Annotated in this window: 50 protein-coding genes (2 of these 50 running past the window's edge); 20 read left to right on the forward strand and 30 right to left on the reverse strand. The window is 73.6% G+C overall.

Annotated features, from left to right (window positions below; translation table 11 throughout):
• A protein-coding gene (locus BIV23_RS36670) for a phosphocholine-specific phospholipase C (protein ID WP_071385290.1) crosses the window boundary here: on the reverse strand, positions 1–1,468 show its 5' portion. The gene continues 566 nt to the left of window position 1, outside the view; only the first 1,468 of its 2,034 coding nucleotides appear in the window; the start codon lies at positions 1,466–1,468; its stop codon lies beyond the left edge, outside the window.
• 128 nt (positions 1,469–1,596) lie between these two features.
• A complete protein-coding gene (locus BIV23_RS36675) occupies positions 1,597–2,010 on the reverse strand; it encodes an SsgA family sporulation/cell division regulator (RefSeq protein WP_071385291.1) in 414 nt (137 codons plus the stop codon).
• A gap of 348 nt (positions 2,011–2,358) precedes the next feature.
• Here BIV23_RS36675 and BIV23_RS36680 point away from each other — a divergent pair, with 348 nt between their 5' ends.
• On the forward strand, positions 2,359–3,813 hold the full coding sequence (locus BIV23_RS36680; protein WP_071385292.1) for a PP2C family protein-serine/threonine phosphatase: 1,455 nt from the start codon (positions 2,359–2,361) through the stop codon (positions 3,811–3,813).
• A gap of 70 nt (positions 3,814–3,883) precedes the next feature.
• On the opposite strand, the gene BIV23_RS36685 is transcribed toward BIV23_RS36680, so the two are convergent.
• On the reverse strand, positions 3,884–5,374 hold the full coding sequence (locus BIV23_RS36685) for a DNA-binding protein NsdB (protein ID WP_071385293.1): 1,491 nt from the start codon (positions 5,372–5,374) through the stop codon (positions 3,884–3,886).
• A 282-nt stretch (positions 5,375–5,656) separates the two neighbouring features.
• On the opposite strand from BIV23_RS36685, the gene BIV23_RS36690 reads away from it, so the two are divergent.
• Both BIV23_RS36690 and BIV23_RS36695 read left to right on the forward strand, forming a co-directional pair.
• The gene (locus BIV23_RS36690; protein WP_071385294.1) at positions 5,657–6,796 is read left to right on the forward strand and encodes an aminoglycoside phosphotransferase family protein; all 1,140 of its coding nucleotides are present in this window, start codon (positions 5,657–5,659) and stop codon (positions 6,794–6,796) included.
• 269 nt (positions 6,797–7,065) lie between these two features.
• Positions 7,066–9,039, forward strand: a complete 1,974-nt coding sequence (locus BIV23_RS36695) for an N-acetylmuramoyl-L-alanine amidase (protein WP_071385295.1) — start codon at positions 7,066–7,068, stop codon at positions 9,037–9,039.
• Between the two features lie 10 nt (positions 9,040–9,049).
• Here the strand turns inward: BIV23_RS36695 and BIV23_RS36700 are convergent, their stop codons facing one another.
• From BIV23_RS36700 to BIV23_RS36730, 7 genes are all read right to left on the reverse strand, one after another.
• The gene (locus BIV23_RS36700; protein ID WP_071376215.1) at positions 9,050–9,547 is read right to left on the reverse strand and encodes a hypothetical protein; all 498 of its coding nucleotides are present in this window, start codon (positions 9,545–9,547) and stop codon (positions 9,050–9,052) included.
• A gap of 94 nt (positions 9,548–9,641) precedes the next feature.
• Positions 9,642–10,544: a universal stress protein gene (locus BIV23_RS36705; RefSeq protein WP_071385296.1), complete on the reverse strand. Its 903-nt coding sequence runs from the start codon at positions 10,542–10,544 to the stop codon at positions 9,642–9,644.
• A 122-nt stretch (positions 10,545–10,666) separates the two neighbouring features.
• Positions 10,667–10,909, reverse strand: a complete 243-nt coding sequence (locus tag BIV23_RS36710; protein ID WP_071385297.1) for a DUF397 domain-containing protein — start codon at positions 10,907–10,909, stop codon at positions 10,667–10,669.
• 104 nt (positions 10,910–11,013) lie between these two features.
• Positions 11,014–12,180, reverse strand: a complete 1,167-nt coding sequence (locus tag BIV23_RS36715) for a thiolase domain-containing protein (RefSeq protein WP_071385298.1) — start codon at positions 12,178–12,180, stop codon at positions 11,014–11,016.
• A complete protein-coding gene (locus tag BIV23_RS36720) occupies positions 12,177–13,247 on the reverse strand; it encodes a thiolase domain-containing protein (protein ID WP_071385299.1) in 1,071 nt (356 codons plus the stop codon). Before BIV23_RS36720 ends, BIV23_RS36715 begins: the two co-directional genes overlap by 4 nt.
• Positions 13,244–14,185 (reverse strand): Zn-ribbon domain-containing OB-fold protein, encoded by a 942-nt coding sequence (locus BIV23_RS36725; RefSeq protein WP_071385300.1) that lies wholly within the window; start codon positions 14,183–14,185, stop codon positions 13,244–13,246. The genes BIV23_RS36720 and BIV23_RS36725 overlap by 4 nt, the downstream gene beginning before the upstream one ends.
• 14 nt (positions 14,186–14,199) lie before the next feature.
• Positions 14,200–15,000 carry a crotonase/enoyl-CoA hydratase family protein gene (locus tag BIV23_RS36730; RefSeq protein WP_071385301.1) on the reverse strand — a complete coding sequence of 267 codons (801 nt, stop codon included), beginning with the start codon at positions 14,998–15,000 and terminating at the stop codon, positions 14,200–14,202.
• A 157-nt stretch (positions 15,001–15,157) separates the two neighbouring features.
• On the opposite strand from BIV23_RS36730, the gene BIV23_RS36735 reads away from it, so the two are divergent.
• On the forward strand, positions 15,158–16,774 hold the full coding sequence (locus BIV23_RS36735; protein WP_071385302.1) for an acyl-CoA synthetase: 1,617 nt from the start codon (positions 15,158–15,160) through the stop codon (positions 16,772–16,774).
• Positions 16,775–16,962: 188 nt separating this feature from the next.
• On the forward strand, positions 16,963–18,642 hold the full coding sequence (locus BIV23_RS36740) for an alkaline phosphatase family protein (RefSeq protein ID WP_071385303.1): 1,680 nt from the start codon (positions 16,963–16,965) through the stop codon (positions 18,640–18,642).
• On the opposite strand, the gene BIV23_RS36745 is transcribed toward BIV23_RS36740, so the two are convergent.
• Both BIV23_RS36745 and BIV23_RS36750 read right to left on the reverse strand, forming a co-directional pair.
• Positions 18,560–19,198 carry an alpha/beta fold hydrolase gene (locus tag BIV23_RS36745; RefSeq protein ID WP_342746402.1) on the reverse strand — a complete coding sequence of 213 codons (639 nt, stop codon included), beginning with the start codon at positions 19,196–19,198 and terminating at the stop codon, positions 18,560–18,562. The two genes, BIV23_RS36740 and BIV23_RS36745, sit on opposite strands and share 83 nt — an antisense overlap.
• 146 nt (positions 19,199–19,344) lie before the next feature.
• A complete protein-coding gene (locus BIV23_RS36750; RefSeq protein ID WP_177240162.1) occupies positions 19,345–20,211 on the reverse strand; it encodes an alpha/beta fold hydrolase in 867 nt (288 codons plus the stop codon).
• Between the two features lie 223 nt (positions 20,212–20,434).
• Between BIV23_RS36750 and paaK the strand changes: the two genes are divergently transcribed.
• On the forward strand, positions 20,435–21,739 hold the full coding sequence (paaK, locus tag BIV23_RS36755; RefSeq protein ID WP_071385305.1) for a phenylacetate--CoA ligase PaaK: 1,305 nt from the start codon (positions 20,435–20,437) through the stop codon (positions 21,737–21,739).
• 74 nt (positions 21,740–21,813) lie between these two features.
• Complete coding sequence (locus BIV23_RS36760) at positions 21,814–22,152, forward strand: ArsR/SmtB family transcription factor (protein WP_071385386.1); 339 nt, start codon at positions 21,814–21,816, stop codon at positions 22,150–22,152.
• A gap of 80 nt (positions 22,153–22,232) precedes the next feature.
• On the opposite strand, the gene BIV23_RS50805 is transcribed toward BIV23_RS36760, so the two are convergent.
• Positions 22,233–22,712, reverse strand: a complete 480-nt coding sequence (locus BIV23_RS50805; protein WP_177240163.1) for a hypothetical protein — start codon at positions 22,710–22,712, stop codon at positions 22,233–22,235.
• A gap of 148 nt (positions 22,713–22,860) precedes the next feature.
• Here BIV23_RS50805 and BIV23_RS50810 point away from each other — a divergent pair, with 148 nt between their 5' ends.
• Positions 22,861–23,082, forward strand: coding sequence for a hypothetical protein (locus BIV23_RS50810; protein ID WP_071385307.1), 222 nt, complete (start codon positions 22,861–22,863; stop codon positions 23,080–23,082).
• Here BIV23_RS50810 and BIV23_RS36775 read toward each other — a convergent pair.
• The gene (locus tag BIV23_RS36775) at positions 23,048–24,544 is read right to left on the reverse strand and encodes an acyl-CoA synthetase (RefSeq protein WP_071385308.1); all 1,497 of its coding nucleotides are present in this window, start codon (positions 24,542–24,544) and stop codon (positions 23,048–23,050) included. The genes BIV23_RS50810 and BIV23_RS36775 overlap by 35 nt on opposite strands.
• A gap of 106 nt (positions 24,545–24,650) precedes the next feature.
• Between BIV23_RS36775 and BIV23_RS36780 the strand changes: the two genes are divergently transcribed.
• Positions 24,651–27,059 (forward strand): penicillin acylase family protein, encoded by a 2,409-nt coding sequence (locus BIV23_RS36780; RefSeq protein ID WP_071385309.1) that lies wholly within the window; start codon positions 24,651–24,653, stop codon positions 27,057–27,059.
• Between the two features lie 48 nt (positions 27,060–27,107).
• On the opposite strand, the gene BIV23_RS36785 is transcribed toward BIV23_RS36780, so the two are convergent.
• From BIV23_RS36785 to BIV23_RS36810, 6 genes are all read right to left on the reverse strand, one after another.
• Positions 27,108–28,682, reverse strand: a complete 1,575-nt coding sequence (locus tag BIV23_RS36785) for an acyl-CoA synthetase (RefSeq protein ID WP_071385310.1) — start codon at positions 28,680–28,682, stop codon at positions 27,108–27,110.
• Positions 28,679–29,788, reverse strand: coding sequence for an NAD(P)H-dependent flavin oxidoreductase (locus BIV23_RS36790; protein ID WP_071385311.1), 1,110 nt, complete (start codon positions 29,786–29,788; stop codon positions 28,679–28,681). The genes BIV23_RS36785 and BIV23_RS36790 overlap by 4 nt, the downstream gene beginning before the upstream one ends.
• Before the next feature lie 79 nt (positions 29,789–29,867).
• Positions 29,868–31,436: a phytoene desaturase family protein gene (locus BIV23_RS36795; RefSeq protein WP_071385312.1), complete on the reverse strand. Its 1,569-nt coding sequence runs from the start codon at positions 31,434–31,436 to the stop codon at positions 29,868–29,870.
• Between the two features lie 492 nt (positions 31,437–31,928).
• Positions 31,929–33,911 carry a serine/threonine-protein kinase gene (locus BIV23_RS36800; RefSeq protein WP_071385313.1) on the reverse strand — a complete coding sequence of 661 codons (1,983 nt, stop codon included), beginning with the start codon at positions 33,909–33,911 and terminating at the stop codon, positions 31,929–31,931.
• A gap of 119 nt (positions 33,912–34,030) precedes the next feature.
• Positions 34,031–34,504 (reverse strand): oxygenase MpaB family protein, encoded by a 474-nt coding sequence (locus tag BIV23_RS36805; protein WP_342746401.1) that lies wholly within the window; start codon positions 34,502–34,504, stop codon positions 34,031–34,033.
• A gap of 43 nt (positions 34,505–34,547) precedes the next feature.
• Positions 34,548–35,762 (reverse strand): acyl-CoA dehydrogenase family protein, encoded by a 1,215-nt coding sequence (locus tag BIV23_RS36810; RefSeq protein ID WP_071385315.1) that lies wholly within the window; start codon positions 35,760–35,762, stop codon positions 34,548–34,550.
• A gap of 186 nt (positions 35,763–35,948) precedes the next feature.
• On the opposite strand from BIV23_RS36810, the gene BIV23_RS36815 reads away from it, so the two are divergent.
• On the forward strand, positions 35,949–36,314 hold the full coding sequence (locus BIV23_RS36815) for a DUF6479 family protein (protein WP_071385316.1): 366 nt from the start codon (positions 35,949–35,951) through the stop codon (positions 36,312–36,314).
• Positions 36,315–36,399: 85 nt separating this feature from the next.
• On the opposite strand, the gene BIV23_RS36820 is transcribed toward BIV23_RS36815, so the two are convergent.
• From BIV23_RS36820 to BIV23_RS50815, 3 genes are all read right to left on the reverse strand, one after another.
• Positions 36,400–36,855 carry an RpiB/LacA/LacB family sugar-phosphate isomerase gene (locus BIV23_RS36820; RefSeq protein WP_071385317.1) on the reverse strand — a complete coding sequence of 152 codons (456 nt, stop codon included), beginning with the start codon at positions 36,853–36,855 and terminating at the stop codon, positions 36,400–36,402.
• A gap of 65 nt (positions 36,856–36,920) precedes the next feature.
• Positions 36,921–38,225 carry an ANTAR domain-containing protein gene (locus tag BIV23_RS36825; RefSeq protein WP_245790826.1) on the reverse strand — a complete coding sequence of 435 codons (1,305 nt, stop codon included), beginning with the start codon at positions 38,223–38,225 and terminating at the stop codon, positions 36,921–36,923.
• Positions 38,226–38,356: 131 nt separating this feature from the next.
• Positions 38,357–38,902, reverse strand: a complete 546-nt coding sequence (locus BIV23_RS50815; RefSeq protein ID WP_071385318.1) for an STAS domain-containing protein — start codon at positions 38,900–38,902, stop codon at positions 38,357–38,359.
• Between the two features lie 355 nt (positions 38,903–39,257).
• On the opposite strand from BIV23_RS50815, the gene dhaK reads away from it, so the two are divergent.
• The 3 genes from dhaK to BIV23_RS36845 all read left to right on the forward strand — a co-directional run bounded on the left by dhaK (position 39,258) and on the right by BIV23_RS36845 (position 41,336).
• A complete protein-coding gene (gene dhaK / locus BIV23_RS36835) occupies positions 39,258–40,250 on the forward strand; it encodes a dihydroxyacetone kinase subunit DhaK (RefSeq protein ID WP_071385319.1) in 993 nt (330 codons plus the stop codon).
• Positions 40,251–40,314: 64 nt separating this feature from the next.
• Positions 40,315–40,929 (forward strand): dihydroxyacetone kinase subunit DhaL, encoded by a 615-nt coding sequence (gene dhaL, locus BIV23_RS36840; RefSeq protein ID WP_071385320.1) that lies wholly within the window; start codon positions 40,315–40,317, stop codon positions 40,927–40,929.
• Positions 40,926–41,336: a PTS-dependent dihydroxyacetone kinase phosphotransferase subunit DhaM gene (locus tag BIV23_RS36845; RefSeq protein WP_071385321.1), complete on the forward strand. Its 411-nt coding sequence runs from the start codon at positions 40,926–40,928 to the stop codon at positions 41,334–41,336. The genes dhaL and BIV23_RS36845 overlap by 4 nt, the downstream gene beginning before the upstream one ends.
• Before the next feature lie 123 nt (positions 41,337–41,459).
• On the opposite strand, the gene BIV23_RS36850 is transcribed toward BIV23_RS36845, so the two are convergent.
• Positions 41,460–42,161: a glycoside hydrolase family 75 protein gene (locus BIV23_RS36850; RefSeq protein WP_071385322.1), complete on the reverse strand. Its 702-nt coding sequence runs from the start codon at positions 42,159–42,161 to the stop codon at positions 41,460–41,462.
• A 437-nt stretch (positions 42,162–42,598) separates the two neighbouring features.
• Between BIV23_RS36850 and BIV23_RS36855 the strand changes: the two genes are divergently transcribed.
• Positions 42,599–43,573 (forward strand): fibronectin type III domain-containing protein, encoded by a 975-nt coding sequence (locus BIV23_RS36855; RefSeq protein WP_071385323.1) that lies wholly within the window; start codon positions 42,599–42,601, stop codon positions 43,571–43,573.
• 180 nt (positions 43,574–43,753) lie between these two features.
• Positions 43,754–44,251 carry a hypothetical protein gene (locus BIV23_RS36860; RefSeq protein WP_071385324.1) on the forward strand — a complete coding sequence of 166 codons (498 nt, stop codon included), beginning with the start codon at positions 43,754–43,756 and terminating at the stop codon, positions 44,249–44,251.
• 51 nt (positions 44,252–44,302) lie between these two features.
• Here the strand turns inward: BIV23_RS36860 and BIV23_RS36865 are convergent, their stop codons facing one another.
• Both BIV23_RS36865 and BIV23_RS36870 read right to left on the reverse strand, forming a co-directional pair.
• Entirely contained in the window at positions 44,303–44,848 is a 546-nt protein-coding gene (locus BIV23_RS36865) for a PadR family transcriptional regulator (RefSeq protein WP_071385325.1), read from the reverse strand.
• Positions 44,849–44,887: 39 nt separating this feature from the next.
• A complete protein-coding gene (locus BIV23_RS36870) occupies positions 44,888–46,903 on the reverse strand; it encodes an NADPH-dependent 2,4-dienoyl-CoA reductase (RefSeq protein WP_071385326.1) in 2,016 nt (671 codons plus the stop codon).
• Between the two features lie 173 nt (positions 46,904–47,076).
• Between BIV23_RS36870 and BIV23_RS36875 the strand changes: the two genes are divergently transcribed.
• The gene (locus BIV23_RS36875) at positions 47,077–47,490 is read left to right on the forward strand and encodes a tautomerase family protein (RefSeq protein WP_071385327.1); all 414 of its coding nucleotides are present in this window, start codon (positions 47,077–47,079) and stop codon (positions 47,488–47,490) included.
• A 16-nt stretch (positions 47,491–47,506) separates the two neighbouring features.
• Here the strand turns inward: BIV23_RS36875 and BIV23_RS36880 are convergent, their stop codons facing one another.
• Both BIV23_RS36880 and BIV23_RS36885 read right to left on the reverse strand, forming a co-directional pair.
• Positions 47,507–47,878: a hypothetical protein gene (locus BIV23_RS36880; protein WP_071385328.1), complete on the reverse strand. Its 372-nt coding sequence runs from the start codon at positions 47,876–47,878 to the stop codon at positions 47,507–47,509.
• Positions 47,879–47,985: 107 nt separating this feature from the next.
• Complete coding sequence (locus tag BIV23_RS36885; protein ID WP_071385329.1) at positions 47,986–48,864, reverse strand: hypothetical protein; 879 nt, start codon at positions 48,862–48,864, stop codon at positions 47,986–47,988.
• Positions 48,865–49,195: 331 nt separating this feature from the next.
• Here BIV23_RS36885 and BIV23_RS36890 point away from each other — a divergent pair, with 331 nt between their 5' ends.
• On the forward strand, positions 49,196–51,274 hold the full coding sequence (locus BIV23_RS36890; protein ID WP_071385330.1) for a SpoIIE family protein phosphatase: 2,079 nt from the start codon (positions 49,196–49,198) through the stop codon (positions 51,272–51,274).
• A 12-nt stretch (positions 51,275–51,286) separates the two neighbouring features.
• Here BIV23_RS36890 and BIV23_RS36895 read toward each other — a convergent pair whose 3' ends face one another.
• The gene (locus BIV23_RS36895) at positions 51,287–52,078 is read right to left on the reverse strand and encodes a putative protein N(5)-glutamine methyltransferase (protein WP_071385331.1); all 792 of its coding nucleotides are present in this window, start codon (positions 52,076–52,078) and stop codon (positions 51,287–51,289) included.
• 313 nt (positions 52,079–52,391) lie between these two features.
• Here BIV23_RS36895 and BIV23_RS36900 point away from each other — a divergent pair, with 313 nt between their 5' ends.
• Genes BIV23_RS36900 through BIV23_RS36910 form a run of 3 tightly spaced genes read left to right on the forward strand, consistent with a single transcriptional unit; the run spans position 52,392 to position 56,384 of the window.
• A complete protein-coding gene (locus tag BIV23_RS36900; RefSeq protein ID WP_071385332.1) occupies positions 52,392–53,870 on the forward strand; it encodes a hypothetical protein in 1,479 nt (492 codons plus the stop codon).
• A 46-nt stretch (positions 53,871–53,916) separates the two neighbouring features.
• A complete protein-coding gene (locus tag BIV23_RS36905; RefSeq protein WP_071385333.1) occupies positions 53,917–55,146 on the forward strand; it encodes an AAA family ATPase in 1,230 nt (409 codons plus the stop codon).
• Positions 55,143–56,384 (forward strand): vWA domain-containing protein, encoded by a 1,242-nt coding sequence (locus tag BIV23_RS36910; protein ID WP_071385334.1) that lies wholly within the window; start codon positions 55,143–55,145, stop codon positions 56,382–56,384. The genes BIV23_RS36905 and BIV23_RS36910 overlap by 4 nt, the downstream gene beginning before the upstream one ends.
• 66 nt (positions 56,385–56,450) lie before the next feature.
• Here BIV23_RS36910 and BIV23_RS36915 read toward each other — a convergent pair whose 3' ends face one another.
• Positions 56,451–56,784: the final stretch of a hypothetical protein gene (locus BIV23_RS36915; protein WP_071385335.1), read on the reverse strand. 800 nt of this gene lie beyond the right edge of the window; the window shows 334 of its 1,134 coding nt (coding positions 801–1,134); the start codon falls outside the window, past its right edge — the gene reads right to left on this strand; it ends in the stop codon at positions 56,451–56,453.

Consider the following 56,784-nt stretch of genomic DNA (forward strand, 5'->3'; position numbering starts at 1 on the left):
GGTGGTCCAGGTAGCCGTTCGGCTGGTACGGCAGCGCGCGGGCGGGCCGGGTGCCGGGCTCCTGGGCGGGCAGGGCGTTGTCCGTGGGCACCGGATTGGGCAGCGGGCCGCAGGTGTTGATGCCGATGACGCTGGTCGCGGGCAGCGTGACCGCTCCGTGGACCGGGTTGGCGAAGTCGAAGACACCGGTGAGGTCGCCGCTGACCGCGCGCCGCCAGTCGCTGATGTTGGCGCACCGCACGGGCGTGCCGAGCGCGGTCGTCCAGGTCTCCAGGAAGCGCAGCACCGAGGTGTGCTCGAAGACCTCCGAGGAGACCCAGCCGCCGCGCGTCCAGGGCGAGATGACGATCATCGGGACGCGGAACCCGAAGCCGTAGGGCACGCCGTTCAGGAACTCCCCGGCCGTGCCGGCGGGCGGCACCGGCGGGGGCACGTGGTCGAAGTAGCCGTCGTTCTCGTCGTAGTTGAGGAACAGGACGGTCGAGTCGAACACGTCCGGGTCGGCGGCGAGGGCCTGGTAGACCATGCTCACGAAGTGGGCGCCGTCGCCGGGCGGGGCGTAGGGGTGCTCGGAGAAGGCCTGGTTGGCGACCACCCAGGACACCTGGGGGAGGGTGCCCGCGACGACGTCGGCCTTGATCGCGGCGGCGATGTCGTCCGGGGTCGAGCCCGTCACGCTCGGCACCGAGGACATGCCCCGGTCGTACAGCGGGTCGCCGGCCTTGGCGTCCGCGAAGTTCTTGAAGTAGGCGCAGCCGTTGTCCCCATAGTTGTCGGCCGCGTTCTGGTAGACCTTCCAGGACACCCCGGCGGCCTGGAGCGCCTCGGCGTAGGTCTGCCAGGTCAGGCCGGACTCGTCGCCGCCGTCGTAGGAGGAGGAGTCCACCTTGCCGCTCCACAGGAAGGTGCGGTTGGGGCCGGTGGCGCTGAGGGTGGAGCAGAAGTAGGCGTCGCAGACGGTGTAGTTGTCCGCGAGCGCGTAGTGGAACGGGATGTCGGAGCGGTCCAGGTAGCCGAGCGAGCGGACGTTGCCGACGCCCGCGACCCAGTTGTCCATCCGGCCCTTGTTCCAGGCGGAGTGCTGCGAGGACCACGAGTGCGGCAGGTCGCCGTTGCACTGCGCCAGGGTCTCGCCGTCCTTGCCGCCGGCCGACGGGGTCGCGCTCAGCTTCCACGGGTATTGCCGGCCCAGTCCGTTCGGCTGGTTGAAGACCGGGTATCCACCGCCGAGGATGATGCCGCTGCGGTCGTCGAACCCGCGCACGCCCTTCAGACGGCCGAAGTAGTGGTCGAAGCTGCGGTTCTCCTGCATGAGGATCACCACGTGCTGTACGTCCTTGATCGTGCCCGTCGCCGTGGCCGCTGCGGCCGACGCCGACGCCGTACGGGTGGTGCCGGCGCCCAGCGCCACACCCGCCGCGACGGACGCGCCCAGTCCCACGAAGCCTCTGCGGCTGATCGGTGTCATTCGCCCCGTCCTCGTCACCGGTGCGCCCGTGCGGCACACCGCGCGACAGGGTGCACGGGGTGATCGTCAGGGTCCATACCCGTGCGGTGAGGCGGAGGTGAACAAAAGTCAAAGGACGCCGACGCCGCTCAGACCCCGCCGAACAGAGCGCTCAGCCCCCGTTCCACCACCCGCGCGACGTCCTCCTGTCCGGGCGCCACCGCCTGGTAGGTCCGCAGCAGGAAACGACGCAGGGCCAGGGCCTGGAACTGGAGCAGGGCCATCCCGTGGGGCGAGTGGAACTCCAGCACCGTCCGGGTGCGGCCGTACGGCCAGATCTGCACGTCCCCGTGACCGGCCGGGGCGCGCAGCCCGTCGTCGAGCAGGGAGCGCGCGAAGGTCCAGGTGACGTCCTCGCCCTCCAGGGACGCCTCGGCGGGGAAGTCGACGAAGACGGCCAGCGGGTCGTCGGCGGTGTACCGCAGGGTGGCCGACACCGGGATCTCCTGGTCCTCGGCCGTGATGAGCCGGGCGAGCACGGGCTGTTCGACAGTGGTCTCCATGTTTATATGGAGTGCGCGGAGGCCCTTCGCATGCCGCCAAATCCGGTCAGAGTTCGATGAGTACAGGCCGGTCGGCACATGGACGAACAGAGGCGCGTCGAACACCCGCGCGGGCGCGACGCGAAGGCCGCTTGCACGGGCCAACTCTCGTAGCTTTTCTACGACTTGCCCTACCCGGCGCGTACGTCATTCATACCCGCGGATCACTCAGGGAAGACTCTGGCATATGCCGGAAGCACCACCGTATCGTGTGTTGCCAAATCCCTTACAGGGCGTCGCGGGCTGTGCCACAGTCGTAACCGGTCCCCCGTCCTGCCCAGGCCGTATCGTCCCCCTTCGGAGTGCGTCATGCCGTCCCCAGTCTCCGCGGGCCGCCCAGCCGCCCAGCCACCCGGGCGCGGCTCGGTCGAGGCACTGATCACACAGACGCGGCGGCTCAAGGGCGACGTGGACGCCGTGCGGCGGGACACCCGGATCGACGGTGCGGACCCCGAGGAACGCTGGCAGCGCGCCCTGTACGACCTCGCCCTGCACCAACTGGACGACCTGGACAACCACTTGGCCCAGCTCCGGGACGGCCCCGACCCCGCGCCGGCCGCCTCCCCCGAGCCCGCCCCGGCCCGGACCGGCACGGCGCCCGCGCCGCCCCGAGCGCCGTCCGCTGCCCCGCCCGGCTCGCTGCTCAGCAGGGTCGGCAGCGCGGAGTGGAACCTGCTGACCGACGAGGCCACCTGGTCCGGCGAGCTGTACCAGATCCTCGGCCGCGACCCGGCCGACCCCGCCCTCACCCTGGACGAACTGCCCTCGCTGGTCCTGGAGGAGGACCGGCCGAAGCTGACCGCGATGGTGACGGGCTGTCTGGTCGACGGCAGGCCGATCGACGGCGAGTTCCGCGTCGCACGGCCCGACGGCTCCGAACGCACGGTGCACATGATGGGCGAGCCCGTACTCGGCGCCGACGGCGGCACCGCGTCGATGTGGGCCGTACTGCGCGACGTCAGCGAACTGCGCCGCACCCAGCGCACGGTGCGCGAGACCCGTGACTCCCTGCACCGCCGGCGCACGGAGGAACAGACCGAGCACCGGATCGCGGCCGAGGTGCAGGAGGCCGTACTGCCGCCCTGGCTCGGATCCTTGCGGCTCCCGCCGCCGGGACCGAGCCCCCTCGACCTCGCCGCCCAGCGCCTCCCCGCGGCGGCGAGCACTCTCATCGGCGCCGACTGGTACGACGCGCTGGACCTGCCCGGCGGCGAGACCCTGCTCAGCGTCGGCGACCTCACCGGACACGGGGTCGCCGTCGCCTCGGGCATGGCGATGCTGCTCGGTGCCGTGCGCGGCATGGCGCTGGCCGGCACCGGTCCGGGTGAACTCCTCGGCATGCTGAACCAGTTACTGGACGTCACCGTGCAGCCCGCCCTGGGCAGCGCCGTCTGCTGCCGCTACCGACCCGATTCCCGCACCCTGGTCTGGGCGCAGGCAGGACACCCCGCCCCGCTGCTGTACCGCGACGGGACGGGGCGGATGCTGACCGCGCCGGACGGCGTGCTGCTCGGCGCGACCTCGGGCGCCGTCTACGGGCAGGCCGAGGAGACTCTCCGGCCGGGCGACGTCCTGCTTCTGCACACCGACGGGCTGGTGCCGGGGCAGACGCCGACGGCGGCCGTGGACCGGCTACTCGGCCTCGGCCCACGGTTCGGCGCGGCGTGCACCGCGCAGGACTGTGTGCGGACGGTGGTCGAGGAGTTCGGCGGAGCAGGACGCGAGGACGACGCGTGCGTACTCGTCGCCAGGATCACGGTCTGAGCCCCGGAACACGAATCAACCGGTACGACCGGTAAGGGAACTGAGCGCGCGGGCCCCTGTGCCCGTGCGCTCACGCCTGAGCGCTGCCGCCCTTGGCCCTCGGCGTGGGCAGGGCACTCCTGATCTCCTCCCGCAGTTGGTGGATCTTCGGGTACTCGGCGTACTGGGCGGTGAGCTGGTACATCTGGCGCAGCCGGTCCCAGGTGCGACGCGAGGAGTTCGAACCCATCGACATCAGCGCCAGCCGGGCGAAGCGGTCGGCCTGTTCCGGGTCGTCGGCGATGAAGCAGGCCGACGCCATGGACAGATGGTCGAAGATCTTCGACCGCTCCCGCCCGTCGACGCGCAGGGCGAGCGCCTTCTCCGCGTAGTACTGGGCGTGCGCGGCCGCACTCGGGTCGAAGTCCGCCAGCGTGCGGTAGGCGAGGGCCTGCATGCCGTACAGGTCCTCGTCCTTGAAGGTCTGCATCCAGTCCGGCGCTTCCGCGTCCTGCCGGTCGGAGACGAAGAGGTCCTCCGCCTGGCCGAGCGTGCGGCGCATCGCCTGGCCCTTGCCCATCGAGGCCTGCGCCCAGGCCTCGATGGTGTGGAACATCGCCTTCGTACGCGGCTGGAGGCGCTCGCCGGAGCCGGTCTGGGCGAGCTTCATCAGGTCCAGGGCGTCGTCGGGCCGGCCCAGGTGCACCATCTGCCGGGCCGCGCGGGACAGTGCCTCCCCCGCGCGGGGGCGGTCGCCGCCCTCGCGGGCGGCATGGGCGGCGATGACGAAGTACTTCTGCGCCGTGGGCTCCAGGCCGACGTCGTGCGACATCCAGCCCGCGAGGACGGCGAGGTTGGCCGCGACGCCCCACAGGCGGCGCTGGAGATGAGGTGGATGGTGGTAGGCGAGCATGCCGCCCACCTCGTTGAGCTGGCCCACTACCGCCTTGCGCTGGAGCCCGCCGCCGCGGGCCGCGTCCCAGGCACGGAACACCTCGACCGAGCGCTCCAGCTCCTCCACCTCCTGCGATCCGATGGGGGCGGCCTCGTAGCGGTCGAACCCGGCGGGGTCGGCGTGCAGGGGGTCGTCGAGGACGGGGGCGTCGGCCTTCAGAGCCGGGTCGGTGTGCAGCCAGTCGTGCATGGCGCTGCTGAGTGTGGATCCCGCGGCGAGCGCGGCACCCGCGCCCACCAAGCCGCGTCGGTTGAGCATGAGGTCCATTCCCGTGAATTCGGTGAGGACCGCAGCCGTGCGCTCGGGCGCCCACGGCACGCCGTCGGGATGTTCCTCGATCCCGCCGTCCTGCCGTTTCCCGTTACGCCCGTGCCGCACCAGACCGAGGTCCTCGATGGTCACGACACGGCCGAGACGCTCGGTGAACAGGGCCGCCAGCACCCGCGGCACCGGATCGCGCGGGATCTCTCCCGTGTCGATCCAACGCCGCACCCGGGAGGTGTCGGTCGACAACTGGGGGTGGCCCATGGCCGCCGCCTGCTTGTTGACCAGCCTCGCGAGTTCGCCCTTGGACCAGCCGGCCAGGCCGAACAGGTCCGAAAGGCGGGTGTTGGGTTGTCCGCTCACGTCAAGCCCCCAGGTTCTCGGCTGACTTGACAGTAGCCCCGTGGAGGTTGCCGAGCGACTATTCGCCAGGGTTCGCCAGGGTGCGCCAGATGGTGTGCCACTGCCCATCGGGTGTCAGGTAGGAACGCGCCACCCCGACCCGGTCACCCCAAGTCGGCGAGAGCCGACGGGCGTCGATATGACAGGGGCATTCCCCAGGGTGTCCCGGGCGACCGGGCCGGGTTGCGCGCAAGGACTTGCACAGGCAGGCACCGCAGGCACACGAAGGGATCTGTTTCTCCCATGTACGCAGCATCGTCCTCCGTGTCCGCCCCGCCCCGGCCGCTGCGCTCCCGCCCGGCGGGCGGCGGGCCGTACCTCGACCCGGTGGCGCGTCCGGGCGGACCCGTACCGGTCGCGGGCCGGCTCCGGCGCGTGCCGGGCCAGCCCGGTACGCCGCCGCTCAGCGGAAGACTCGACCTGTCCGGCCCCCAGGGGGCCCAGCTGCGCGCCGCGATCGCCTCGGTGCACCGGATCTGCCCGGAGTTCGCTCCGGTGCAGGTGCTGCGGCGCAGCGGGCGGTCCGTCCTGATCGTGGGGACGACCGGGCGCAGTACGGCCGTGGCCAAGTGTCTGCTGGACCGATCGCCCGCCTGGGCCGAGCGGATCCGCCATGAAATAGCCGCATACCGCTCGTTCGTCCGGCACCGACCCCCGGTCCGTGTGCCCCGGCTGATCGCGGCGGATCCGGACAACTGCACCCTGGTGATCGAGCGGATGCCGGGCCGGGTGGCGGCGCTCCAGCGGCATCCGGCGGAGGCACCGCCCCGCCCGGACATCCGGGCCGCGCTGGGCGCGGTCTGCCGGGTGAACGCCTGGCGGCCTCCCGCGGGTACGTTCGACAAGCCGCTGGAGTACGGCGCCCGGATCGCCCGGTTCCACGAGCTGGGCCTGCTCACCGACCGGGACCTCGGCGACCTCCAGAAGCTGCTGCACGGCATCGCCCACGAGGTCGGCCGGCACGGCATGCTCCAGTTCAACCACGGCGACGCCCTGCTCTCGAACATCCTGCTGTCCCCGGCCGGTCCAGTGCTGGTGGACTGGGAGCACGCGGGCTGGTATCTGCCGGGGTACGACCTGGCGACGCTGTGGCTGGTCCTCGGGGACGCGCCGGTGGCCCGGCGGCAGATCAGCCAGATCGCCCAGTCGGCGGGCCCGGCCTCCCGGGACGCCTTCCTGGTGAACCTGATGCTGCTGCTCACCCGGGAGATCCGGACGTACGAGACCGCGGTGCAGCGCTCGATGCAGGACACGGCTCCGGCGGCCCCGGTCCAGCCGGGTGCCGCGCCGTCCGGCGAGGAACAGCGGCTGCTGCTCCGGCGGCTGCACGACGACTGTCAGCTGGCCCGCAAGGCCGTGCGAGCGGCGGTCGGTACCCGCTGACGGGCACGAGGGTCCGCGGTGCGCCAGAGCGGCGGCGCACCGCGGACCCTCGTGCGTCCGGGCGCACCACCCGCCACGGGCACCACTGGTGTATGCCACTGACGCCCCGCAGGCCCGTGCCCCGCCGAGGCGAAACTCGCCGGAACCCCGTTGTGACATGGGAAATCCACGGCCCGAATGCATCATTGACGGATCGTCGGCAAGCCGGTACCACTGACGCAGCTCGGCGCCGTACGACCCTGCACGCCCGCCTGTCTCAGGAGGCCGCATTGCGAGGTTCCGCCACCGATTCCCTGTCCACTCCCGGCCACAGACATCTACGGCGGGCTGCCGTTCCGCTCGCCTCGGCGGCCCTGCTGCTGCCGCTGCTCGGCGCGGCCCCCGCGCAGAGCACCACCGCCGGCTCGTCCGCGCACCGGCTCCAGCAGGCCTTCGCCGGCGCCGCGGCCGAGTACCACGTGCCGCAGAGCGTTCTGCTGGCCGTCTCCTACCTCCAGTCCCGCTGGGACTGGCACGGCGGCGCGCCGAGCGTGACCGGCGGCTACGGCCCCATGCACCTGACCGACGCCCGGACCGCGATCGCCGCCACGGAGCACCTCGCCGAGGGCAGGGAGGACGCCCGCGGCGACGGATCCCGCCCGGCCGTCCGTCCCACGATCAAGGTGCCGGCCGAGTCGCGGCTCCCGGCCCGGCTCACGACGCTGCCGAAGGCGGCGCAGCTGACGGGCCGGCCGGCCGCGGAGCTGCGTACCGACCCGGCGGCGAACGTGGCCGGCGGGGCCGCGCTGCTCGCCGCCGCGCAGAAGCAGCTGGGCGAACCGCTCAGCACCGACCCGGCCGACTGGTACGCCGCGGTGGCCCGCTTCTCCGGCGCGGACGACACGGCGACCGCGGCGGCGTACGCCAACGACGTGTACGACGTGCTGCGTTCGGGCGAGGAGCGCACCACGGACGACGGTCAGCAGGTCATGCTGGCGGCCGAGCCGCAGCTGTCCGCCGACACCGCCCAGCTGAGGCGGGCGGGCCTGCGCACGCTGCCCACGGACGGCATCGAGTGCCCCAAGTCGGTGTCCTGCGAGGCGGTCTGGGCGCCGTACGCCCAGTTCGGCAACAACAACTACGGCAACCACGACCTCGGCGACCGGCCGGCGTCGCAGCGCATCCGGTACATCGTCATCCATGACACGGAGGGCACCTGGGACGGGGTGCTGAACCTGATCCAGGACCCGACCTATGTGTCGTGGAACTACACGGTCCGCTCAACCGATGGTCTGATCGCCCAGCATGTGAAGGCGAAGGACGTGGCCTGGCACGCGGGCAACTGGTACGTCAACGCCGCCTCGATCGGCATCGAGCACGAGGGTTTCCTCGCCGACCCGGACGCCTGGTACACGGAGGCGATGTACCGCTCCTCGGCGCGGCTGGTGAAGTACCTGGCCCGCACGTACGACATCCCGCTGGACCGCGAGCACATCCTGGGCCATGAGAACGTGCCCGGCCCGACCACGTCCGCCATCCCCGGCATGCACACGGACCCGGGTCCGTACTGGGACTGGCGGCACTACTTCGAGCTGCTGGGCCACCCCTTCAAGCGCACCGCGGGCAAGAGGTCGGACGTGGTGACCATCCTGCCGGAGTACGCCGTGAACCAGCCGGAGTACACGGGCTGCACGACCTCGGGCGAGCCCTGTGCCGCGCACGGCTCCAGTGAGGTGCGGCTGTACGCGGACCACGACACGGGCGCCCCGCTGATCAAGGACATCGGCCTGGGCAAGGACCCGACCATCGATGTCAACGACATCTCCTCGCGGGTCTCCACCGGCCAGCAGTACGCGGTCGCGGGCCGCTGGGGCGACTGGACGGCGATCTGGTACCTCGGCCAGAAGGCCTGGTTCCGCGACCCGCCGGAGGAACCCACGGCGGTCCCGGCGAGGGGTCTGCTGGTGACGCCGCGGAAGGGGCTCACGAGTGTCCCGGTGTACGGCCGCGCCTACCCGGAGAAGGAGGCCTATCCGGCGGGCGTCCCGGTGCAGTCGGTCGTACCCCTGCCGTACACGGTTCCGGCCGGGCAGCGGTACGTGGCCGGTGACGTGGTACCGGGCGAGTACGACTACTCGGTCACCTTCACCACCGACTCGCACCGGGTCGTGGTGGGCAAGGACCTGTACTACGAGATCCAGTACGGCCACCGGGTCGGCTTCGTCCGCGCCGCGGACGTCACCCTGGTGGGCTCGGCCGACTAGGCGGTGTCCCTCAGCCCTGCTGGAAAAGCTCCGCCGGGAGCGGCTTCAGCAGGGCGTACAGGTCGTCGGTGATGGGGCGGTCCCAGGCGGCGATGGTCACGAGCACGCCGTCGCTGCGGTCGAACTGGACGCAGGAGATCCGGCCCTCGGAGAGCTTCAGCCGCCGCACGATGAGGAGGTTGTCGCCCTGGAGGACGGGGGTGTCCTCGGTGCCGACGACGGTGACGTCCTCGTCGTTGTCCAGCGCGAGCAGCAGCTGGCCCACCTCGAAGGGGATCTCGTCCTCGGCGACCTCGCGGGCCGGGGAGCCCTCGGGGAGGTTGCCGATGATCATGGCGGGGCCGCGGCCGCCGAAGAGGTCGTAGCGCAGGAAGACACCCTGGCAGGTGCCGTCGGGGGCGGGCAGCAGGCCCGCGCCGAGGTTGCCCGGCCAGTCGCCCGGGTCCATGGCCAGCACGTCGAAGTCGGGTCCGGCAGGAGTGGCGCTGCGGCGGCGGAGGAACGACATGCGGCCATGGTACGTGCCCGGGCCGCGGGGGGTGACCTGGGCACCGGGTGCCGCTCGGGAAGACCGCTGCCGGCCCCGGCGGCGCGGGGACCGCTCACTCCTGCGGCGGCCCCGGCGGTACGACCGCGATCGGGCTGGCCGCGTGGAGCAGGACGGCCTGGGTGACCGAGCCCATCATGCGCGCGGGCGCGAGCAGACGGCGGCGGTGGCGGCCGACCACCACCAGGTCGGCGTCCCTGGAGGCGGCGACGAGGTGGCCGGCCGCGTCGCCGGGCAGCGTCTCGGTGTCGACGCGGAGCTCGGGGTGCCGCCCGTGGTGCGGGGCGAGGAAGCCGTCGGCGAGCGTGCGGGTCTCGCTCTCGACGGCGTGCTGGTCGATCGCGGGCGGCACCAGCTGTCCGGGCGCGGTCCACGTCTGCACCGGCCACGGGTAGGCGGCGATCACCTGGACGCGGGCCGCGCGCAGGGCGGCCTCGGCGAAGGCGAACGCGAGGGTGCGGTCGTCGGGGCTGTCGACGTGCAGGCCCACGACCACGCGCGGCCCGGGTTCGGCCGGCCCCTCGCCGTGGACCTCCCGGCCGGGGCGGGGTACGACGACCACCGGGCACTCGGAGTCCCGCGCGGCGGCGAGGCCGTTGGAGCCGAGCAGCAGGCTGGCGAAGCCGCCGCGGCCCCGGGAGCCGAGGACCAACAGCTGGGCGTCGGTGCCGAGTTCGGGCAGTACGGCGCCCGGCACGCCTTCCAGGGCGACGTACTCCACGGTGGGTTCCCCGGCGCTGTCCGCGAGCCGGGCGCGGACCTCGTCGAGGACCGGGTCGCCCGCCGCGTCAGGCGGGCCGGCGACCAGCACGTCGGCCTGGCCCCAGGCGGCGTACTGCCGCACGTGCACCACCCGCAGCGGTGCCGCGCGGCGCCGGGCGGCGTCGACGGCCCAGTCCAGCGCGCGCAGGCTGTCGTCCGAACCGTCGACCGCGGCGATGACCGGCGCAGTGCTCATCGTTCCCACCTCCGGAACACGACCTTCCCCTTGTCGGGGCCAGCCTGACGCAGGGTCGGCCCCGGCGGGGCACTGCTGGTCGCGTGTCCGGAAATCCCGCCCGGAATGCCGCCGGGCGCGGCTCAGGTCAGGTCGAACTCCCCCTCGCGCGCGCCGGAGACGAAGGCGCCCCATTCGGCGGGCGTGAAGATCAGAGAGGGGCTCTCCGGACGACCGCTGTTGCGCATCGCGATGAAGCCCTCGACAAACGCGATCTGGACATCGCCCAGACCCCGGCTGCTGGACTGCCATTCGGCGCTGCTGAGGTCCAGGTCCGGCTTGTCCCAGCCCGCGAGCGGCTGCTGCTGGATGGTGGTCTCGGCCACGTCCGTGCTCCTCCCGGTTCGTCGTCCGCGGCTCAGCCTAGCGACCGGTCCCGACTGCCGACAGGCCACCTGGGAAGGACTTTGGCCCCTCGGCGGCCGGCCGGTCAGGCGCCGGGCGGCTCGGATCCCACGAGCCACATGGAGAAGAACTGCGAACCGCCGCCGTAGGCGTGGCCGAGGACCTTGCGGGCGCCGTCCACCTGGTGTTCCCCGGCCAGGCCGCGCACCTGGAGCGCGGCCTCGGCGAAGCGGAGCATGCCGGAGGCGCCGATGGGGTTGGTGGAGAGCACGCCGCCCGACATGTTGACGGGCAGGTCGCCGTCGAGTTCGGTCACCCCGGACTCGGTGAGCTTCCAGCCCCCGCCCTCCTCGGCGAAGCCGAGGTTCTCCAGCCACATGGGTTCGTACCAGGAGAACGGCACGTACATCTCGACGGCGTCGATGTCGCGGCGCGGGTCGGCGATGCCGGCCTGCCGGTAGACGTCGGCGGCGCAGTCCCGGCCGGCCCGTGGGGAGACGAAGTCCTTCCCGGCGAACAGGGTGGGTTCGCTGCGCATGGCGCCGCCGAGCAGCCAGGCGGGCGGGCGGGGCGCGCGGGCGGCTCCGGCGCGGTCGGTGAGGACCATGGCGCAGGCGCCGTCGGAGGAGGGGCAGGTCTCGGAGTAGCGGATGGGGTCCCACAGCATGGGGGCGCCCAGCACCTTCTCCAGCGTGATGCCGTGCTCGTGGAGGTGGGCGTAGGGGTTCTTCAGGGCGTTGCGCCGGTCCTTGTAGGCGACGAGGGCGCCGATGGTGTCCGGGGCGCCGCTGCGCCGCATGTACGCGCGCACGTGCGGGGCGAAGAAGCCGCCCGCCCCGGCGAGCAGGGGCTGCTGGAAGGGGATGGGCAGGGACAGGCCCCACATGGCGTTCGACTCGGACTGTTTTTCGAAGGCCAGGGTGAGCACGGTGCCGTGGACGCGGGCGGCGACCAGATTGGCGGCGACCAGTGCCGTCGACCCGCCGACCGAGCCGGCCGTGTGCACGCGCAGCATCGGCTTGCCCACGGCGCCCAGCGCGTCGGCGAGGTACAGCTCGGGCATCATCAGGCCCTCGAAGAAGTCGGGTGCCTTGCCGATGACGACGGCGTCGATGTCGTTCCAGGTCAACTCGGCGTCCCGCAGCGCGCGTTGTGCGGCCTCGCGGACGAGTCCCGCGATCGACACGTCGCGGCGGGCGGCGACGTGCCTGGTCTGGCCGACGCCTACGACGGCCACGGGCTCCTTGCTCATCGTGGATCCCCTTCGAGTACGGCGACCAGGTTCTGCTGGAGGCAGGGTCCGGAGGTGGCATGGGCGAGGGCGCGGTCACAGGCGCCGCGGTGGATGCGGGCTGCGGCCTCGCCGATGCGGACGAGTCCGGCGGCCATGACGGGGTTGGCGGCGAGCGCCCCGCCGGAGGGGTTGACGCACACGTCGTCGCCGAGGCGCAGCGCCCTGCGCAGGACCACTTCCTGGGCGCTGAACGGCGCGTGCAACTCCGCGGTGTCCACGGGCCGTTCGAAGGCGCCCGCCTTCTCGGCGGCGAGCCGCGTGGACGGCGAGTCGGTGAGGTCGCGCACGCCCAGCCCGTGGGCCTCGATGCGGTGGTCGATGCCCCGGATCCAGGCGGGCCGCGCGCACAGTTCGCGGGCCCGCTGCCCCGCCGCGAGGATCACGGCGGCGGCGCCGTCGCCGACGGGCGGGCAGTCGCCGGTGCGCAACGGCCGTACGACGTAGTCGCCCTGGGGTACCCGGCCGGTGAGCTGGGCGTGCGGGTTGGCGGCCGCGTCGGCCCGGCTGCGGGCGCCGACGGCCGCGAGCGCGGGCTCGTCGGTGTGGCCGGCGTCCATGAGGGCCTGCGCCTGGAGGGCGGCCAGGGCGACCGAGTCGGGCCACAGGGGGGCGACGTAGTACGGGTCCAGCTGCCGGGTCAGTACGTCGCGCACGGAGCCGGGTGAGGACTTGCCGTAGGAGTACACGAGCGCGGTGTCGGCGTCGCCGGTGAGCAGTTTGGTCCAGGCCTCGTACAGGGCCCAGGCGCCGTCCATCTCGACGTGCGACTCGGAGACGGGCGGCCAGGCGCCGACGCCGTCCAGGGCCATGGTGAAGGAGAAGGCGCGGCCGGCGAGGTAGTCGCTGGAGCCGGAGCAGGTGAAGCCGATGTCGGCGGTCCTCAGGCCGGTCTGCGCGAGCACCTCGTGCAGCACCGGCATGAGCATCTCGACCTCGGAGGACTCCTCGGTGGAGCGCCGGTGGTCGGTCTGGGCGAAGGCGACGACGGCGATGTCCCGGCCCGAGCGGGCTTCTTCGCTGGTCACAGCAGCTCCTTGTACGTCTCGTAGTCCGCGTCGGGCTCGCCGCTGGGCCGGTAGTGGTCGGGGTAGCGGGCGTCCTCGGTCCACACCGGCTCGACGCGCAGTCCCATGCGGACCTGGTCGTAGGGGATGCCGCCGATCCGGGCGTGCAGGGCGAGGTCGGCGCCGTCGAGGGCGATGTGCGCGTAGACGTAGGGGACCTCGATGTCGAGGTTCTTCGCCTTGATGTTGACGATGCAGAAGGTGGTCACGGTGCCGCGCGGCCCGACCTCGACGTGTTCGACCGTCGCCACACCGCAGGTGGGGCACGCGCCCCGGGGCGGGACGTACACCTTGCGGCAGGAGGGGCAGCGCTCGCCGACGGTCCGCCGGCCGGACAGGGCGTGGATGTAGTCGGACTGGGCGCGGCCGGGCGCGTAGGTGTAGTCGAGGCGGGCGGGAGTGACGATACCGGTGACCGGGTCGGTGAACTCGCCGCTGTGGCCCGCCGGTTGTACGGCCTCTCCGTCGTACGGCTCGAAGCAGGCGATGTCGGTGATGGCACCGGTGCGCTCTTGGGCCCAGCGGATACGCACCCGCATGCCGGTGCGCACGGCGTCGGGGCCGGGGGCGTCGAGGGCGTGCAGGAGGGCGGTGCCGGCGCCGTCGAGCCGGACGAGGACCCAGGCGAAGGGGGTGCCGAGGGGCTGGCCGCGGCGGGGTTCGTGGTTCCACGCCCAGGTGGTGACGGTTCCCGTCGGGGCTACCTCGACCAGGTCACGGATCTCCTCGGCGGTGACGGGGTCGTACTCGACGGGCGGGACGAGGACGCGTCCGTCGGCTGCCTTGACGCCGAGGACGACGCCTTCGCGCAGGCCGGTGAGGAAGGCGCTCTGCACGGGGCCGAGGGAGCGGGTGAAGGGGAACTCGACGACGAGGGGGGCTTTGAGGACTTCGGGCACGGTGACTCCTCGGGTCAGGCGCGCTTGTAGACGGGGGGCCGCTTCTCGGCGAAGGCGCGGGCGCCTTCCCTGGCGTCGGCGGTGTCGAAGACCGGCCAGCCGCGCGCGAGTTCGGCCGCGAGGCCGTCGGTCTCCGTCAGCTCGGCGGTCTCGTACACCGACGCCTTGACGGCCTCGACGGCGAGCGGGCCGCAGGCGTTGATCCGCTCGGCGGTCTCCAGTGCCGCCTCGAGGGCGGTGCCGTCGGGGACGACATGGCCGATCAGGCCGATGTCCGCGGCCTCCCGGGCGGTGTACGGCCGTCCGGTGAGCAGCATCTCCAGGGCGTGGGTGCGCGGGATCTGGCGCTGGAGCCGGACGGTGGAGCCGCCGATCGGGAACAGTCCGCGCCGGACCTCGAAGAGGCCGAAGGTCGCGGACGCGCCCGCGACCCGGATGTCGGTGCCCTGGAGGATCTCGGTGCCGCCCGCCACGCAGTACCCCTCGACGGCGGCGATCACCGGTTTGCGCGGGCGGTGATGGCGCAGCATCGCCTTCCAGTGCAGGTCGGGGTCGGCCTTGAGCCGGTCGCGGTAGTGCTCGCCCTGCATGCCGTTCCCGGCGAGGGCCTTCAGGTCCATGCCGGCGCAGAAGGAGCCGCCGGACCCGGTGAGCACGATCGAGCGTATGCCGTCGTCCGCGTCGGCCTCGATCCAGCCGTCGTACAGGCCGACGAGCATCGGAAGCGAGAGCGCGTTCCGGGCGTCGGGCCGGTTGAGTGTGAGCACCAGCGTGGCGCCCTCGCGCCGCACGGTGAGGTGTTCCGTCCCGCCCATGGGCCTTCTCCCCTCGGTGAGAACGAGAACAGGTTGCAGTAGCCGGGGAGGCACTTCAAGGGTTTTCTGACAGACAGTCAGATTTCTTGGCGCGGAGCCTTCACAGTTGCGCCGCCCTTTGCTCTGATGACCGGCGAAGCGACGGTCAGGAGGAGCGGTGGAGTACAACCTTGCTGATCTGTTCGAGTCGGTCGTCGACGTGGCCGGGGACCGCGAGGCGCTCGTGTACGTGGATCACCCCGGCACCGGCGCGGAGCGCCGGCTGACCTACGCGGAGCTGGACGCGGCCGCCAACCGCATCGCCCATCACCTGATCGACAGCGGGATCCGTCCCGGGGAGCATCTGGGCCTGCACCTCTACAACGGCGTCGAGTACCTGCAGACGGTGCTGGCCTGCCTGAAGGCACGCGTCGTCCCGGTCAACGTCAACTACCGCTATGTCGAAGACGAGTTGGTGTACCTCTACCGGGACGCCGACCTCGTCGCACTGGTCTTCGACGCGGAGTTCGCGGACCGGGTGGCGGGGGCGCTGCCACGGGCGCCGGGGCTGCGGCATCTGCTGTGCGTGGGGGCGGAGGCGGCCGGGGTGCCGGGCGCGGTGCCGTTCACACGGGCGGAGGCCGCAGGGTCGCCGCGACGCGGTTTTCCCGCGCGCTCCGGGGACGACCAGTTCGTCATCTACACCGGCGGCACGACCGGCATGCCCAAGGGTGTGATGTGGCGCCAGGAGGATCTGTTCTTCGCGGGGCTGGGCGGCGGGGCGCCGACCGGGGAGCCGGTGAAGTCGCCGGAGGAGCTGGCCGAGCGGGTCGCGGCCGGCGGCACCGGGATCACGTTCTTCCCCACTCCCCCGCTGATGCACGGCACCTCGACGCTGACGGCGTTCATCGGCTTCAACTTCGGCCAACGCGTCGTCCTGCACCGCAAGTTCGTGCCGGAGGAAGTGCTGCGGACGATCGAGCGGGAGAAGGTCACCAGCGTGTCGCTGGTCGGCGACGCCATGCTCCGGCCGCTGATCGACGCGCTCGGCGGCCCGTTGAAGGGCACCGACTGCTCGGCCCTGTTCAGCGTCTCCTCGTCCGGGGCGATCATGTCGGAGACGGTGCGCCGGCAGTTCCGGGAGCTGGTCCCGAACGCCATGCTGCTGAACAACTTCGGCTCCTCCGAGTCCGGCTTCAACGGCACGGCGACGGACGACTCCGGGCCCGAGCGGGGCTTCCGCATCCGGGTCAACACCCGTACCCGGGTGGTGGATCCGGCGACGCACGCGCCGGTCGCGGTGGGCGAGGTCGGCCGGGTCGCGCAGTGCGGCCATGTGCCGCTCGGCTACTACAACGACCCGCGCAAGACGGCGGAGACCTTCTTCGAGCAGGACGGACAGCGCTGGGTGCTGCTCGGCGACATGGCGACGGTGGACGCGGACGGCGTGGTGACCGTGCTCGGCCGGGGCTCGCAGTGCATCAACACCGGGGGCGAGAAGGTCTACCCCGAGGAGGTCGAGCAGGCGCTCAAGGCGCATCCGGACGTGTACGACGCGCTCGTCGCCGGGGTGCCGGACGCCACCTGGGGCAACCATGTGGCGGCCGTGGTGCAGCTGCGCGCGGGGGCGACGCTCCCCTCCCTGTCCGACATCCAGACCCACTGCCGGGCCCGGCTGGCCGGCTACAAGATCCCCCGCCAGCTGGTGATCACCGATTCCATCCGGCGCTCTCCGAGCGGCAAGGCCGACTACCGCTGGGCGCGGGAGGTGGCGGTGGCGGCGGACCGGCCCTGACCCCGGGGTGTCCCACCCCCGCCCGCGACACCGGAGGAATACCCTGTGTGCCCGATCGCCACCGTCCAGTTACTCATGGTGACAGTCGGTCGTAGGAGTTCCGCGCACGGAAGGGTCCTCAGGTGCCGCACCCCACGCCTCGTGCCGGGCTCGCGTGGTGCCGTCGGCACCCTCGGATCGGGCAGGGGGTGACCGTCGGCACGACCGGCCTCGCCGCCGTCCTGCTGCTGGTCTCGCTGCTGCTGCCGGACCGGCCCGACCTGCTCGCCCCCGCCGCGTTCCTGCGTCTTCCGGCCGAGGCCGTGCTGCTCGCCGCCCTGCTGCTCGTGCTGCCCGGCCGGGCCCGGCGGACCGGGGCGGCGGCCCTCGGTGTGCTGATCGGGCTGGTCACCGTGGTCAAGTGCCTCGACATCGGCTTCTACTCGGTGCTGTTCCGCCCCTTCGACCCGGTGCTGGACTGGGGACTGCTCGGCAACGCGGCGGACTATCTGCGCGAGACGTCCGGGCGGTCCGCCGAGCTGGCCGCGATCGCCGGTGCCGTGCTGCTCACGGTCGCGGTCCTCGTCCTGACGACGGGCGCCACGCTGCGGCTGACCACCCTGCTGGCCCGGCACCGAGCCCGGTCCGTCCGCGGCACCCTGGTGCTCGGCACCGCGTGGTTCACCTGCGTCCTGTTCGGGCTGCACAGCGCGGGCCAGCCCGTCGCCGCCACTCTGGACGCCGACATCCTCGGCGACCGCGCCCAGCAGGTCCGCGCCTCGCTCGCCGACGCCCGGCTCTTCCGCCGCCAGGCCGCCGTCGACGCCTTCGCCCACACCCCGCCGGACCGGCTGCTCACGGGCCTGCGCGGCAAGGACGTGCTGTTCACCTTCGTCGAGAGCTACGGCCGTTCGGCGATCGAGGACCCCGCGATGGCGCCGCAGATCGACGCGGTCCTCAAGGAGAGCTCGGCAGGCCTCGCGGCGGCCGGCTTCGGTGCGCGCAGCGGCTGGCTGCGCTCACCGGTGACCGGCGGCGGCAGCTGGCTCGCCCACGCGACCTTCCTGTCCGGCCTGTGGATCAGCAACCAGCAGCGCTTCCGCAGCCTCACCTCCAGCGACCGCACCACCCTCACCGGCGCCTTCCGCAAGACCGGCGCCTGGCGCACGGTCGGCATCGTGCCGGGTGTGCTGACGGCCTGGCCCGAGGGCCGGTTCTTCGGCCTGGACCACGTCCACGACGGCCGCCATCTCGCCTACCGCGGCCCGGACTTCGGCTGGTCGCAGGTGCCGGACCAGTTCGCCCTGGAGACCTTCCGGCGCACCGAGCTCGCCCGGCGCGGCCGCGGCCCGCTGATGGCGGAGATCGTCCTCACCTCCAGCCACTACCCCTGGGCGCCCCTCCCGCGCCTGGTCGACTGGCAGGACCTGGGCGACGGCTCGGTCTTCCGGCCGGTCAGGCGCGCGGGCCGGTCCCAGGAGGAGGTCTGGCGGACCCCGGAGAACGTGCGCACCGCGTACCGCACCTCGATCGCGTACGCGCTGCGCTGTCTCGTCCAGTTCCTCCGGCGCTACGGCGACGCGAACACCGTCCTGGTCTTCCTCGGCGACCACCAGCCCGTGCCGACGGTCACCGGGAACAGCCCCCGCAAGGACGTGCCGGTCACGATCGTCGCCCGCGATCCCAGGGTGCTGGACCGGATCTCCGGCTGGGGCTGGACGGAGGGGCTGAAGCCCGCCGCGAACGCCCCCGTCTGGCCGATGGACGGCTTCCGCGACCGCTTCCTGACCGCGTACGGGCCCCGGCTCAGCGGTCGAGGAATGCCTCCAGCACGGTCAGGAACTCCTCCGGGCGGGTCTCATGGACCAGATGCCCCGCGTCGAGGGTGACGAGCCGGGCATCCGGGATCAGGTCGGCGAGCTGTGCGACCTGCGCCTGCGGGACGAGGCTGGTGGGGCCGCCCCCGATGACCAGCGTGGGCATGGTGATCCGGGCCATGTGGTCCCGCCATACGGGATCGGGGGCGTTGCGCTGCTCGTCGGCGGCCCGCACCATCGCCCAGTCGAACGGCAGCTCCCCCTCGGGCCGCGGGGTGGGCGGCCGGGGCGGGTCGAGCGGCACCGGTGCGCAGACGTCCTCCAGCACCAGGCGTCGTACGACTCCGGGGTGGCGCTGTGCCAGCAGACACGCGACGTGACCGCCCAGCGAGTGGCCCACCACGTCCGCGTGCTCGACTCCGAGGGCCGCCAGCAGGGCCCGCACGTCGTCGGACATGGCCTCCCAGGTGTACTGCCCCGGCCAGTCGCTGCGTCCGTGGCCGCGCAGGTCCGGGGCGTACACGCGGCGCGGAGCCGGCGGGGCCGCGAGGCGTTGGGCGACGCGCGTCCAGTCGGCGCCGTCCGCGCCCCGACAGTGCAGCAGCAGGACGGGCGGCGCATCGGGCAGGGCGTCGGGTGGGCCCTAGGCCCGGCAGGCCAGGGTGATGCCGTTCGCCTCGACGGTGAGCAACTCGGCGGGCTGCGGCGCGGCGGGGAACGGCTCGGCGGTTTCCATACCCGGCACGCTAGCCGGGCGGGCAGGGCCCGGGCCGCCTACTCTGCCGAGGGCAGAGCGGAGCCCCCGGACCCGTCGAGGAAGGCGAGCAGCCGGCCGGTGAACCACTCCGGATCGTCCAGCCAGGGGTAGTGACCGGCGCCGGGCTGGACGCTGAACTCGGCCTTCGGGAAGGCCCCGGCGGCTCGGCGGGCGAGGTCGGGACGGGGGCCGCCGTCGAGTTCTCCGGCGAGCACGAGGACCGGTGCGGTCAGGTGGGCGAGGGCGGCCCGGGTCACGTCGGGGGTGAAGGCGCCGTCACCGGAGTACCGCTCGCACGCGTCGTCGTTGGTCTGCTCCGGCTCGGCGTCCGCGTGCGCCCGGGCGGCGTCGTCCCAGCGGCCGTAGAAGAACGGCAGGAACACGTCGTCGAAGTCCGCCTCGCCCGCCAGCCAGGCCCGGAACGCGGGGAAGGCCTGCGCGAACCACGGCTCGGCCGCGCGCAGTCCGGCCACGGCCAGCCGGTCCTCGGGCGTCGTCCGCAGGCCGAGCGCGGACGGGTTGGGGGTGATCAGCAGCAGCCGTCCGACCCGGTGCGGGTGGCGGGCCGCGTAGAGCATGGCCAGGGCGGCGCCCGCCGAGTGGGCGAGCAGATCCATGCGCTCCAGCCCCAGGTCGGCGCGCCACGCCTCCACGTCCTCGACCATGCGGTCGCAGCGGTACGTCGCCGGGTCCGCCGGGGCGGCCGAGTCCCCGGTGCCGCGCAGGTCGAGCAGGGCGAGCCGGCGGTGTGCGGTCAGCCCGCCGAGGTCACCGAGGTAGGCGGAGGCGCGCATGGGGCCGCCGGGCAGCACGACGAGGGGCTCGCCCGCGCCCCGCAGGTGATAGGAGAGCCGGGTGCCATCGGTCGCGGTGAAGGTCGGCATGGGTGTGATCATCCAGGTCCGCTGCGGCGGGGCGCAACGTCTTTGCGCGGGGGACGCCGCCACCGGGCGGCGAGGCCGCGGAGCGGACCGGACGCGCTCCGGTGGCCCCGGAAAGTCCGCGCCCCCTCTTGCCTCACGCCGCATGACCTGAATTACTGGCCCCGAACAGGTCGACCGAACGATCGGTCGCCCGGAATGTACGGTCGGCAAGGGAGACGTCCCGATGACGGACACGACGGATCTGCTCGACGCGGGCGAACGGCTCGGGCTCGACGAGCTGCGGGCCCTGCAGCTGGAGCGGCTGCGCTCCACCCTGCGGCACGCCTACGACCACGTGCCGTTCTACCGGGACTCCTTCGACAAGGCCGGCGTCCACCCCGAGGACTGCCGTTCGCTCACGGACCTCGCCCGCTTCCCGTTCACGGCCAAGGCGGACCTCAGGGAGCACTACCCGTACGGCATGTTCGCCGTGCCCCGGGAGCGGATCCGCCGGCTGCACGCCTCCAGCGGCACCACGGGCCTGCCCACGGTGGTCGGCTACACGGACAACGACCTCTCCATGTGGGCCGACATGGTGGCGCGTTCGCTCCGCGCCGCCGGCGCGCGGCCCGGCGACGTCGTGCACGTGGCGTACGGCTACGGGCTCTTCACGGGCGGCCTGGGCGCGCACTACGGCGCGGAGCGCCTCGGCTGTACGGTCGTGCCGGCCTCCGGCGGGATGACGGCCCGGCAGGTGCAGCTCATCCGGGACCTGGAACCGGCCGTGATCATGGTGACCCCCTCCTACATGCTGACGCTGCTGGACGAGTTCGAGCGGCAGGGCGTGGACCCGCGCACCACCTCGCTGCGGGTCGGCGTCTTCGGGGCCGAGCCCTGGACCGAGCAGATGCGGCGCGAGATCGAGGAACGCTTCGCGATCGACGCCGTCGACATCTACGGTCTGTCGGAGGTGATCGGCCCCGGTGTGGCGCAGGAGTGCGTGGCGACCAAGGACGGGCTGACCGTGTGGGAGGACCACTTCTATCCGGAGGTGGTCGACCCGGTCACGGGCGAGGTGCTGCCGGACGGGGAGCGCGGCGAGTTGGTGTTCACCTCGCTGACGAAGGAGGCCATGCCGATCGTCCGGTACCGGACCCGGGACCTGACCCGGCTGCTGCCCGGCACGGCGCGGGTGTTCCGCCGGATGGAGAAGGTCACCGGGCGCAGCGACGACATGGTGATCCTGCGCGGGGTGAACCTGTTCCCGACCCAGATCGAGGAGATCGTGCTCCGCACGCCGGGGGTGGCGCCGCACTTCCAGCTCCGGCTGACCCGGGAGGGCCGCCTGGACCGGCTGACCGTCCGCGCCGAGGCCCGCCCGGACGCGCCGGAGCAGACCCGGGAGACGGCGGCCCGGTCGATCGTCGCGGCCGTGAAGGACGGCATCGGGGTGTCGGTCGACGTGGAGATCGTGGATCCGGAGTCGCTGGAGCGGTCGGTGGGCAAGATCCGCCGGATCGTGGACCTGCGGCCGCGGGACGCGGGGTGACCGGCTCCGGCTTCCACCGGGGCAGTCGTATCGACGCACCTCGAAACGTCGGCATCGCTCTGCACTCCGGAGCCATGACCGACACGGACAGCGCCTCCACCCCGGACGCGGACCTGGTCAACGCGCTGCGGGCGCTGTCCAACCCGATGCGGCTGCAGATGCTGCGCTGGCTGCGCGAGCCCGAGCGGCACTTCCCGACGGACCGGGCCATCGCCGACCCGGCCGAGGTGGGCGTGTGCGTGAGCCACATCCAGGAGAAGGCCGGGCTGGCCCAGTCGACGGTGTCGGCCTACCTGGCCGAGCTCCGGCGCGCGGGCCTGGTCCGGGCCACCCGGGTGGGCAAGTGGACCCACTACAAGCGGGACGAGCGGCGCATCGCCGACCTGGTCAGCGAGCTGGGCCACGCCCTGTAGCCACGGACGCCCGTCAGGCCTCGCGCGCACCGCCCCTTCGCGCGTTCATATCGAGAATCTGCGATATTCAGATCAGTCGATCACGCCTCATCGTGCCGGCGCTGTGGGTGCCCGAGCTGCTCGGCCGGGAGGCGCTCACGCACGCCGGTTTTCTGCCGGCATCCAGCCGTCGGCTGAGCGTGGTCAACGGCATCGCCCGGATCTGGCCCCGCCGCGCCCGCTCGACGTACGGTGCCGCGCTGCTGCTCGCCGACGCCTACCCGGGCCGGCACGTGCTCGGCCTGGGCTTCGGCGGCGAGCCCCGGCCCGGGGTGAAGCCGCTCGCGGTCATGGCCGCATACCTGGACCGGCTCGACGAGTCGGCCGCCGCGGACCCGGCCGCGCTCCCCAACCCGCGCCCCGCCGCCCCGCCGCGGCGGCTGCTGGCGGCGTACGGCCCGAAGATGCCGGAGCCGGCCCGCGACCGCGCCGACGGCGCCCAGACGTACCATGTGAACGTGGCCCACACGGCGCAGGCGCGGGAGATCCTCGGGCCGGACGCCTTCCTCGCCGTCGAGCACGCGGTCCTCCTCGAGACCGACCCGGTCCGAGCCCGCGCCGCCGCCCGCGCACATCTGCGCGGCTACCTCGAAACCCCGTACAGCATCGCCACGTTCCGCCGCCTCGACTGCACCGACGACGACCTCCCCGCCGGCGGCAGACCGCTTCGTGGACGACCTGGTGTTCTGGGGCGACCCGCACGCGATCACCCGAAAGCTCCACGGACAGGTGACGGCGGGCGCCGACCACGTCGCCGTCCAGGTGATCGGCGTCGAGCCGGGCGCGTCGGCCCTGCCCCAGTGGCGGCTGCCGGCCGAGGCGCTGCTGCCGACGCCGGCTCGGGCGCCCACCGATGTCAGCGGCCGAAGCGGTCCCGCAGTTCGCGCTTGAGGATCTTCCCGCTGGCGTTGCGGGGCAGTTCGGACACGAACACGATGCGCTTGGGGGCCTTGAAGGCGGTGAGCTTCTCCTTGACATGGGTGATGAGCTGGTCCTCCGTCACCTCGCCGCGCGGGACGACGACGGCGGTGACGGCCTCGATCCAGCGGTCGTCCGGGAGACCGATCACCGCGGTCTCGGCGACGGCCTCGTGGGTGTAGAGAGCGTCCTCGACCTGGCGTGAAGCGACCAGTACACCACCGGAGTTGATGACGTCCTTCACCCGGTCCACGATCGTGAAGTAGCCGTCGGCGTCGCGGACCGCGAGGTCGCCGGAGTGGAACCAGCCGTCGCGGAAGGCCTCGGCGGTCTCGTCGGGCTTGTCCCAGTAGCCCTCGCACAACTGCGGGGAGCGGTAGACGATCTCGCCGGGGGTGCCGTCGGGCACGTCCGCGCCCCGGTCGTCCACCACGCGCGCCTCCACGAAGAGCACGGTGCGGCCGCAGGAGTCCAGGCGGCCCTCGTGCTCGTCGGGGGCGAGCACCGTGGCCAGCGGGCCGATCTCGCTCTGCCCGAAGCAGTTGTAGAAGGCCAGCCCGGGCAGGCGTGCGCGCAGACGCTCCAGCACCGGGACGGGCATGATCGAGGCACCGTAGTAGGCCTTGCGCAGACCGTCGAGGTCGCGGGTGGCGAAGTCGGGCCGGCCCGCGAGCGCGATCCACACCGTGGGCGGCGCGAACAGGCTGTCCGCGCGGCCCGCTTCGATCAGGTCGAACAGGCGGTCCCCGGCGGGCGAGTCCAGGATGACGTTGGTCGCGCCGACCGCCAGGTACGGCAGCAGGAACACGTGCATCTGCGCCGAGTGGTAGAGGGGAAGTGCGTGCACCGGGCGGTCGCCCGCGCTCAGGTCCAGGGCGGCGATGGCACTCAAGTACTCGTGCACGAGCGCCCGGTGGGTCATCATCGCGCCCTTGGGCAGGGCCGTCGTGCCGGAGGTGTAGAGCAGCTGCACCAGGTCCTCGGTGCGGGGCCCCTGGCCGTCGTACGGCGCCGCCTGCGCCTGGCGGGCCAGGAGCGAGTCCCCGTCGTCCCGGAGCGGCAGCAGTCGTACGCCGTGCGGGAGTCGGTCCGCCAGGTCCGGGTCGGCGAGCACGAGGGCGCTGCCGGACTGGGTGAGGAGGTACGCCAGGTCGTCGCCGGTGAGGTTCTGGTTGACCGGCACATGGACCAGCCCGGCCCGGGCGCAGGCGAGGAAGGCGATCAGATAGGCGTCGGAGTTGTGGCCGTAGGCGGCGACCCGGTCGCCGGGCGCGAGTCCCTGCGCGCGCAGTACCGAGGCCGCGCGGGAGACGGCGTCGTCCAGTTCCTCGTACGTCCACCGTCGCTCGCCGTACTCCAGCGCGAGGCGCGCCGGGGTGCGCCGGGCGCTGCGCCGCAGCACCCCGTCAACCGTGCTGCCGTGTCCCTGCGTCATGACTCATGATCCTCGGTCCGTCACCGGGGCAGGTCAAGCACCGGGGAGGGTCACACCCCCCGGTGGCCTCAACAGCTCGTTCCCTCAATGATGTTGGGAGGCACCATTGCGCAGCCACCTGAGACGGCTGGCCGTCGCCGCCGTCGCCCTGTTCACCGCCTCGTCCGCACTGCCCGCCGCCGCGGCCGCGCGGCCGGGCCACCAGGAACATCCCGCGCACGGCGGACTGTCCGCCGTCATCCGCTACACCGAGTACGGCATTCCGCACATCGTCGCCGGGAACTACGCGGACCTCGGCTTCGGCACCGGCTGGGCGCAGGCCGCCGACCAGGTGTGCACACTGGCCGACGGCTTCGTGACCGTGCGCGGCGAACGCTCGCGCTTCTTCGGCCCGGCCGCGACGACCGACCAGTCGCTGTCGTCGGCCTCCAGCAACCTGTCCAGCGACCTGTACTTCCGCGGGGTGCAACAGGCCGGGACGGTACGGAAGTTGATGGCCGCACCGGCGCCGCTGGGCCCGAGCGCGGACGTGCGGGACCTGATGCGGGGCTTCGCCGCCGGTTACGACGCCTGGCTGCGGCAGAACCGGATCGACGATCCCGCGTGCCGGGGCGCCGCCTGGGTGCGGCCGGTCACGACACTGGACGTGGCCGCCCGCTTCTACGCCCTCGCCGTGCTCGGCGGCCAGGGCGGCGCCGTGGACGACATCACCGGCGCGCGGCCGCCCACCGGCGCCACCGCCCACGCACCCGGCGCCGACGCCCAGGCGCTGGTCAAGGCAGTTCGGGCCCGGACCGCCGACGCGGACATGGGCTCGAACGCGGTCGCCTTCAGCGGTGCCACGACGGCGAACGGCCGCGGCCTGCTGCTGGGCAACCCGCACTACCCGTGGCAGGGCGGACGCCGGTTCTGGCAGTCGCAGCAGACGATCCCGGGCGAGCTGAACGTCGCCGGCGGCTCACTGCTCGGCTCGCCGACCGTCTCCATCGGCTACAACGCGCACGTGGCGTGGAGCCACACCGTGGCCACGGGTGTCCCCTACAACCTGACCCGGCTGACCCTGGCCCCGTCCGACCCCACCGTCTACCTGGTGGACGGCGAACCGGAGCGGATGACCAGGCGGACCGTGACGGTGGCCGTCGAGCACGGCGCCCCGGTCACCCGGACCCAGTGGTGGACGCGCTACGGCCCGGTCGTCGCCGACAGCGGGCACGGCGGGCCGCCGCTGCCCTGGACCACCACGACGGCCTACGCGCTCAGCGACCCGAACGCCGCGAACATGCGGTTCGCGGACACCTCCCTCGGCTTCGGCAGAGCGCGCTCGACGGCGGACGTCCTCGCGTCCCTCGACCGGCACCAGGGACTGCCGTGGGTGAACACCATCGCCGCGGACTCCTCGGGCCACAGCCTCTACACCCAGTCGCAGGTGCCGCCCCGGATCACCGACGAGCTGGCGGCGCGGTGCTCGACCGACCTCGGCAGGGTCACCTACCCGCAGGCGGGTCTCGCGGTGCTCGACGGCTCCCGCGGCGACTGCGCGCCCGGCAACGACCCCGACGCCGTCCAGCCCGGCACCTTCGGGCCCGCCCGGATGCCCACGCTCAAGGACGCCCCGTACGCCGAGAACTCCAACAACAGCGCCTGGCTGGCCAACGCCGACCGGCCGCTGACCGGGTACGAGCGGATCTTCGGCGACGTCGGGACCGCGCGCTCACCGCGCACCCGCGGCGCGATCGAGCAGGTGGCGGCGCTGGCGAAGCGGGGCGGGCTGACCGTCCGGGACCTGCAGAACCAGGAGTTCACGAACCGGTCGCCCGTCGGAGACCTGGCCGCGGCCGATGCGGCCCGGGCCTGTGCCGCGCTGCCCGGCGGCACCGCGACGGCGAGCGACGGCACGAAGGCCGACGTCGGCGCGGCCTGTCCGGTGCTCGGCGCCTGGGACCGGACCATGAACACCGGCAGCCGGGGTGCCCTGCTGTTCGACCGGTTCTGGCGCAGGCTGACGGCCGCGGTGCCCGCCGACCTGCTGTGGACGGTGCCGTTCTCGGCGGCGGACCCGGTGTACACCCCGAACACCCTGAACACCGGCGCGCCCGCCTTCGCCACCGCCCTCGCGGACACGGTGCGGGAGCTGCGGACGGCGGGCATCGCCCTCGACTCCCCGCTCGGGGAGCACCAGTTCGTGGTGCGCGACGGAGCGCGCATCCCCGTCCCCGGCGGCTCGGAGCGGCTCGGCGTGTGGAACAAGGTCGAGGGGGTGTGGAACGCGGCGCGGGGCGGCTACCCGGAGGTGACGACGGGCTCCAGCCACATCCAGGCCGTCGGCTGGGACGGCAGCGGGTGCCCGGTGGCCCGTACGCTGCTGACGTACTCCCAGTCCTCGAACCCGAACTCCCCCCACTTCGGCGACCAGACCCGGCTGTTCTCCGGTGAGAAGTGGGTGACGGCCCGGTTCTGCGAGCGGGACGTCCTGTCCTCGCCCGCGCTCCGGGTGGTCCGCGTGAGCGAACACTGACCGTGCGGTCCCGCCCCGGGAACGTCTCGGGGCGGGACCGCACCGCTGTCACACCGGGCGGGTACGGCCCTCCCAGTACGGGTCCCGCAGCCGCCTCTTGTAGAGCTTGCCGTTGGGGTCGCGGGGCATCTCGGCGATGAAGTCGACGCTCTTGGGCCGCTTGTAGCCGGCGAGCCGCTCGGCGCAGTGGTCGAGAAGGGCGGCGGCGAGCGCCGGGCCGGGCTCGTGGCCCGGGGCCGGTTCGACCACGGCCTTGACCTCCTCGCCCCAGTCGTCGTGCGGGATGCCGAAGGCGGCGGCGTCGGCGACGGCCGGGTGCGCGAGGAGCGCGGACTCGATCTCGGCCGGGTAGATGTTGACCCCGCCGGAGATGATCATGTCGATCTTGCGGTCGCGGAGGAAGAGGTAGCCGTCCTCGTCGAGGACGCCCAGGTCGCCCACCGTGAAGAAGTCACCGATGCGGTTCTTGCGGGTCTTGGCCTCGTCCTTGTGGTACGCGAAGCCGCCGGTGCTCATCTTCATGTAGACGGTGCCGAGTCGGCCGGGCGGCAGCCGCTCGCCGTCGTCGTCGAAGACCGCGAGTTCGCTGATCGGCCAGGCCTTGCCGACCGTGCCGGGCTTCTTCAGCCAGTCCTCGGCGGTGGCGAAGGCACCCCCGCCCTCGCTGGCGGCGTAGTACTCCTCCACGCAGTGCCCCCACCAGTCGATCATGGCCCGCTTGACGTGGTCGGGGCAGGGGGCGGCGCCGTGGATGGCGTGCCGCATGGACGAGACGTCGTAGCGGGCCCGCACCGCGTCGGGGAGGGCCAGCAGCCGGTGGAACTGGGTCGGGACCATGTGGGTGTGCGTGCACCGGTGGGCGTCGATGACGCGGAGCATCTCCTGCGGGGTCCACTTGTCCATCAGGACCAGCCGGTGCCCGATGTGCAGCGACGCGCCCGCGAACTGGAGGACGGCCGTGTGGTACAGCGGCGAGCAGACCAGATGGACGTTGTCGTCGAACGGCCGGATGCCGAAGATGCCGAGGAATCCGCCCAGGTAGGCCTCCTCGGGCGCCTTTCCCGACAGCGGGCGGCGGATGCCGCGCGGGCGTCCCGTCGTACCGGAGGTGTAGTTCATGACCCAGCCGAGCTCACGGTCGGCGGGCGCCGACGTCGGCTGCCCGTCCAGGAGCCCGGCGTACGGCCGGAAGCCCTCGATCGCGCCGACCGCGTACCGGTGGGTCGGCGGCAGGCCCGCCTCGTCGGCCGCGGCGCGTGCCGCGTCGGCGAACCGCTCGTGGGCGACGAGCACCTTCGCCCCGGAGTCGGCGACGATCCAGGCGATCTCGGGGCCGACGAGGTGGTGGTTGACCGGGACCAGATAGAGGCCGGCCTGGGTGGCGGCCAGGTGGGCGGTGAAGAACTCGACGCCGTTGGGCAGGACGACGGCGAAGGCGTCGCCGCGCTCCAGGCCCGCCGCGCGCAGGCCGTGGACCAGCTGGTTGGCCGCGGCGTGCAGGCGTCCGGCGGTCCACTCCTCGCCGTCGGGTGCGATCAGCGCCGTGCGGTCGGGGTCGTGCGCGACCTGGGCCCAGAATCCGGCGGGGGGTGTGCCGGATCCCGCGGGGGGTGTGCTGGTCACCGGGCGCTCCTTCCGGCGATGCGGTTGATGCGGTCCACGGCCCGCTCGAAGCCGCGGGTGAGGTCGTCGAAGACGGCCTGGACGCTGCGTTCGCTGTTCATCCGGCCGACGATCTGGCCGACGGGCGTGCCCAGCAGCGGCTCGACCTCGTACTTCTGGATCCGGGAGACCGCCTCGGCCACCAGCAGCCCCTGGAGTGGCATGGGAAGGGTGCCGGGACCGGCCGGGTCGTCCCAGGCGTCGGTCCACTCGGTGCGCAGCTGGCGCGCGGGCTTGCCCGTCAGGGCGCGGGAACGGACGGTGTCCCCGGACCCGGCGGCGAGCAGTTTGCGGGTCAGCGCGGGGGCGTGCAGATCGGCTTCCGTGGTGGTCAGCCAGACGGAGCCCAGCCACACGCCCTGGGCGCCGAGCGCGAGGGCGGCCGCCACCTGCTGTCCGCTGCCGATGCCGCCGGCGGCCAGGACGGGCAGCGGGCCGACGGCTTCCACGATCTCGGGGGTGAGCACCATGGTGGCGATCTCGCCGGTGTGGCCGCCGGCCTCGTATCCCTGGGCGACGACGACGTCGATGCCCGCCTCCCGGTGTTTGCGGGCGTGCCGGGCGCTGCCGGCGAGTGCGGCGACCAGGACGTCCCGTTCGTGGGCGCGGGCGACGACGTCGGCGGGCGGGGAGCCGAGGGCGTTGGCGAGCAGTCTGATCGGATAGTCGAAGGCGACGTCGAGCTGAGTGCGGGCGACCTGCTCCATCCAGCCGGTGATGCGCCACCCGGAGGCCTCGCCCTCGGCCAGCTCCGGCACCCCGTGCCCCGCGAGGGTGTCCCGCACGAACTGCCGGTGCCCCTCGGGGATCATCGCCTCGACGTCCGCCTCGGAGACGCCCTCCACCTTCTTCGCGGGCATCACCACGTCCAGCCCGTACGGCCGGTCGCCGACGTGTGCCTCGATCCAGTCGAGGTCGCGCTTGAGGTCGTCGGGGGCGGTGTAGCGAACCGCGCCGAGCACGCCGAAGCCGCCGGCCCGGCTGATGGCCGCGGCGACGGCAGGGAACGGCGTGAAGCCGAAGACGGCGTGCTCGACTCCCAGTCTGTTGCTCAGCTCCGTCTGCATGGGCGCAGGATGCCGCAGCCGGCGTGCCGACGGAAGAGCTTTTCTGACGTTCCGTCAGATTCTTTTGACTGCCCGGCGGTTACGGGGCGGTGGCCTCCAGCACCGCCATGGCCGCGTTGTGCCCCGGCACCCCGCTCACGCCTCCCCCGCGCACCGCGCCCGCGCCGCACAGCAGGACGTTCGCGTGTCCCGTCTCCACACCCCAACGGCCCGTGCCCTCCTGGGCGTAGGGCCAGGACAGGGCGCGGTGGAAGATGTTGCCGCCAGGCAGACCGAGGTCCCGTTCCAGGTCGAGCGGGGTCTTCGCCTCGATGCAGGGACGGCCGTCGGCGTCGGTGGCCAGACAGTCGGCCAGCGGCTCGGCGAGGTGGGCGTCGAGCTGGGCGAGGGTGGACTTCAGCAGTTCCTCGCGTACGGCGTCGTTGTCCTGGTCGAAGAGCCGGGCGGGGGTGTGCAGGCCGAACAGGGTGAGCGTCTGGTAGCCGCGCTCGGCGAGTTCGGGGCCGAGGATCGAGGGGTCGGTCAGCGAGTGGCAGTAGATCTCCGAGGGCGGCGCGGCGGGGAGTTCACCGGCGGCGGCCTGGTCGTGGGCGGCGGCGAGCTGCCGGTAGCCCTCGGCGACGTGGAAGGTGCCGGCGAAGGCCTCGCGCGGGTCGGTGTCCGGGTCGCGCAGCTTCGGCAGCCGGGTGAGCAGCATGTTGACCTTGAGCTGGGCGCCCTCGGCGGGTTCGGGCGCCACGTCCCCCGTGAGCGTGGCGAGTTCCCGCGGGGAGGCGTTCACGAGGACGTGGCGGGCGGCGGCCACGCCCTCGCCGTCGGCGGTGCGGTAGGTGACCTCGGCGTGCCCGCCGTCGGTGGCGATGCGCACCGCCTCGTGCCCGGTGCGCAGTTCGGCGCCCGCCGAGCGGGCCGCGGCGGCCAGCGCGTCGGTGAGGGCGCCCATGCCGCCCACCGGCACGTCCCAGGCACCGGTGCCGCCGCCGATGACGTGGTAGAGGAAACAGCGGTTCTGCACGAGGGACGGGTCGTGGGCGTCGGCGAAGGTGCCGATCAGGGCGTCGGTGAGGACCACGCCTCGCACCAGGTCGTCGGCGAAGTCCTCCTCGACGGCGACGCCGATCGGCTCCTCGAACAGGGTGCGCCAGGCGGTCTCGTCGTCGACGCGGCGGCGCAGTTCGTCCCGGGTGGGCAGGGGCTCGGTGAGGGTCGGGAAGACGCGCTCGGCGACGCGGCCGGTCATGCCGTAGAAGCGCTGCCAGGCCGCGTACTCGCGCTCGCCGCCGGTCAGCCGGGCGAAGGCCGCCCGTGTGCGCTCCTCCCCGCCGCCGACGAGGAGTCCGGTCGGCCGTCCGTCGCGTTCGACGGGAGTGTACGAGGAGATGGTGCGGGAGCGGACGCGGAAGTCGAGGCCGAGATCGCGCACGATCTTCTGCGGCAGCAGGCTGACCAGGTAGGAGTAGCGCGACAGCCGGGCGTCGACGCCGGTGAAGGCGCGGGTGGACACGGCGGCGCCGCCGGTGTGGCCGAGCCGTTCCAGCACCAGGACGGTGCGGCCCGCCCGGGCCAGGTAGGCGGCGGCGACCAGGCCGTTGTGTCCGCCGCCCACGATGACGGCGTCGTAGGTGCGGGTTCCCTCGGTGGCAGGCATGGTCCTTCGTAACACGCACTGATCCACGACGACCAGAGGCACGCTCCGACGAGGCCCGGCACCGCCGGTGTGGCACGCAGGGGGCGGGCACCGGCGATGCGGCTGTGCCGGGCGGGGACCACGGGGGCCAGGCGCCCCGGTGGCCGAACGTCGCCTACGCCCAGGCGCCGTGGGAGGCGGGCAGGGTAGGGAGCTGGGCGCCAGGGGCGGCCGGACGCGGTAGGGCGCCGGGCACCGTGGAAGGCGGACACGGCAGGAAGAGGTCCGACCGGGTCAGGCACCGCGGGCGACCAGGCACGGTCGGGGGTGCGTACGGCCGGGCCCCGGGCGCCACCGGAGGCCGAGCGCCGTCGAAGATCAAACACCACCAGAAGCCACGCACTCCCGGAGAGACAGCCACCGCCGAATGCCAGGAGCCCCGGGGAGCGGGCGCCGCCAGGGCTCGGGCGAGCGCGGGGAGCCGGCGCGGCCGGAGGCAGCTGGCGGCGAAGGTCAAGCGCCGCCGGGCGCCGGGCGTTGGCGGACCACTGCGACCCGGCGGTACAGCTCGCCGGCCTCGGTGCCCCGGCCGAGGCGCTCCAGACAGTGGGCCTCGTCGTTGCGGCTGGCGAGGGTGTCGGGGTGGTCGGGGCCGAGGACGCGCTCGCGGGCGGCGGCGACCCGGTGGTACTCGGCGAGTGCCTCGCCCCACCGGCCCAGCCAGCCCAGGGCGACCGCGACCTCCCGGTGGCTGACGAGCGCGTCCGGGTGGGCGGGCCCGAGGGCCTGTTCGCGCACCAGGCACACGTCACGGGCCTCGGCCAGTGCCTCCTCCCAGCGGCCCAGCCGGCCGAGGTTGACCCCGAGTCCGTGCCGGGCCCGCAGGGTGTCGGGGTGGTCCGGCCCCAGGACGCGGGTGCGGTCCTCGATCAGGTCGCGGTACAGCCGCAGGGCATCCGCGCTGCGGCCCAGTCGGCCGAGGCTGAGAGCGGTCTCGTAGCGGGCGGCGAGGGTGTCGGCGTGGTCCGGACCGAGTACCCGTGCCCGTGCCGCGGCTACCTCTCGGTACAGCCCGAGAGCCTCGCCCCAGCGCCCCAACTGTCCCTGTGCGTAGGCGACTTCGCAGTGTGAGACGAGGGTGTCCGGATGGTCCGCGCCGAGCACGCGCGCCCGTGCCGCGGCCACGTCGAGGGCCGTGCGCAGCGCGTCGTCCAGGCGGCCCAGCCGGCCGAGGGTGCACGCGAGATTGTGCCCGCAGCGCAGCGTGTCCGGGTGGTCGGGGCCCATGCACCGCACCCGGGCGGCCAGCACCGCGGCGTACACCTGATGGGCCTCGAAGTGGCGGCCCAGCCGGCCGAGCACGTAGGCGGTCTCCTGGCGGGCGGCGAGCGTGTCGGGGTGGCCGGCGCCGAGGACACGCGCTCTCGCCTCGGCGATGTCCGTGTAGGCCGCCAGCGCCTCGGTGAAGCGGCCGCCGCGGACGAGGCGCTCAGCGGGGAGGGTCGTGAGGGACCGCCGGTCGACCGCGGGACCGTCGAGGGCGTCGGGGCGGCCGGGGCCGGTTGCGCCCACGTGGCGACCGTCGCCCGCCGGACACGGCCCCGCACTCCTTCGGCCGGCCTCCGGCGCGCCGCCGACCCGGACCGGGGCCCTCCCTTCCCTGATCCGGCGGACCAACTCCCCCGCGTCGTACGGCCGTTCCTCCGGCCGTTTGGCGAGCAGGTCGAGGATGATCCCCTCCAGGTGGGCGGGCAGTTCGGGGCGCAGTTCACGCAGTGGCCGCGGCGGCGTGTCACGGTGGCCGATGAGGACCGCCCAGGCGTCCGCCAGGTCGAACGGCGGCGCCCCGGTGGCGATTTCGTACAGAACGCAGCCCAGCGAGTACAGGTCGCTGCGCCGGTCCACCTCGCCGCCGCCGATCTGTTCCGGAGACATGTAGTGCGGGGTGCCCAGGGCGACGCCGGTGCCGGTCAGCCGGGCCGTGACGCCGATGTCCTGGCCGAGGCGGGCGATGCCGAAGTCACAGATCTTCACGGTGCCGTCGGCCAGCCGCACGATGTTCGCGGGCTTCAGGTCCCGGTGCACGATGCCGCGTTGATGGGTGTAGGCGAGGGCGGCGGCGATCTGGTCGGCGATGTCCGCCACGTCGTCCACGGGCAGCGGATGTCCCTTGTTCTCCTCCAGCATGCGGCTCAGGTCGCGGCCGTCCAGCAACTCCATCACCAGGTACGGCATGCCGTCGCACTCGCCGAAGTCGTGGACGACGGTCACCCCACGGTGCGTGAGCGCGGCGGCCACCCGGGCCTCGCGGCGGAACCGCTCCCGCAGCACGCCGGCGAGGGCCGGGTCGTGGTAAGGCCCCAGCGGTTTGAGGCACTTCACCGCGACCTGCCGGCCCAGGGACTCGTCCCGGGCCCGCCACACCTCACCCATCCCGCCCCGCCCGAGCAGTTCGAGCAGCCGGTACCGGCCCTGAACGAGCCTGTTCTCCCCCATAGCGATCCGCCGCCCCGTCGCCGTCCGCCCCCGCCCCCGGAGACCGGCCCGGACCGCATCCGGCCGCACCGCGCCGACCCGACCCGTGCCACACCCCCCTGCTCGTCCAGTATGACGGGCTATCGTCCACGTTTGTACGGTGCCGGACGCGCGTCCGGGCCGGGCCTCGCCATCGCGCGCAGGACGTGTTTGGGCGGCAACTGCCGGCGCGGACGTGCGGGAACGCCGCGCAACAGCCCGCCCGTGGCCCGCAGCCGACGGGTCACCACCGCAGGCGCGAGGGCCGGTCTGCCGTACAGCTCGTGGGCGCACGGAGGCAGAGCGGCGTACGCCAGGTGGGCCACGCGCCGCCACAGCACCTCGCGCGCCGGTATGAGGAGGGGATGCGTCGTCGGGCGGAGGAGGAACTCGTCCACCACGCGCGCCCCGGGTCCCGCGACCGGTTCCGCGCGGCTCCCCGGCACCGCCTCGAGGCCGAGGCCCACCAGGCGTGCGCCGAGGCGGTGTTCATCGACGCAGCGGTCGGCGTGGGCGTGGGTGAGGGGGAAGCCGGCGCCCCACATCATGGGGTCGCCGTGCATCCGCCAGGTCACGGAGTTCGGCGTGGAGAGCCCGGGATCGCCCAAGGTCCGCGGGTCAACGCCGCACCCTCGGCATCCCCAGACCGATCCAGGAGATGATCTCGCGCTGGATCTCGTTGTTGCCGCCGCCGAAGGTGAAGATGACCGCCGAGCGATAGCCGCGCTCCAGTTCGCCGTGCAGGACGGCGCCCGCCGAGCCCTCCTTGAGGGGGCCGGCCGCCGCGACGATCTCCATGAGCCAGGCGTAGGCGTCCCGGCGGGCCTCGGAGCCGTAGACCTTGACGGCGGAGGCGTCCTGCGGGGTGAGCGTGCCCTCCTGGACGGCGGTGACCATCTGCCAGTTCATGAGCTTCATCGCGTCGAGCCTGGTGTGGGTGCGGGCCAGGAGCCGGCGCACCCAGGCCAGGTCGGTGACCCGGCGGCCGTCGGCGAGTTTGGTCTCCCGCGCCCAGCGCTGGACGTCGTACAGGGCGCGGATGGCCATCGTGCCGTGGGCGGCGAGGGTGACGCGCTCGTGGTTGAGCTGGTTGGTGATCAGCCGCCAGCCCTGGTTCTCCTCGCCGACCCGGCGGGAGACCGGGACGCGGATGTTCTCGTAGTAGCTGGCGGTGGTGTCGTGCGAGGCGAGGGTGTTGATGACGGTGCAGGAGTAGCCGGGGTCGGAGGTCGGCACCAGCAGCATGGTGATGCCCTTGTGCGGCGGGGCGGCGGGGTCGGTGCGGGTGGCGAGCCACACCCAGTCCGCGGTGTCGCCGTTCGTCGTCCAGATCTTCTGCCCGTTGACGACGTACTCTCCCCCGCTCTCGGCTCCGCTCGAGCGGGAGGTGCCCCCATCGTCCCGTACGGCCCTGGTCTTCAGGGCCGCCAGGTCGGTGCCGGCGTCGGGCTCGCTGTAGCCGATCGCGAAGTCGATCTCGCCGGAGAGGATGCGCGGCAGGAAGTACGCCTTCTGCTCCTCGGTGCCGAAGCGCATCAGCGTGGGGCCGACGGTGTTCAGCGCCATGAGCGGCAGCGGTACGCCGGCCTGCGCGGCCTCGTCGAAGAAGATGAACTGCTCCATCGCCGTCATGCCGCGCCCGCCGTACTCCTTCGGCCAGCCCACGCCGAGCCAGCCGTCGGTGCCGAGCCGGCGGATGGTGTCGCGGTAGAACCGCTTCCGCGCGGCCGGGTCGGCGTACCGGGCGTAGGCGTTGTCCGGAACCAGCTGCGCGAAGTAGGCGCGCAGCTCGGTGCGCAGTCGCTGCTGCTCGGGCGTGTGGTCGAGGTGCACGGCGCCTCCAGGCTCCCCAAGGGCGGTCCTGACGGCGCACACCGTAGAACGTGTTCCAGAAATAGGGAATGACGCGCCCAGGTCGAATTCCGGCGGCCGGCCCGACGAGGCGGTGTCGCCGTGCGTCCGTCACCGGTCACGCATAGTGTCCGGTTCGCCCGGGTTTGAGTGGGGTATTCCTGTCCTATGAGTACCGCATCGACGCAGCTGGCCGCAGCGAGCGGCCTCATGAGCCTCGTCCTGTTCATCGTGGCCGTGGGTGTCCTCGCGCTGCTCGCCGGCGGATTCTGGATGAACTCCCGAGTCAAGTACCGCGAGTCCCCCCGCCCCCGCCCCGAGGAGCAGCCCACGCTGCCGCCGGAGGGGCCGGTGCGGGAAGTCCGGGAGAACAGGGAATCCCAGGAGGTTCCCGTGATCCCCAAGGGCGGTCGCCCGCTCACCCCGTACGAGCTGAGCAACCAGGACAGCAGGCCGAGCGCGTCGAAGGAACGTCCGCGCTGGAGCCGGGGGTCCAGCGGCTCGTTCGGCGGCGGCGGACTCGGCGCCCACTGACCCCGATCCGACTGACCCCGATCCGGACGACCGCATCGACCGGACCGCACACCGGCCCCGGCCCGCGCCGGGCCGCCGTACGCCCCTAGAAATCCTTCCGGGCGGCGTCCAGGCGGCCGACGCGGGCCACGTTCTGCCGGTCCTCGGCGTCCTGGCTGGGCTCGGCGGCGAACCAGGCGTCGAGGATCTCGGTCAGCACCGGTGCGGAGGTCAGACGCAGGCTGAGCGCGAGCACGTTGGCGTCGTTCCAGCGGCGGGCGCCGTCCGCCGTCACGGCGTCCGTGCACAGGGCCGCGCGGACGCCGGGCACCTTGTTGGCCGCGATCGACGCGCCCGTGCCGGTCCAGCAGCACACCACCGCCTGGTCGGCCGCGCCCTCGGCCACCTCCCGGGCGGCCGCCGCCGAGCAGACCGCCCACTGCGGGTCGGCCCCCGGGCGCAGCGCGCCGTGCGCCCGCACCTCGTGGCCGCGTCGTGCCAGCTCGGCGAGGAGGTGGCGGGCGACGGGTTCGTCCATGTCGGAGGAGACGGAGATCCGCATACCGGCGAGCGTAGCGGCTCCGCCGGGAGTGCCGTGCCGCCCGCCGGGGTCGGCGCACTGCCCGCCTAGGAACGCCGCGGTCCGCGCGCTCCCTCGGGCCCCGCCGCCAGGCCCGTCAGCTCCCGGTGCAACTCCTCCAGGGCGTCCAGGAGGACCGAACGGTGGTACCAGCTCAGCCAGGCCGCCGTGTCGGAGGCCAGCAGGGCGAGGGCCTGGCTCTGGTCGTCGGTCGGGCGGTGGCCGGCCTCGGGCCAGTGCAGGGTGATCACGCCGGTGCAGGACCCGGACCGCGACAGCACGGGGACGCTGTCGACGGCGCGGGTGCCCGTGCCCAGCAGGACCCGCCGGGACTCCTCGGACAGGAGCGTGTCGGCGGCCACGTCGGGCACGCTCACCCGGCGGCCGAGCAGTCGGGCGACCAGGTCCGGCAGCCCCTCGTCCCAGCCGCGCACCAGGTGGTCCAGAAACGTATCCGCACAGCCGTGGTCGGACTCCAGCACGAGCGCGTTCACGGCCGGGTCGACGCAGCGCACGTATCCGGCGCAGGCCCGGCCGGCGGCGAGCGCCTCGTGCAGCACGGCGTCGATCATCTGCCGTCGGTAGCGCGGGTCGCGGCCCTCCCGGGCCAGGATCCGCAGCGGCGGCACGGGCAGCGGCCGGCGGCCCGGGAACCAGGCCGCACCGTCCGGCGGCCGGGCCACGACGACCGCGGAGACGAGCACCCGCAGCGGCACGTTGAACCGCTGCGAGACCTCACGCAGCACCCGGAAGGCGACGGCCGGGTCCGGCAGGCCGTAGCGGACCATGACCACGCCCTGCGCCATGCCGATGACGGGGGCGGAGCGGACCCGGGCGCGCAGCGCGCGGACCTCCTTGCGCAGGTCCTCGTAACTGGGCCGCAGCGGGTCGGAGATCTGCGACCGCCAAGCGGGCAGGTCGGCCCCGCGGGTGGCGGCCCGGGCCAGCTCGCGCAGGGCGTCGTCGAGGGTGGCGTAGAGCCGGACGCCGTCGAGACGCGCGAGGTGCACCGCCTCGCGCAGCCCCGGCCGGGCCCGGACGATGACGAGGTCCGGGCGGCCGGAGCGGGCACGGGTCGTCTCACTGAGCGCGCGCAGTACGGCGGCGCCGCCGAGTTGCACATGGGCCATGTCGAGGACGGGCCGCAGCCCCGCGAGATCCGCCTGTTCCAGATGGCCGCGCAGCTGCGCCGACCAGGCCTGTGCGCCCTCGGTGTCCAGGCTCCCGGACATGCGCAGCAGCACCGCCCCCTCGGCAGGCAGCCCCTCGACGACGGACGACTCGATCAGGAGCGGCGCCGGTCTCCCGACGGGGACGACCGGGGCGGACGGACCGGCGGAGGCGGGAGGCACGGCAGAGTGACCGTCGGCGGCGGACGTCGCGGTGGCGGGAGGGGGGCCGGTAGCCGTGGCGGGAGAGGGGGCGGCGGAGGCGGACGGGCCGGTCGGGGCAGACGGGCCGGAGTCGGAATCGGAGGCGGGTTTCATGGCCCCGCCCGTCGGCGCGCCGCCGGGGCGTCCCGCCCGTTCCCGGCCTCCACAGGGTCGTCGCGGACCTCCACGGCGGCCCCGCGCGTCTCCGGCGCCGCCCAGGTCTCCGCCGCTTCCCATGCTTCCAGCGCCTCCAGGGTTTCCAGCGCGGACGCCATCGTGGCGTGCACCCGGATGCCCGGCAGCCCCGCGGTGCGCAGCGCGTCGAGGGCGTGCGGGCGGGGCTGTACGACGGGCAGGGTGCGGCCGGAGAAGGCGAGGGCGCCGGTGGCCCGGTCCAGGGAGCGCACGGCGGCGGGGCAGGCGAGGTACATCTCGGTCATGTCCAGCACGGGGTGTTCCGCGGCCCGGTCGGCGTGGGCGATGTGCCCGGCGAGCGCCTCCGAGAACTCCACGGCGTTGGAGGCGTCGACCGTGCCCCGGGCCCTCAGGATGCTGATCCCGCCCGCCTCGGGGCGTCGCTCGTGCACGGTCTGCACGAGCAGCGGGGCCGAGCCGCGCGGACGGGCGCGGGCACGGGACGGCCGGCCGTTTTCCATGGGATCGGGCTTCCTGGGTGGGGAAGGATCAGCCAGCCGCGTCTTGACCGGGGCTTCACTGTGCTCCGCGCGTGCCCCCGATGCAACGATTTTCCCCAGGCGTGTCGCACCCCGCGCGGCCCCGGCCGGCAGCCGTCGGGAGGAGGACCCGAAGGGCGGTGCGCACGCCCGGAGTTCCCGCGCCGACGTCCCCCGCCGCCGCAGGCTCCGCCCGCATCGCGTGACCTCCTCCGGTCCAAGGTCGATACTGCCCTTAGCTCCATCCGCATGATCCCTCCAGCACCACCAGTGAACCCGGCCCGGCGGCGGAAACCGCAGATCCCGAGCCCACCCCAAGGCGCACTAGGAGATACCGATGAGGATGCTGATCAACGTGCCGGAGACCGTCGTGGCGGACGCGCTGCGCGGGATGGCGGCGGCGTATCCCGACCTGACCGTGGACGTGGAGAACCGGGTGATCGTCCGCCGGGACGCTCCCGTGGCCGGGCAGGTGGCGCTGGTTTCGGGCGGCGGGTCGGGACACGAGCCGCTGCACGGAGGGTTCGTCGGCCACGGCATGCTGTCCGCCGCCTGTCCCGGGGAGGTGTTCACCTCGCCGGTGCCGGACCAGATGGCGCGTGCCGCGGCGGCCGTGGACAGCGGCGCCGGGGTGCTGTTCGTGGTGAAGAACTACACCGGTGACGTGCTGAACTTCGACATGGCGGCCGAACTGGCCGAGGACGAGGGCATCCAGGTCGCCAAGGTGCTCGTGAACGACGACGTGGCCGTGACCGACAGTCTCTACACCGCCGGCCGGCGCGGCACCGGCGCGACCCTGTTCGTGGAGAAGATCGCGGGCGCCGCCGCGGCCGAAGGGGAGCCGCTGGAGCGTGTGGAGGCGATCGGCCGCCGGGTGAACGAGAACTCCCGCAGCTTCGGTGTGGCCCTGAGTGCCTGCACGACCCCGGCGAAGGGCACCCCGACCTTCGATCTCCCGGACGGCGAGCTGGAGTTGGGCGTCGGCATCCACGGCGAGCCGGGCCGGGAGCGGCGGCCGATGATGACCTCCGGGGAGATCGCCGACTTCGCGGTGAACGCGATCCTGGAGGACATGCCGCCGCACAACCCGGTGCTGTTGCTGGTCAACGGCATGGGCGCCACCCCGCTGCTGGAGCTGTACGGCTTCCACGCCGAGGTGCAGCGGGTGCTCGCGGAGCGCGGGGTCGCCGTGGCCCGTACGCTCGTCGGCAACTACGTCACCTCCCTGGACATGGCGGGCGCCTCGGTGACGCTGTGTCAGATCGACGAGGAGCTGCTGCGGCTGTGGGACGCGCCGGTGCGGACCCCGGCGCTGCGCTGGGGCATGTGAGCGCCTCCCGCCCCTCCTCCTCTCCTCTTCCGCGCTCAACCCCTCTACCACGCAAGGAGATCCAGTGCTCGACGCCGACTTCTTCCGCCGCTGGATGGCGGTGACCGCCGCGTCCGTCGACCGTGAGGCGGAGCAGCTCACCGAACTCGACTCGGCCATCGGGGACGCCGACCACGGCAGCAATCTGCAACGCGGCTTCCGGGCCGTGGCGGCCGCCCTGGAGAAGGAGGAGCCCGCCACGCCGGGCGCCGTCCTGACGCTCGCCGGACGGCAGCTCATCTCGACGGTCGGCGGCGCCTCCGGGCCGCTGTACGGCACGCTGCTGCGCCGGACCGGCAAGGCACTCGGCGAGGCCGCCGAGGTCAGCGTGGCGCAGCTGGCCGCGGCGCTGGGTTCGGGCGTGGAGGGGGTGAAGCAGCTCGGCGGGGCGGTGGTCGGCGACAAGACCATGATCGACGCCCTGGAGCCGGCCGTGGCCGCGCTCGAAGGCGGCTTCGCCGCCGCACGGGCCGCCGCCGAGCAGGGCGCCGAGGCGACCACACCGCTCCAGGCCCGCAAGGGCCGGGCCAGCTACCTCGGCGAGCGCAGCATCGGCCACCAGGACCCGGGCGCGACCTCGTCGGCGCTGCTGATCGCCGCACTCGAAGCAGCCGCTTCGCCGGCGGAGGGCCGGGCGTGAGCGACGAGAAGCGGGTCGGGATCGTGCTGGTGTCGCACAGCGCGGAGGTGGCCGCGTCGGTCGCGCAGTTGGCGAAGGGGCTCGCGGGCGGGGCCCCGGAGGTGCCGGTGGCCCCGGCCGGCGGCACCGAGGACGGCGGGCTCGGCACCAGCGCCGAGCTGATCGCCGCCGCGGCGGCCTCGGTCGACCGGGGCGCGGGGGTCGCGGTGCTGAGCGACCTGGGCAGCGCGGTGCTGACCGTGAAGGCGCTGCTCGCCGAGGGCGACGAACTGCCGGACGGCGCCCGCCTGGTGGACGCGCCGTTCGTCGAGGGCGCGGTGGCCGCGGTGGTCACCGCCGCCACGGGAGCGGACCTGGACGCGGTGGAGGCCGCGGCGACGGAGGCGTACACCTACCGCAAGGCGTGAGGCCACGCGGGCGGCGGGGCGGCCCGAGGGCCGGTCGTCACATTCCCGTCGTCGCCCGAAGGGCGGCCTCGCGGCATCTGGTGCGTGCGGACGGGAAGGTGACGACAGGCCCCAGGGGGGCGGTCACTGGCCGGCCGCGAACAGGCGGGCCAGCCGCTCTCCCGTCGCCACCGCCGCCGCGTGGTCCTCGACGGGTTTCACGCGGGAGCCCTTGAACACGATGTAGGTGACGCCGGAGGGCGCGCCGCCGTGGTTCGGGTCGGTGCTGATGCCGAGGCCCCGGGCGGTGGCGTAGGAGGCCTCGCCGATGAGGTCGCGCGGGCCGACGTCGCCGACCACCGCGTACTGGACCCGGTCGCGGTAGACGACGGCGGCGACGGAGCCGCCGCGCACGCCGTCGCCGCGGTGGTCCCAGATCCGGCTCGGCGCCGGAATCACGATGTAGGGCAGTGTCTCGGCGTTCAGACCGCGGCCGTCGGACTCCGGGTAGGCGGTGGCGGCGGCGAACGCCGGGTCGGTGGCCCGGTTGCAGTGGGCCGTGCGCTGGCCGTCGCAGTCGATGTCCATGTCGGCCTTCCAGAACACGGCGTCCCGTGTCCCGCACACGGGTACCGTCGCGCGGTGACCGGCGTCGGTGCGGTACCGGCCCCGGGAGATCTGGTGGCACTCGCCCACCCGGGACAGCAGTTCGGTGGCGGCGACGGCGCCCTCGCTCCGGGCCGGGGGGCGCTCCCGCGGCGGGACGGCGAGAGCGTCTTCGGACAGCGCGGCCGGGGCGAGCAGGGCTACGCCGGCCGCGGCCAGCGTCAGCGACGGGACACGCACGATGGGGAACCCTCTCGTCGGGACGGGCGGACGCGGGCCACTGTGCTGCGAGTTCACGCCCGCGACCGTCCGGGCCGCTCCGAAGGGGCCGGATGGAGCACGCTTCTGACGCCCCGTGAGGGACAAGAGGATTATGTGCGGGCACAGGGGCCGGGGATCCGGGCACGAAACCGGCCCGGACCCCCCGGCCGCCCGCGTCGGCGCGGCTCCGGCGACGACAGCGTGTCCGCGCCGGCGGCATGAACTCCCGTGTCCTCTCGGGCAGTTCGACCGCAGGGAGGCTCAGCATACGTAACTCTCCCGGATGGTCACCAACACGGGTCCCCGCCCACCGGCCGCCCTGTACGGCCCTCTTGCCGCCGCCGCACCCGCCGGGCATATTGGTCCGGACCTTTGTGCGAGGTCGATGCCGATGCCGTCCCCGGGGAGGCAGAGTCGTGCGACGCGTACCCCTGCCGCTCGTACTGGTCTGCGGAGCCCTGCTGCTCGTCGCGTCCTGCGGCTGGAGCCGGTCCGGCGACGGCGACGACGGCCGGGCCCCCGGCGCGCCGACCGGGGTCACCGCGCAGGCGGGCAGCGCCACGAGCGTGCACGTGATGTGGAACGCGGTGACCGACAGCCCCGGCATCCGTACCTACGAGGTGTACCGCGGTACCACGAAGGCGGCCGAAGTCCCAGGCTCACAGCACATGGTGGACGTCGTCAGGCTCAGGCCGTCCACCCGGTACGCCTTCACCGTGCGAGCCCGGGACGACCAGGGCCGCCTCGGCCCGCCGAGCCGGGCGGTGCCGGCGCGGACCCCGGCCCGGGTGGCTGCGGACCGCTCGGCGCCGACCCGGCCGTCGGCGCCCGCGGGGCGGGTCGTGGGCAGTAGCGCGGTCCGGCTGTCCTGGGGCGCGTCCCGGGACGACCGGGGCGTGGTCTCGTACGACGTCTACCAGGGCGGGGCGAGGATCCACACCGTCGGCGGCGAGCGGACGGCGACCGTGGTCACCGGGCTGCGCCCGGGCACCGCCTACGTCTTCACGGTCCGGGCCCGGGACGCGGCCGACAACCTCTCCCCCGCGAGCGCCCCGGTCCGCCTCACCACCCCGGGTACCGACGACGGCCACGCCACCGCGCCCACCGGCTTCACCGCCGGGACCCACCGGTCCGGCGGGGCCTCCTCCATCGACCTGTCCTGGGACCCGCCGGCCACGGACGGAGTGATCACCGAGTACCAGGTCGAGCTGGACGGCAGGCCGGCCACCTCGCTGGTGTGGGGCGGCACGCCCCCGACCTGGCGGGCGAGTTACAGCTTCTACGGCGGCTTCGGCACCGGCCCCGGCGAGGAACACCGGGTACGGCTGCGGGCCCGGCTGCCGGACGGCACCTGGGGCGGCTGGTCACAGGAACGAACCGTGACCACCTGATCCCGGAGATCGCGGCGCGTGAACGGGCGCCGCTGCGCCGCACGGAGGAAACCGTCACCTGACCGGCCTTCTCCCGCATGCCGGCCCCCGCGGCAGCGCCTTGGCTGCTGACCAGGCGCACGGACGTACCCGACCCTCGGCGGCCCCTCGTACCGCCGACCGTGCCGCCGGAGGCCGGCCATGTCCTGCACACGACGTCTGCTCCGCTCCGGACCGGTCCTGGCGGCCGCCCTCGCGCTTCCCGTCGGGCAGGCCGTCGCGGAGTCGGGCATCTCCGTCAGCGCCGTCGGGTCCACCGTCTCGGTGGTCACGAGCGCGTGCACGCGGACCGACGGCGGCTGGGGCAGCGCCGCCCTGCTGACCGGCCGGCAGACGAACATCGCGACGGGCCGGCGCACTTCCCTCGCGGGCACGACCGCCGGCCAGTCCGCGACCTGGTCGAGCGTGCGCCCGGGGACGTACACCGTCGTCGTGGTCTGCTCCGGCGGCAGCACGGCGGGCACCCGGTCGGTGCTCGTCCCCTCGGCCCCGGGGACGTCCTCGGCCGCACCGGCCCTCGGCATCATGGGCGGCCTCGGCGACGCCGCCCGCGACTACGGCCCACTGGCACTGGGCATCGGCGCGGCCCTGGCCGGCAGCGGCGTCATCGCCACGGGCCGGTACCTGCGCCGCCGTTGACGCCGTTCCGCTTCGACGCGGCCGTACCGGCTCGCCCGCCCCGCACGGGGCTCAGTCGGTGTCCGGCAGGTCGGCGAACTCGCTGAGCGCGTGGGTGAGCCACTGGGTCCAGAAGGTCTCCAGGTCGATGCCGGCCCGCAGCACGAGGTGGCGCAGCCGGTCCTCGGGGGCGTCCCGGTCCGGCGGGAAGTCCCGCTCCTCGATCTTCCGGTACTCGGCCAACTGCCGCCGGTGCAGCTCCAGATGGCGGTGCAGGTCCGCCTCCAGGCCCGCCGTGCCGACCACCGCGGCGGCCCGCAGCCGCAGCAGGAGCACGTCCCGCTGCGGCTTGGGGTCCTGCGTGGCCGCGGTCCAGCGGGCCAGCTCGGCGCGGCCGGCGGGCAGTACCTCGTAGCTCTTCTTCTGCCCGCGGGCCGGCGCCTGTGCCGGCAGTGCGCGGATGAGTCCCTCGGCCTCCAGTTTCCCCAGCTCGCGATAGATCTGCTGGTGCGTCGCGGACCAGAAGTAGCCGATCGACTTGTCGAAACGGCGGGTCAGTTCCAGTCCCGACGACGGCCTTTCCAGCAGGGCGGTGAGGATGGCGTGCGGGAGTGACATGGCCTCATCCTATGGAGACGGGGAGGTACGGCAGGCGCCCTACAGCCCCGCCGCCAGCTCCGTGCCCTGCTTGATGGCCCGCTTGGCGTCCAGTTCGGCCGCGACGTCCGCGCCGCCGATCAGATGGACGCTGTGCCCGGCGGCGGCCAGCTCCTCGTACAGGTCGCGGCGCGGCTCCTGGCCGGTGCACAGGACGACCGTGTCGACCTCCAGGACCGTGCTCTCCTCGCCGACGGTGATGTGCAGTCCGGCGTCGTCGATACGGTCGTAGCGCACGCCCGGGACCATGGTCACGCCCCGGTGCTTCAGCTCGGCGCGGTGGATCCAGCCGGTGGTCTTGCCGAGCCCGGCGCCGACCTTGCTGGTCTTGCGCTGGAGCAGGTGGACCTGGCGGGGCGGGGCGGGCCGCTCGGGTGCGGCGAGGCCGCCCGGCGTCCGGTAGTCCATGTCGACGCCCCAGCCGCGGAAGTACGTCTCGGGGTCCTCGCTCGCCTTGTCGCCGCCGTCGGTGAGGAACTCGGCGACGTCGAAGCCGATGCCGCCGGCGCCGAGGACGGCCACCCGGTCGCCGACGGGGGCGCCGTCCCGCAGCACGTCGAGGTAGCCGAGGACGCGAGGGTGGTCGACGCCCGGGATGTCGGGGGTGCGCGGGGTGACGCCGGTGGCGACGACGACCTCGTCGTAGCCGGTGACGGTCTCGGCGGTGGCCCAGGTGTCCAGGCGTACGTCGACGCCGTGCGCGTCGAGCTGGTGGCGGAAGTAGCGCAGCGTCTCGTCGAACTCCTGCTTGCCGGGGACCTTGCGGGCGACGTTGAGCTGGCCGCCGACCTCGCTCGCGGCGTCGAAGAGCGTGACCGCGTGACCGCGTTCGGCGGCGCTCACGGCGCAGGCGAGGCCCGCCGGTCCCGCGCCGACGACGGCGACGCGCTTCTTGCGCCGGGTCGGTGCGAGGACCAGCTCGGTCTCGTGGCAGGCACGCGGGTTGACCAGGCAGGAGGTGATCTTGCCGCTGAAGGTGTGGTCGAGGCAGGCCTGGTTGCAGCCGATGCAGGTGTTGATGGCCTCGGGCGTGCCGGCGGCGGCCTTGGCGACGAAGTCGGGGTCGGCGAGCATCGGGCGGGCCATGGAGACCATGTCGGCGAAGCCGCCGGCCAGCAACTCCTCGGCGACCTCGGGGGTGTTGATGCGGTTGGTGGTCACCAGGGGGACGGACACCTCGCCCATCAGCTTCTTGGTGACCCAGGTGTAGGCACCGCGCGGCACCGAGGTGGCGATGGTGGGGATGCGGGCCTCGTGCCAGCCGATGCCGGTGTTGATGATCGTCGCCCCGGCGGCCTCGATCTCCTTGGCGAGGGTGACGACCTCCGGCAGCGAGGAGCCGCCCGGCACCAGGTCCAGCATGGACAGCCGGTAGATGACGATGAAGTCCTCGCCGACGGCCTCGCGCACCCGCTTGACGATCTCGACGGGGAAGCGCGTCCGGTTCTCGTAGGAGCCGCCCCAGCGGTCGGTGCGCCGGTTGGTCTGCAGGGCGATGAACTCGTTGATGAGGTAGCCCTCGGAGCCCATGATCTCGACGCCGTCGTAGCCGGCCTGGCGGGCGAGGCGGGCGGTGCGGGCGTAGTCGTCGATGGTCCGCTCGATGTCGGCGTCGCTCAGCTCGCGCGGCACGAAGGGGCTGATGGGCGCCTGGAGCGGGCTCGGCGCGACGAGGTCCTGGTGGTAGGCGTACCGCCCGAAGTGCAGGATCTGCAGCGCGATCCGGCCGCCCTCGCGGTGCACGGCCCCGGTGACGGCCCGGTGTTGCTCGGCCTCGGCCTCGGTGGTGAGCTTGGCGCCGCCCTCGTACGGCCGGCCCTCGTCGTTGGGCGCGATGCCGCCGGTGACGATGAGGCCGACGCCACCGCGCGCGCGGGCCGCGTAGAACGCCGCCATCCGCTCGAAGCCGTGCTCGGCCTCCTCCAGGCCGACGTGCATGGAGCCCATCAGCACGCGGTTGGGCAGGGTGGTGAAGCCCAGGTCGAGCGGGTTCATCAGATGCGGGTAACGGCTCATCGGGCCCTCCGTGCACGGGTGTCGTCACTCCTTGTTGTAGAGGACACCCAGGGCTTTGTGCAACTAGTTGCAGAAACATCGGAGGGTGACACCGACCACCTCTGTACCTACTAGTATGTACATTCAGCGCGGCAAGCACGGCCCGCCACCCGCCCGCGAAAGGATGTTCCGCCATGCCCTTCGTCCGGATCGACGCGCTCGGCACCGATCCCGCCCGGCTCGACGCACTCGGCCAGGCGGTCCACGACGCCCTCGTGGAAACCCTCGGTGTCCCGCCCGAGGACCGCTTCCAGGTGCTGACCGGCCACGACGGCGTGACCGGCACGCTCCGCCACGACGCGCACCTCGGCGTGCCCAAGGACGACTCGGTGGTCTTCGTCGCGATCACCCTGCGCGCCGGGCGCGGCCCGGACCTCAAGCGCGCGCTGTACCGGCGGATCTCCGAGCTGGTGCACGAGCGCACGGGCACGGACCCGGCGAACGTGCTCGTCACGCTCACCGAGAACACGTCCGTCGACTGGTCCTTCGGGTACGGTGTGGCGCAGTACGCCCCGGACGGCGAGGGGCCGGCCGGGGCGCTGTCGTGACGCTGCGCGATCGGTGTCAGGCGCTCTCCAGGCGCAGGTGCAGATCCCGCTCCTGGTCGCCGGAGGCCGTGCAGGTCTCCTGGACGGTGAAGATCGAGTCCAGGGTGTGCCGGAACCGGTCCACGGCCCAGTAGCCGCCCTGGACGTCCGCCTGGACGGCCGAGCCGAGGTGGACCGGCGCACAGTGCGGCACGTGCTCGTCCGCGATGTCGTAGGTGCCGAGCCACACCATCGGCCGGACCTCGTGCAACTGCTGGGGGACCTCCTCCGCGCCCCGGTCGGACGCGAAGCAGGACCTCAGGGCGTCGAAGACGATGCGGGCGTCCTCCTTGGAGCCGCTGATCTCCACCGTGACGGTTTCCGGATGCGACCGCTCCGTGTGTCCCATGGAGTGCTCCTTTCATGGCCGTGCCGCTGTCGGAACGGGGTACCCCGCCGAACCGCGTCCACCCTCAGGAAAGCACCACGGGCCCGTGAGCACACCCCCGGTCACGGTCAGCCGCGCGTGAACTTGTACGTCTTGCTGTCGGTGAGGATGCAGAAACCGGGCGACATCACGATCACGCGCAGGATGCCGGTGCGCCGGTCGTAGTCGATGCCCTCCACCTCGAAGGAGCCCGAGCAGGAGCTGCGCAGCGGCAGCTGGCGCAGGGCGGTGACGTGGCCGGTGACGTCCGAGGAGCCGGGGGTGGCCGACAGGTCGATCTGGAGCAGCGGCTTGGTCATGCCGAACAGGCTGCCGTCGGGGTCGTCCGAGGAGCACAGCAGGGTGGTGGGGCCGGAGAAGTCGCAGCCCTGGACGTCACGGACCGGGTGGTCCAGGTTGACCCGCGAGGCCAGCGGGAGGTCGGCCGAGGGCGAGGTGCTCGCGTTGACGCCGGGGGTCGGGAAGACCAGCAGTCGGTTCATCGTGCCCCACTCGCCCGAGAGCATCCACTGGCCGTCGGGCGAGATCGCGTCCCACGAGTTGTTCAGGGCCTCGCCGGAGCTGAGCGTGTGCACGTACTCCGACCAGGTGCCGTCGGGCGCCTGCACGCGGTACATCTTCGAGTTGCCGGAGTCCTGCTGGTAGGGCTCGATGTAGTAGCCGTTGTACGAGGCGTCGGGGTCGCCGACGTGGTTCCAGCCGCGCACGGAGACGCTGAGCGGGATGGTGCCGATGCCGGTGTAGCGGTTGGGGCTGTTCGCCGGGACCTCCACGGAGGCCAGACCCTGGCTCTCGGTCAGCGGGTCGGCGCGGTCGGAGCCGGTCTCGGTCCAGGTGTCGGCCGCGGAGGCGGGCGCGGGCGCGGCGAGGGACACGACGGCGGCGGTGGCCAGGGTGACGAGTCCGGCGAGGACGGTGTGACAACGTTGCCGGGCGGACGCGGGCATGGCCGGCTCCTCGGGTGGGATGGGGGCTGCGTGCGGGGGCACTCGGACGGCGGACAGTCTGGCGTGGCTTGTTAGTCATGTACAGACCAATACAGCAACATGTGCGTGAACACTCCCGGTGTGCGCACGGCGCGTGCAGGATGTCCGGGAGGCCGCGCCGACGCGGCGGAAGGGCCCGTTCACGGCGGCTTCGGCGGACGTGCACCGCCGCGGTGAGAGATGGTGGAGGTAGCCGGCGAACGCGCCGGGGAGTCGGGTGTGACGCGGTGGAGCAAGGGGAGCCGGCACGGGGGACCACGTGCCGAGCCGACGGGCGAAGGCGGTGCAGGGCATGAGTGCAGCCGAGGCTCCGGTGACGCAGGGCGGCGATGCCGCCCGCGGGCCGGTACGGCCGGGCGGCCTGCTCGACGTGCTGGGCGTGGCGTCGGTGGTGCTGGACACCGCCGGCCGGATCGTGCTGTGGAGCCCGCAGGCCGAGGAGCTGTTCGGCTACACCGCGCACGAGGCCCTCGGCCAGTACGCCGCCCGGCTGATGGTCCACGAGCGGCACATCGAGCTGGTCGGCAAGCTCTTCGCCGATGTGATGCGCACCGGGCAGAGCTGGGCCGGCGGTTTCCCGGTCAAGCACAAGGACGGCAGCACCCGCCTGGTGGAGTTCCGCAACATGCGGCTGCTGGACGACCGCGGTGACGTGTACGCGCTCGGCCTCGCCGCCGACCAGTCGACCGTGCGGCGCCTCGAACAGGACGTGGCGCTGTCCGAGCGGATGGTCGAGCAGTCGCCGAGCGGCCTCGCCGTCCTGGACCCGCAGCTGCGGTTCGTCTCGGTGAACCCGGCGCTGGAGCGGATCAACGGACTGCCCGCCGCCGACCACGTGGGCCGCCCGTTGGCCGAGGTCCTGCCCCGGCTGGTGACCGAGCCCCTGGAGGCGGAGGCCCGGCAGGTGCTGCGGACCGGGGTGCCGGTGATCGACCGGCCCGTGGTCGGCCGTACGTCGGCCGACCCGGAGCAGGACCACACCTGGTCGCTGTCGCTGTACCGCCTGGAGGACGCGCTGGGCAACGTGCTGGGCGTCGCCGCCTCCGTGATCGACATCACCGAGCAGCACCGGGCCTCCGTGGAGGCGGAGACGGCCCGGCGCCGGCTCGCGGTCATCGCCGACGCCTCCGCCCGCATCGGTACGACGCTCGAACTGGACCGCACCGCCTGCGAGTTGGCCGAGGTCGCGGTGCCGGAGCTGGCCGACGTGGCCGCCGTGGACCTGCTGGACGCGGTGGTGGAGGGCCGGCGCAGCACGCTGGGCCCGGCGGAGCCGGCGGTGATCCGGGCCCTCGCGCTGCGCCCGCAGGACGACTCGGATGCCGTGCGGGCCGCGGACCTGCCCGGGGCGACCGCCCGGTACGGGCCCGACCGGCTGGTCACCGAGTGCGTGCGCTCGGCCGAGGCGGTGCTGGTGCCGCGGGTGAGGGACGAGGACCTCCCCCGCATCGCCCGCTCCCCGGAGGCGGCCGAGCTGCTGGGCCGGGCGGGTCTGCACTCGTATCTCGCGGTCCCGTTGATCGCCCGGGGCGAGGTGCTCGGCGCCCTGGACCTCAAACGCACCCGCAATCCGGCGCCGTTCGACGAGGACGACGTCCTGCTCGCCCGCGAACTGGCCGCGCGCGCGGCGGTGCAGATCGACAACGCGCGCTGGTACCAGAACGCCCGCAACACCGCCCTCACGCTCCAGCGCAGCCTGCTGCCCAGCCACCCGCCGGTCACCACCGGCCTGGAGGTGGCCTCGCGCTACCAGCCGGCCGGGGCGACGAGCGAGGTCGGCGGCGACTGGTTCGACGTCATCCCGCTGGAGGGCGGCAGGACCGCGCTCGTGGTCGGCGACGTGATGGGCAGCGGTATCAGCGCGGCCGCGACGATGGGCCGGCTGCGCACGGCGACCACCACGCTCGCCGCCCTCGGCCTGGACCCGGCGCTGCTGCTGGAGCAGCTGGACAAGACCACGTCCGCCCTGGACCACTCGATCGCGACCTGTGTGTACGCCGTCCACGATCCGTATCTGCGGCAGTGCCGGATCGCCAACGCGGGCCATCTGCCCCCGGCCCGGGTCCGCCCCGGCCGGCCGCCGGAGCTGCTCGACCTGCCGACCGGGGTACCGCTGGGGGTGGGCGGGATCGACTTCTCCACCGTCACCGTCGACTTCGCGCCCGGCGACGAACTCGTCTTCTACACCGACGGGTTGGTGGAGACCCGCTGCCACTCGCTGGACGAGCGGCTGGACTTCCTGCTGTCGCTGCTCGACGACCCCGCCCGCCCCCTGGAGGAGACCTGCGACCTCCTGCTGCGCACCCTGCACCACCCCGACAACCACGACGACGTCGCCCTGCTCATTGCCCGCGCACAGGAACTGCCGTAGCCGGGACGGACGTTAGAGCCGTTCGCCGATGACCACGTGCGCGTACCACTCCTCCGACTCCGCCAGACGGGCCGTCAGACCCGCGTCGGCGAAGGCGCGCAGGGCGGCCGGGGCCTGGCGTTCGCTGGTCTCGGTCAGCAGACAGCCGCCCGGTGCGAGCCACGCGGAGGCCCCGGCGGCCACCCGGCGCAGCACGTCGAGGCCGTCGGCACCGCCGTCCAGGGCGACCAGCGGCTCGTGGTCGCGGGCCTCGGCCGGCAGCAGCGGCAGCTCGGCGGTGGGGACGTAGGGCACGTTGGCCAGCAGGACGTCGACGCGGCCGCGCAGCCCGGCGGGAAGGGCGTCGTAGAGGTCGCCCTCGTGGGCCGTGCCGCCGAAGGGGGCGAGGTTGCGGCGGGCGCAGCGGACGGCGGCCGGGGCGATGTCGGCGGCGTGCACCTCGGCACCGTCCAGGGCGGCGGCCAGGGCCGCGCCGAGCGCGCCGGAGCCGCAGCACAGGTCCACGACGACGGACGCGTGCGGCGCCAGGGCCAGCGCCTGGTCGACCAGGAACTCGGTGCGGCGGCGGGGGACGAACACCCCCGGTGCCACGCGGACGCGCAGCCCGTGGAACCGGGCCCAGCCGAGGACCTGTTCGAGCGGGAGCCCCGCGACACGCCGGTCCACCATCGAGGTCAGTTCCGCGTCGGTGCGGGCGGTGGCGAGTATCAACTCCGCCTCGTCCTCGGCGAATACGCACCCGGCGGTGCGCAGCGCGGAGACGACGGCTCCGAGGGAAACGGCAAAGGGGGAAGAAGAGTGCACGGAGGGCGTGAGCCTTTCGGGAGCGCTTGACCGGTGGGCGCTCCCCGCGGTCACCGCTTGCGGTGCACCGCGCCGTCCTGAGGAGAGAGCACCCCGGCTGACACAGCGGTGATGGGTCCCACCTCCTCGTCCGTCGGGGCCGCGACCGTTCGCGACCGGACGGCCACCCTACCCCAACGGCCGCGCGGGGCCGCCGTGGCGGACCCCTGCGGAAAAGCGGATGACGCGCCGCCCGGACCGTGGTTACGATCCCCGCGATGACGACTCACCCGACTCTGCGATTGGGGGTCCCGTCCGCGCCAGGTGAGTGCTGATGCTCACCTCCACCGCGTACGGGGATTCCCGTCTTTCCCTGTGGCAGCGCGTGCGTGCGTACGCCGTGCCACCGTCCATGATCGAGCCGGCCACCGACCGGCGTGCCGCCGGGGACTGGGCGGGGGCCTGTGCCGCCGCACGGATCGACGTCGACCTCGATCTGCGCTCCGTCGCCCGCGCCCACGGCCACGACCTCGCGGCCCGGCTCCGCGCCGACCTCCGGCATCTCGCCCCCGACCTGCTGCGCTGGCACATGCCGAGGATCGCGCCCGACGGCCTGCTGCGCCCCGGGCTGACCCTCACGCTGGCCCGCTACGGCGGGTCCGGCCGCGCCGGTCCGCTGCATCTCGTGGTCCGCACGCCGCCGGCCTGGGCGGATGCCGGCCAGCGGATCGGCCTCGCCCTGTGGGATCCGGCCGAGGCCCGCGCCGGCCGCCATCCGCACCCGCATCCGCGCCCGAGCCGGCGCTACCGGCTCGATCTGCACCGGCATCTGTGGGACGCCCGCAGGGCCGCCGAGCTGCGCGACCGGTCGGGGGCCGGCGGGCCCGTACCGCCGGACGCCGATCCGCTGGGGCTGGCCCCGCCGGGGCACGGCTGTGCCGTCGGCCGGTGGGCGGCCGAGGCGCGCCTCCTGCTGGCGGCCGAGGGGCGGCCGGCCGGTGCCTTCGCCGCACGGCTCGGCGGAGGACGCCGGCTGGTCCTGACGGTGGCCGCGGGCGGGGGCGACGTCACCGATCCGGCCGGACACCCGCGCGCGGCGGACCGGTCCGGCGGGCCGCCTGACCGGTCCGGGCCCGGGCACCGGGACCGGCCGTACCCCGTCGCGGACGGCGCCCGCGGGCCGGACCTGCGGATCGTCACCGGGCGCGTACCGGGCGGCCTCTCCGCCGTGCCGGTGCTGCCCGACGCGGCCACCTGGATCCCGCCCGACCTGGAGCTGCTCCGCGCCGGGCTGCTCACACCGGACCGGCTGCATCCGCTGGTGGCCGCCGCGTTGGTCCCCGGGCACCGGCCGGACGGGCCGTCGCCCGGCGCCGACCCGGCGGCGCAGGCGCGTGCCGTGGACTGCCGGGGCGCCCGGCACCGGATCGGTCTGGTCGACGGCGTCCTGGTCCCGCTGGACCACGGCCCGGACGAGATCCGGCGCGAGGAACTGCTGGCCTCGCTCGGCGGCCCGGCACTCCCGTGCCTGCGCGTCATCGATGAGGCGCACCGGCGCCCGGACTGTCTCACCGGTGTCCGGGAACGGCTGGACCACGGCGACAGCGCCGGTGCCCTGGCCGTGGTCGAGGCACTGCTCGGTCCGGGCGCGGTGCTGCGCGACGGTCCCCTGCGGGACGAGCTGACGGCCGCGGCCGAGCGGCGCATCGCCTACGGCCTGTACCGGGCCGGACTGACCGGCCCGGGCCACGCCCCCGCCGACCCGTACCGCGACCGCCTCCGGCAGCGGCGCCTGCGCCGTCACCAGCACTGAACCCCCTTCCTTCCAGGCTTACTCCACATCCCTCAGGTGATCCCACATGACTGTCTCCGTCTCCCCTGACCCTCAACTCGTCGTCGCCGAGACCCTGTTGGCCCTGCTCCGCGACACCACCACCGAGCCCCGCGCCGACATCCGGCTGGAGGCCCTCACCCTGGCCGTGGCAGCCGACCTTCCGGTCCTGCTGTGGGGTGAGCCCGGCATCGGCAAGACGGCGGCGCTGACCCAGCTGGCCGAGGCGCTGGACCTGCCGCTGACCACCGTGATCGCGAGCGTGCACGAGCCGTCCGACTTCTCGGGGCTGCCCGTCGTAGGAGACGACCCCGCCGTGCAGGGTGTCCCGATGGCCCCGCCGGACTGGGCGGTGCGGCTGGTGCGTGCCGGGCGGGGGCTGCTGTTCCTGGACGAGCTGTCCACGGCTCCCCCGGCGGTGCAGGCGGCGCTCCTGCGGCTCGTGCTGGAGCGGCGGATCGGCGCCCTGCGCCTGCCGGCCGGGGTGCGTATCGTGGCCGCCGCCAACCCTCGGTCCTCGGCCGCCGACGGCTGGGAGCTGAGCCCGCCGCTGGCCAACCGGTTCGTGCACCTCCAGTGGACCCACGACCACGAGGTCGTGGTCCGCGGTCTCGGCGGGACCTGGCCGCGCGCGGCCCTGCCCCGGCTCGACCCGGCGCGGCTGCCCGAGGCCGTGGCCTTCGCCCGGCGCGCGGTGTGCGCGTTCCTCGGCGCGCGGCCGGGGCTCGTGCACAAGCTGCCGAACGGGGAGGGCCGACGGGGCGGGGCGTGGCCGTCGCCGCGGAGCTGGGAGGCGACCCTGCGGCTGATCGCCTTCGCGACGGCCGCCGGTTCCTCGCGGGACGTGCTGTCGCTGCTGGTCCGCGGCACGGTCGGGGACGGACCCGGGCTGGAGCTGCTCGCGAGCCTGGACCGGATGGACCTGCCCGACCCGGAGTCGCTGCTGGCCGATCCGGCCGGTGCCGTGCTGCCCGAGCGCGGCGATCTGCGGCAGGCCGCGCTGGACGGGGTGGTGGCCGCGGTACGGGCGCGGCCGGAGCGGGCCCGCTGGGACGCCGCCTGGGCGCTGCTGGTGCGGGCGATGGAGACCGGCGCGCCGGACGTGGTGGTCGTCCCGGCGACCACGCTGGCCGCGCTGCGCCGGGAGGACTGGGACGTGCCGGCGGTGGTCGAGCGGCTGGCCGGGGTGGTGTCGCTGTCCCGGCGGGCCGACCAGGCCGCCCGGCGCCCCGCGCGGACCGCGGGGGCCCGGCGATGACGGCGGACGCGCCCGGGGCGCTGGACCTCGGCAAGCTGTTCGCGGCCCGGCTGCACGCGGCCCGGGTCCGGCCGTATCTGGCCACGGCGTTGTTCGCGCTGCGCCCGGTGGAGTCGCGGCAGGTTCCGACGATGGGCGTCGACCGGTACTGGCGGTGCTACGTCTCCGCGGCGTTCGTGGACCGCACCCCGGTGGCGGAGTTGGCGGCGGTGTGGGTGCACGAGGTGGCGCATCTGCTGCGTGACCATCACGGGCGCGGTGACCGGGTGGCCCGCGAGCGCGGGTTGACCGGTCCGGCGGAGCGGCTGCGGATGAACATCGCCGCGGACTGCGAGATCAACGACGACGTGTACGGCGACGGGCTGGTGTGCCCCGAGGACGCCGTGACACCGGGGAAACTGGGACTGCGTGCGGGCGAGTTGATGGAGGACTACCTGCGGCAGTTTCAGCTCGGGCCGCGCCTGGCCCGGCAGGCCTGGCTGGACTGCGGCAGCGGTGCCGACGGGCTGGAGCGGCCCTGGGAGCTGGGGCCCGACGGCGCGCACGGGCTGAGCGAGCAGGAACGGGACGCGGTCCGGTTCCGGGTGGCCCAGGGCATCAGGGGCGCTCCGGGCAACGCCCCGCAGGGCTGGCGGCGCTGGGCCGAGGAGGCGTTCCATCCGCCGCAGCCCTGGCGCGAGTTGCTGGGCTCGGCGCTGCGCTCGGCCGTCTCGGCGTCGGGCGTGGGCGAGGACTACCGCTACGGCCGACCGGCGCGGCGCTCGGCCGGGCTGCCCGAGGTGGTGCTGCCGAGCCTGCGGCGCAGTCCGCCGCGGGTCTGTGTGGTGGTGGACACCTCGGGCTCGGTCAGCGACGCCGAACTGGGCAGCGCGCTGCTGGAAGTCGCCGCGATCTGCCGGGCGTTGGGCGGGCGGCGGGACCTGGTCTCCGTGCTGTCCTGCGACGCGGCGGCCCAGACCGTGCAGCCGCTGTGCCGAACGGAGGGCATCGAGCTGGTGGGCGGCGGTGGGACGGATCTGCGCACCGGGTTCGCCCGGGCCCTGCGGACGCGGCCCGACGTGGTGGTGGTCCTGACGGACGGGCAGACTCCGTGGCCCGAGGCACGGCCGTCCTGCCGGACGGTGGTGGGCCTGTTCTCGCGGGTCGGCGGGTCGTACGACGAGAACGATCCCGGCTACCGGCCGGACGGACCGCCCGCGTGGGCGCGGGTGGTGACGATCGGCTCGGCGCCGGGATGAGGCACCGGCAGGAGCACCGCCCGCAGCCGGGCGGTGCTCTCCCTGTCGTCGGCGGCCCGCGCCGGATCAGACGCCGACCGTCTCCTCGACCTCTTCCTCGAGCTCTTCCTCGGCCTCGGCCCGCGCCTTCGCCTGGTCCGCCGGCGTCCGCAGCGCGTCGGAGGCGGCCCGGGTGGTCGGGGCGGTGAGCGCAGTGACCGGCTGGGCGGCGGCGGTCTCGCCGTGGCCGGCCGCGTGCCGGGCGTGGCGGGGGCGCTCGTACAGGGCGGCGATCCCGGTCACCACGAGGCCGGCCAGCAGCCAGACCACGAGGGTCCACACGTTGCGCCCGAGGCCGTCGTCACCGAAGTAGAGGAGGCTGCGGATGCCCTCGACGAAGCCGGCGCCGTTCCAGAAGGCG

The organism is Streptomyces monashensis, from assembly GCF_001866665.1.
Classification (GTDB): domain Bacteria; phylum Actinomycetota; class Actinomycetes; order Streptomycetales; family Streptomycetaceae; genus Streptomyces; species Streptomyces monashensis.

What these genes read in the sequence shown, in the direction of transcription:
- BIV23_RS36675 (WP_071385291.1), bottom strand. Translation starts at nt 2,010, where the DNA reads ATGGAGACCACTGTCGAACAGCCCGTGCTCGCCCGGCTCATCACGGCC.
- BIV23_RS36680 (WP_071385292.1), top strand. Translation starts at nt 2,359, where the DNA reads ATGCCGTCCCCAGTCTCCGCGGGCCGCCCAGCCGCCCAGCCACCCGGG.
- BIV23_RS36690 (WP_071385294.1), top strand. Translation starts at nt 5,657, where the DNA reads ATGTACGCAGCATCGTCCTCCGTGTCCGCCCCGCCCCGGCCGCTGCGC.
- BIV23_RS36700 (WP_071376215.1), bottom strand. Translation starts at nt 9,547, where the DNA reads ATGTCGTTCCTCCGCCGCCGCAGCGCCACTCCTGCCGGACCCGACTTC.
- BIV23_RS36705 (WP_071385296.1), bottom strand. Translation starts at nt 10,544, where the DNA reads ATGAGCACTGCGCCGGTCATCGCCGCGGTCGACGGTTCGGACGACAGC.
- BIV23_RS36715 (WP_071385298.1), bottom strand. Translation starts at nt 12,180, where the DNA reads ATGAGCAAGGAGCCCGTGGCCGTCGTAGGCGTCGGCCAGACCAGGCAC.
- BIV23_RS36730 (WP_071385301.1), bottom strand. Translation starts at nt 15,000, where the DNA reads ATGGGCGGGACGGAACACCTCACCGTGCGGCGCGAGGGCGCCACGCTG.
- BIV23_RS36750 (WP_177240162.1), bottom strand. Translation starts at nt 20,211, where the DNA reads ATGCCGACCTTCACCGCGACCGATGGCACCCGGCTCTCCTATCACCTG.
- paaK (WP_071385305.1), top strand. Translation starts at nt 20,435, where the DNA reads ATGACGGACACGACGGATCTGCTCGACGCGGGCGAACGGCTCGGGCTC.
- BIV23_RS36760 (WP_071385386.1), top strand. Translation starts at nt 21,814, where the DNA reads ATGACCGACACGGACAGCGCCTCCACCCCGGACGCGGACCTGGTCAAC.
- BIV23_RS36775 (WP_071385308.1), bottom strand. Translation starts at nt 24,544, where the DNA reads ATGACGCAGGGACACGGCAGCACGGTTGACGGGGTGCTGCGGCGCAGC.
- BIV23_RS36790 (WP_071385311.1), bottom strand. Translation starts at nt 29,788, where the DNA reads ATGCAGACGGAGCTGAGCAACAGACTGGGAGTCGAGCACGCCGTCTTC.
- BIV23_RS36795 (WP_071385312.1), bottom strand. Translation starts at nt 31,436, where the DNA reads ATGCCTGCCACCGAGGGAACCCGCACCTACGACGCCGTCATCGTGGGC.
- BIV23_RS36800 (WP_071385313.1), bottom strand. Translation starts at nt 33,911, where the DNA reads ATGGGGGAGAACAGGCTCGTTCAGGGCCGGTACCGGCTGCTCGAACTG.
- BIV23_RS36815 (WP_071385316.1), top strand. Translation starts at nt 35,949, where the DNA reads ATGAGTACCGCATCGACGCAGCTGGCCGCAGCGAGCGGCCTCATGAGC.
- BIV23_RS36820 (WP_071385317.1), bottom strand. Translation starts at nt 36,855, where the DNA reads ATGCGGATCTCCGTCTCCTCCGACATGGACGAACCCGTCGCCCGCCAC.
- BIV23_RS50815 (WP_071385318.1), bottom strand. Translation starts at nt 38,902, where the DNA reads ATGGAAAACGGCCGGCCGTCCCGTGCCCGCGCCCGTCCGCGCGGCTCG.
- dhaK (WP_071385319.1), top strand. Translation starts at nt 39,258, where the DNA reads ATGAGGATGCTGATCAACGTGCCGGAGACCGTCGTGGCGGACGCGCTG.
- BIV23_RS36860 (WP_071385324.1), top strand. Translation starts at nt 43,754, where the DNA reads ATGTCCTGCACACGACGTCTGCTCCGCTCCGGACCGGTCCTGGCGGCC.
- BIV23_RS36865 (WP_071385325.1), bottom strand. Translation starts at nt 44,848, where the DNA reads ATGTCACTCCCGCACGCCATCCTCACCGCCCTGCTGGAAAGGCCGTCG.
- BIV23_RS36870 (WP_071385326.1), bottom strand. Translation starts at nt 46,903, where the DNA reads ATGAGCCGTTACCCGCATCTGATGAACCCGCTCGACCTGGGCTTCACC.
- BIV23_RS36875 (WP_071385327.1), top strand. Translation starts at nt 47,077, where the DNA reads ATGCCCTTCGTCCGGATCGACGCGCTCGGCACCGATCCCGCCCGGCTC.
- BIV23_RS36880 (WP_071385328.1), bottom strand. Translation starts at nt 47,878, where the DNA reads ATGGGACACACGGAGCGGTCGCATCCGGAAACCGTCACGGTGGAGATC.
- BIV23_RS36885 (WP_071385329.1), bottom strand. Translation starts at nt 48,864, where the DNA reads ATGCCCGCGTCCGCCCGGCAACGTTGTCACACCGTCCTCGCCGGACTC.
- BIV23_RS36890 (WP_071385330.1), top strand. Translation starts at nt 49,196, where the DNA reads ATGAGTGCAGCCGAGGCTCCGGTGACGCAGGGCGGCGATGCCGCCCGC.
- BIV23_RS36900 (WP_071385332.1), top strand. Translation starts at nt 52,392, where the DNA reads ATGCTCACCTCCACCGCGTACGGGGATTCCCGTCTTTCCCTGTGGCAG.
- BIV23_RS36905 (WP_071385333.1), top strand. Translation starts at nt 53,917, where the DNA reads ATGACTGTCTCCGTCTCCCCTGACCCTCAACTCGTCGTCGCCGAGACC.
- BIV23_RS36910 (WP_071385334.1), top strand. Translation starts at nt 55,143, where the DNA reads ATGACGGCGGACGCGCCCGGGGCGCTGGACCTCGGCAAGCTGTTCGCG.